This window comes from Acidobacteriota bacterium (assembly GCA_018001935.1).
GTDB lineage: Bacteria > Acidobacteriota > JAAYUB01 > JAAYUB01 > JAAYUB01 > JAGNHB01.
Map to the genome: position 1 here is coordinate 1 of JAGNHB010000006.1, position 57,671 is coordinate 57,671.

General features: G+C 67.5%; 36 protein-coding genes and 1 tRNA gene (1 of these 37 running past the window's edge). 21 read left to right on the top strand and 16 right to left on the bottom strand.

The features are described 5' to 3' along the window. Positions 1-134: 134 nt before the first annotated feature. The 3 genes from KA419_03770 to KA419_03780 all read left to right on the top strand — a co-directional run bounded on the left by KA419_03770 (position 135) and on the right by KA419_03780 (position 3,292). Positions 135-860 carry an epoxyqueuosine reductase gene (locus tag KA419_03770; GenBank protein ID MBP7865044.1) on the top strand — a complete coding sequence of 242 codons (726 nt, stop codon included), beginning with the start codon at positions 135-137 and terminating at the stop codon, positions 858-860. Between the two features lie 88 nt (positions 861-948). Continuing rightward, a complete protein-coding gene (locus tag KA419_03775) occupies positions 949-2,652 on the top strand; it encodes an aspartate aminotransferase family protein (GenBank protein ID MBP7865045.1) in 1,704 nt (567 codons plus the stop codon). A gap of 100 nt (positions 2,653-2,752) precedes the next feature. Next, positions 2,753-3,292: a hypothetical protein gene (locus KA419_03780; GenBank protein MBP7865046.1), complete on the top strand. Its 540-nt coding sequence runs from the start codon at positions 2,753-2,755 to the stop codon at positions 3,290-3,292. 1,364 nt (positions 3,293-4,656) lie between these two features. Here the strand turns inward: KA419_03780 and KA419_03785 are convergent. Continuing rightward, positions 4,657-9,819, bottom strand: coding sequence for a hypothetical protein (locus KA419_03785; protein ID MBP7865047.1), 5,163 nt, complete (start codon positions 9,817-9,819; stop codon positions 4,657-4,659). Positions 9,820-10,430: 611 nt separating this feature from the next. Here KA419_03785 and KA419_03790 point away from each other — a divergent pair. The 4 genes from KA419_03790 (at position 10,431) to KA419_03805 (ending at position 19,628) form a co-directional block, all read left to right on the top strand. Beyond that, positions 10,431-13,397, top strand: a complete 2,967-nt coding sequence (locus tag KA419_03790) for a hypothetical protein (protein MBP7865048.1) — start codon at positions 10,431-10,433, stop codon at positions 13,395-13,397. A gap of 320 nt (positions 13,398-13,717) precedes the next feature. Then, a complete protein-coding gene (locus tag KA419_03795; protein MBP7865049.1) occupies positions 13,718-14,008 on the top strand; it encodes a DUF485 domain-containing protein in 291 nt (96 codons plus the stop codon). 1 nt (position 14,009) lies between these two features. Then, a complete protein-coding gene (locus KA419_03800; GenBank protein ID MBP7865050.1) occupies positions 14,010-15,908 on the top strand; it encodes a cation acetate symporter in 1,899 nt (632 codons plus the stop codon). Positions 15,909-15,989: 81 nt separating this feature from the next. After that, positions 15,990-19,628: a cache domain-containing protein gene (locus tag KA419_03805; protein ID MBP7865051.1), complete on the top strand. Its 3,639-nt coding sequence runs from the start codon at positions 15,990-15,992 to the stop codon at positions 19,626-19,628. Positions 19,629-19,774: 146 nt separating this feature from the next. Here KA419_03805 and pncB read toward each other — a convergent pair whose 3' ends face one another. The 8 genes from pncB to KA419_03845 all read right to left on the bottom strand — a co-directional run bounded on the left by pncB (position 19,775) and on the right by KA419_03845 (position 27,981). Beyond that, positions 19,775-21,364: a nicotinate phosphoribosyltransferase gene (pncB, locus tag KA419_03810; GenBank protein ID MBP7865052.1), complete on the bottom strand. Its 1,590-nt coding sequence runs from the start codon at positions 21,362-21,364 to the stop codon at positions 19,775-19,777. Between the two features lie 18 nt (positions 21,365-21,382). Further along, positions 21,383-22,411: an isochorismatase gene (locus KA419_03815; GenBank protein MBP7865053.1), complete on the bottom strand. Its 1,029-nt coding sequence runs from the start codon at positions 22,409-22,411 to the stop codon at positions 21,383-21,385. Between the two features lie 403 nt (positions 22,412-22,814). Further along, the gene (locus KA419_03820) at positions 22,815-23,687 is read right to left on the bottom strand and encodes a DUF4436 family protein (protein MBP7865054.1); all 873 of its coding nucleotides are present in this window, start codon (positions 23,685-23,687) and stop codon (positions 22,815-22,817) included. 84 nt (positions 23,688-23,771) lie between these two features. After that, positions 23,772-24,929 carry an AI-2E family transporter gene (locus KA419_03825; GenBank protein MBP7865055.1) on the bottom strand — a complete coding sequence of 386 codons (1,158 nt, stop codon included), beginning with the start codon at positions 24,927-24,929 and terminating at the stop codon, positions 23,772-23,774. Continuing rightward, the gene (nth, locus tag KA419_03830; protein MBP7865056.1) at positions 24,926-25,564 is read right to left on the bottom strand and encodes an endonuclease III; all 639 of its coding nucleotides are present in this window, start codon (positions 25,562-25,564) and stop codon (positions 24,926-24,928) included. The genes KA419_03825 and nth overlap by 4 nt, the downstream gene beginning before the upstream one ends. Continuing rightward, complete coding sequence (gene rsmA, locus KA419_03835; GenBank protein MBP7865057.1) at positions 25,561-26,424, bottom strand: ribosomal RNA small subunit methyltransferase A; 864 nt, start codon at positions 26,422-26,424, stop codon at positions 25,561-25,563. The genes nth and rsmA overlap by 4 nt, the downstream gene beginning before the upstream one ends. Next, positions 26,421-27,524, bottom strand: a complete 1,104-nt coding sequence (locus KA419_03840; GenBank protein MBP7865058.1) for a beta-propeller fold lactonase family protein — start codon at positions 27,522-27,524, stop codon at positions 26,421-26,423. The genes rsmA and KA419_03840 overlap by 4 nt, the downstream gene beginning before the upstream one ends. A 223-nt stretch (positions 27,525-27,747) precedes the next feature. Continuing rightward, positions 27,748-27,981, bottom strand: a complete 234-nt coding sequence (locus tag KA419_03845) for a MoaD/ThiS family protein (GenBank protein MBP7865059.1) — start codon at positions 27,979-27,981, stop codon at positions 27,748-27,750. Positions 27,982-28,213: 232 nt separating this feature from the next. Between KA419_03845 and KA419_03850 the strand changes: the two genes are divergently transcribed. Beyond that, entirely contained in the window at positions 28,214-29,155 is a 942-nt protein-coding gene (locus KA419_03850; protein MBP7865060.1) for a methyltransferase, read from the top strand. A 182-nt stretch (positions 29,156-29,337) separates the two neighbouring features. After that, positions 29,338-32,286: a protein kinase gene (locus tag KA419_03855; GenBank protein ID MBP7865061.1), complete on the top strand. Its 2,949-nt coding sequence runs from the start codon at positions 29,338-29,340 to the stop codon at positions 32,284-32,286. A gap of 148 nt (positions 32,287-32,434) precedes the next feature. Here KA419_03855 and KA419_03860 read toward each other — a convergent pair whose 3' ends face one another. Continuing rightward, on the bottom strand, positions 32,435-32,929 hold the full coding sequence (locus tag KA419_03860) for a bifunctional nuclease family protein (GenBank protein ID MBP7865062.1): 495 nt from the start codon (positions 32,927-32,929) through the stop codon (positions 32,435-32,437). A gap of 133 nt (positions 32,930-33,062) precedes the next feature. On the opposite strand from KA419_03860, the gene KA419_03865 reads away from it, so the two are divergent. Next, complete coding sequence (locus KA419_03865) at positions 33,063-35,921, top strand: protein kinase (protein ID MBP7865063.1); 2,859 nt, start codon at positions 33,063-33,065, stop codon at positions 35,919-35,921. A gap of 25 nt (positions 35,922-35,946) precedes the next feature. Further along, positions 35,947-36,675 (top strand): arginyltransferase, encoded by a 729-nt coding sequence (locus tag KA419_03870; GenBank protein MBP7865064.1) that lies wholly within the window; start codon positions 35,947-35,949, stop codon positions 36,673-36,675. A gap of 352 nt (positions 36,676-37,027) precedes the next feature. Here the strand turns inward: KA419_03870 and KA419_03875 are convergent, their stop codons facing one another. The 4 genes from KA419_03875 to KA419_03890 all read right to left on the bottom strand — a co-directional run bounded on the left by KA419_03875 (position 37,028) and on the right by KA419_03890 (position 41,160). Beyond that, complete coding sequence (locus KA419_03875) at positions 37,028-37,933, bottom strand: DMT family transporter (GenBank protein ID MBP7865065.1); 906 nt, start codon at positions 37,931-37,933, stop codon at positions 37,028-37,030. Positions 37,934-38,032: 99 nt separating this feature from the next. After that, a complete protein-coding gene (locus tag KA419_03880; GenBank protein ID MBP7865066.1) occupies positions 38,033-38,281 on the bottom strand; it encodes a hypothetical protein in 249 nt (82 codons plus the stop codon). A gap of 553 nt (positions 38,282-38,834) precedes the next feature. Beyond that, on the bottom strand, positions 38,835-39,839 hold the full coding sequence (locus KA419_03885; GenBank protein ID MBP7865067.1) for a hypothetical protein: 1,005 nt from the start codon (positions 39,837-39,839) through the stop codon (positions 38,835-38,837). Beyond that, positions 39,784-41,160 (bottom strand): CapA family protein, encoded by a 1,377-nt coding sequence (locus tag KA419_03890; GenBank protein ID MBP7865068.1) that lies wholly within the window; start codon positions 41,158-41,160, stop codon positions 39,784-39,786. The genes KA419_03885 and KA419_03890 overlap by 56 nt, the downstream gene beginning before the upstream one ends. Before the next feature lie 136 nt (positions 41,161-41,296). Between KA419_03890 and lpxB the strand changes: the two genes are divergently transcribed. The 10 genes from lpxB to KA419_03940 all read left to right on the top strand — a co-directional run bounded on the left by lpxB (position 41,297) and on the right by KA419_03940 (position 56,260). After that, complete coding sequence (gene lpxB / locus KA419_03895; protein MBP7865069.1) at positions 41,297-42,574, top strand: lipid-A-disaccharide synthase; 1,278 nt, start codon at positions 41,297-41,299, stop codon at positions 42,572-42,574. Then, on the top strand, positions 42,567-44,618 hold the full coding sequence (locus tag KA419_03900) for a tetratricopeptide repeat protein (GenBank protein ID MBP7865070.1): 2,052 nt from the start codon (positions 42,567-42,569) through the stop codon (positions 44,616-44,618). The genes lpxB and KA419_03900 overlap by 8 nt, the downstream gene beginning before the upstream one ends. A gap of 95 nt (positions 44,619-44,713) precedes the next feature. Continuing rightward, a complete protein-coding gene (locus KA419_03905; GenBank protein ID MBP7865071.1) occupies positions 44,714-45,622 on the top strand; it encodes an energy transducer TonB in 909 nt (302 codons plus the stop codon). Next, the gene (rfaE2, locus tag KA419_03910) at positions 45,612-46,082 is read left to right on the top strand and encodes a D-glycero-beta-D-manno-heptose 1-phosphate adenylyltransferase (GenBank protein ID MBP7865072.1); all 471 of its coding nucleotides are present in this window, start codon (positions 45,612-45,614) and stop codon (positions 46,080-46,082) included. Before KA419_03905 ends, rfaE2 begins: the two co-directional genes overlap by 11 nt. Positions 46,083-46,431: 349 nt before the next feature. Next, positions 46,432-48,087 carry a hypothetical protein gene (locus KA419_03915; GenBank protein ID MBP7865073.1) on the top strand — a complete coding sequence of 552 codons (1,656 nt, stop codon included), beginning with the start codon at positions 46,432-46,434 and terminating at the stop codon, positions 48,085-48,087. Between the two features lie 149 nt (positions 48,088-48,236). Then, the gene (locus tag KA419_03920) at positions 48,237-52,568 is read left to right on the top strand and encodes a VCBS repeat-containing protein (GenBank protein MBP7865074.1); all 4,332 of its coding nucleotides are present in this window, start codon (positions 48,237-48,239) and stop codon (positions 52,566-52,568) included. A 73-nt stretch (positions 52,569-52,641) separates the two neighbouring features. After that, positions 52,642-52,716, top strand: a tRNA-Val gene (locus tag KA419_03925). A 111-nt stretch (positions 52,717-52,827) separates the two neighbouring features. Further along, positions 52,828-54,663 carry a threonine--tRNA ligase gene (thrS, locus tag KA419_03930; GenBank protein ID MBP7865075.1) on the top strand — a complete coding sequence of 612 codons (1,836 nt, stop codon included), beginning with the start codon at positions 52,828-52,830 and terminating at the stop codon, positions 54,661-54,663. Positions 54,664-54,695: 32 nt separating this feature from the next. Beyond that, positions 54,696-55,229: a translation initiation factor IF-3 gene (gene infC / locus KA419_03935; GenBank protein MBP7865076.1), complete on the top strand. Its 534-nt coding sequence runs from the start codon at positions 54,696-54,698 to the stop codon at positions 55,227-55,229. A gap of 251 nt (positions 55,230-55,480) precedes the next feature. After that, the gene (locus tag KA419_03940) at positions 55,481-56,260 is read left to right on the top strand and encodes a hypothetical protein (protein MBP7865077.1); all 780 of its coding nucleotides are present in this window, start codon (positions 55,481-55,483) and stop codon (positions 56,258-56,260) included. Between the two features lie 288 nt (positions 56,261-56,548). Here KA419_03940 and KA419_03945 read toward each other — a convergent pair whose 3' ends face one another. Together KA419_03945 and rsfS are read right to left on the bottom strand one after the other, a co-directional pair. Further along, positions 56,549-57,496, bottom strand: coding sequence for a sigma-54-dependent Fis family transcriptional regulator (locus tag KA419_03945; GenBank protein MBP7865078.1), 948 nt, complete (start codon positions 57,494-57,496; stop codon positions 56,549-56,551). Next, positions 57,489-57,671, bottom strand: partial view of a ribosome silencing factor gene (gene rsfS / locus KA419_03950; protein MBP7865079.1) — the 3' portion only. It continues 177 nt past the right edge of the window; 183 of the gene's 360 nt are visible here — the last part of the coding sequence; its start codon lies off the right edge, out of view — the gene reads right to left on this strand; it ends in the stop codon at positions 57,489-57,491. Before rsfS ends, KA419_03945 begins: the two co-directional genes overlap by 8 nt.

Sequence of the window (57,671 nt, forward strand, 5' to 3'; positions counted from 1 at the left end):
CAAAGTCAATTATTTTGTTGGCATTTACTGCGGATTATTTAGGGGATAGCTCAATCCGCCGTCCTTCTCGCTGATACGCCTTGACTTATTAAAATCGAGGTGCGATAAAAAGGAAACTGAGGCTAGAGGTCCTGATGACCGAACCGCGTATCCGGTCCGATACAGTGAAAACCCTGGCGGCCGGGCTGGGGGCGGAGGCGTGCGGCATCGCGTCCGTCGAGCGGTTCGACGGCGCCCCGGCGGGGTTCCACCCAACGGAGGTCTGGCCCGACTGCCGGTCCGTGGTGGTGTTCCTCAAGAGCATGCCTGCGGAGGTCCTTCTGGCGGGTCTCCCCGTCCCCTACACCCATGCGGCTTCCCTGATGTACGCCGAACTGGACCGCCTGGGGCTGGATTTGTGCCGGGCCCTCGAGGCGCGGGGTGTCCGGGCCCTTCCCGTACCCTGCGACACCCCCTACGTGCACTGGGAACCGGAACGGTCCCACGGGATGGGCGTCCTGTCCATGCGCCATGCCGCCCGGCTGGCGGGCCTGGGAATTCTGGGGCGCAACACGCTCCTCATCCACCCGACATTCGGGAACCGGGTCTACATCGGCGCGGTCCTGATGGCCGAGAACCTGGAGGCGGATCCCCTGGTGGATGATTTCCGGTGCCCGGCCCGCTGCCGGAAGTGCCTGGAGGCCTGCGAACCGAAGGCCCTGGACGGCGTGACGGTGGACCAGTCCCGCTGCCGCGCCCATTCCTTCGCCCGGGTCGGACGGGGTTTCGACCTCTATCGATGCTGTGAGTGCAGGCGGGCATGCCCCCTGCGCGAGGGCCGCCCGCGAAAGCGTGATGCGCCGCATCGCCGGGAGGGATAAGATCCGCCCCGGCGACGGTATGAAGGTTCGGCGCCGAAATCCAAAGCGGCAGTTCGAGGGCTCACTGCCGCACTCCTGAGGAGGATGCATGACCGGTGATCCCGTCGAAAACCGCGAGCGCGGGCAGGCGCTCCTGGACAAGATCCGGGAGGGGTTCCCCTCGCCGTTCTCCAGCCCCCTTCACGACGCCTACGTGGGGTTCACCGTCATGAAGGTCCTCGACCGGCTCGATGCCATGAAGGGGCGGTCACACTTCCTGGGGGAGGCCCGGGAGAACGACTACGCCAAGGCCCGGGAGGCGGTGCTGGACGAGGGGATGCGCTCCGTGGAGGCCGTGGTGGACCTCCTGGCCGGCTACCTCCCGGGCGCCGACCTCTTCGCCCACCCGCTCCAGCAGTTCAACGTGGCCCCGCCCTCGACCCTCCCGTCCCTCCTGGCGACCCTGATCACGAGCCTGCTCAACCCCAACCTCCTCTGGGACGACTGGAGCCGCCGCTTCGCCGAGGCCGAGGTGGAGGTCTCGGCCCTCCTCTCGGAGTGGGTGGGTTACGACAAGTCCCGCTCGGTGGGGATCTCCACCTACGGCGGGTCCGGCGCCACGCTCTACGGCGTGCGGATGATGACGGCCAAGGCCGTCCCCGGCGCGGCGGAGCACGGGCTCCGCGAGGACGTGAAGGTCGTCGCCTCGGACGCGGCCCACTCCTGCAAGTACAACGCCCTGGAGTGGCTGGGGATCGGTCGGAAGAACCTGGTGACGGTGCCCACCGACGACGACAACTGCCTCCTCCCCGCCGAGACCCTGGAGATCGTCTACGACCTCCTGGACCGCGGGGAGAAGCTGGGCGGCTTCATCTGCACCCTGGGCACCACCGACGCCTTCGGCATGGACGACCTCACCTTCATCGCGGGGCTCCGGGACCAGATCGTCAGGAAATACAACCTGGACTACGTGCCCCACATCCACGCCGACGCCGTGATCGGCTGGCCGTACCGCGTCTTCCACGACTACGACTTCGACGCCAACCCCCTGGGCTTCACCCCGGACACCCTCAAGTCGGTTCGCGACACCGGCCTGGCCGTGGAAAACCTTCACCTTGCCGACTCTATCGGGATCGATTTTCACAAAACCGGGTACGCGCCCTGCATCTCCTCTTTCATCCTGTTGAAGGACAAGGACGACCTTTGCCACATCCATCGGACACAGGAGGTCATCCCCTACCTCTTCCAGGCGGGCAACTATCGACCGGGGCTCTACACCCTGGAACTCTCCCGGTCGGCCTCGGGGGTTTTCTCCGCCCTGGCCAACCTCCGCTTCTTCGGGAAGGACGGCTACCGGGTCCTCCTCAGCCACCCCATCGAGATGGCCAACCGGCTGCGGCGGAGCCTGGGCGAAGAGCCCACCGCCGTCGTGCTGAACCGGTACAACTTCGGCCCGGTGACCCTCTTCCGCCTCTACCCGCCGGGCGTGGACGCCGCCGCCCGGTACGAGGCCGAGATTGCCGGCGCGGACGGCGCGGCGGACCTGGAGCGCCACAACGAGTTCAACCGTCAGATCTACCTGCGGATCCGGGAGGAGTCCCGCCGGGGGCAGTGCGCGAACCTCTCCCTGACCACCTGCTACCGGAAAACCCCGGAAGGGCGGCCGATCTACGCCCTGAAATCGTTCATCATGACGCCGTTCGTCACCCCGGAGACCATGGACACCCTGGTGTCGACCCTGCTCCGGATCCGGGACGACCTGTGCGGGGGACAGCCCTTCGATGACCGCCCCGGCGGGGGGCCCCCGGGGTAGATCCCCCGGAACAACGCCGGGGGATCATTCCGCTGACGCCCCGGACGTCGGCCCGCAGAGCCGGGCCGCCCGGCGGGCCGGAAAAGGAGGTTCAATCGCCATGAAACGCATCTTCACCACGCTTGCGCTCCTGCTGCCCCTCGTGCTGCTGACGGGGTGCTACGACTCCCCCGTCCCCCTGTCGGCGCCGGCCCTTCCGGTCGATGCGCGGTTGCCGGGCAACTGGATCCAGACGGCCCCCGCCGACGCCCCCAATGCCTACCGGCTGGTCATCCGGAAGTACAGCGAACGGGAGTACCTGGTCCTCTTCTCGGAAGGCGACGCCTCCCCCTCGGTGGCCCGGGGGTACCTGACCGACGTGAGCGGCGTTCGGATGATGAACCTTCAGAACATCGACTCCGCCGAGCCCAAGGACCGGGACTTCATCTTCTTCCGGTACGATGTCGAACCGGGCGGGGGCCTTCGGGTGCGGATCCTCTCCGACGACCACCCGGCGCTTCACGACCGCAGGTTCGCCACGGCGGCGCAACTCCGGGCGGTGGTGGCCCGGCACCTGAAAGAAGACAACCTCTTCGGGCCCCCCCTCGTCTTCACGCCGGCCCCGGACGTCGGCCTGGCCCTGGCACGGAAAGAAAAATAGCGCCGAAGTTTGCACGCCGAGGTTCGCACGCGCCGTCCCGGCGCGGGTGCTGGGGTGGGGAGCTTCGCACGCGCCGTCCCGGCGCGGGGGTGGGGCGGGGAGCTTCGCACGCGCCGTCCCGGCGCGGGTGGGTGGGGTGGGGAAGAGTTCAGATCCGGCGGTTTCTCCAGAAGCAAATTCGCAACCGATTTGGAAATAATCGGTTGCGAAACACGGTTTCTGGTCGACTGGATGGCCGTCCCGCCGCCCCCGCGACAAACATGGAATCCCAACGGAATTCAGGAATCGCTCCGCGATTCGGGGAAATGCCGATGGGAACACGTTATCCCGAAGGGATTATAGAGATTCGCCGGTGGGTGCTCCGCCGGAGGCGGTGCTCCCACCGGGAAACCGGTCCGATTGACGGGCCGCGCCCCGGAGGCGGCGCATGGATCGTTCGTGGTTTTCCGGCACCCCTCCGGGGTGCGGCGGGTTTAAGGGGCTCCTACCGGTGGGAGTTCGCCCCTCCGGGGGAACTCCCACCGGCTAATTTCTTCGATCCCTTCGGGATAGGAGATCCGTAGGCGTTGTTTCAAGAGCCCCTTGAAATGACCAATCACGAAGACACTATAGAACAGGGAACCCCGACAGGGTTTGGGTCAACCGGGAGCGACGGGGCTCTCCAGGAGTAAATACACAACCCAATCAGGAAGAAGAGGTTGTGAAATGCGGTTTCGGGTCGGTTGAACGGCGACCCCGCCGCCCTCGCTGCAAACGATTTCGGAGTCCGCGTCGGGACGACGCGTACGAACGGCGAGGTTTGCACGCGCCGTCCCGGCGCGGGGGGTCGGGAAGAGTTCGGATCCGGCGGATTCTTGAGGAAGATTTCGGAGTCCGCGTCGGGACGACGCGTACGAACGGCGAGGTTTGCACGCGCCGTCCCGGCGCGGGCATGACGGGGGCGGAAAAAGGGCGGGAGGCAGGGCGCCCCCCCGGTCCGGACTTGGGGTGCCTCAAGGACAAAAGGACCCAAAGGACTAAAAGGACCCAAAGGACTGTCGGGATGACACGGCAGACTTGCAATGGCCTTTATCGCCATCAAATCATGACCGGACCCGACCTTTGTGGCTCATCGATTCGGCTTCCACAGATTCAGAAATTCAACGTTATTCGTGGGCAAAACCCCCCAGTTCTTTCTCCAGCCGGTTTAATTCCTTCTTGCTGACTTTGCAGGCCGTGTAGCAGAGAGTGCATTTCAAGCGGGCCGACAAGGCCAATGCTTTGGCGGATAGTTCTTCGTTACACTGATCGGAGTAGTAACGAACAATCTTGAATGAATCGTACCGCCGGAGCGCGAAACCTCGGCCCCGCGGGCGGTTGACCCTTCACATCCCCAGGTAGACCAGCAGTTTGTCCGTGACGGTGCCGGTCTTGTGCACGGCGCGGTACTCGGCGCTGAGGGTCCCGTTGGCGGAACTCAGCTCCATCCAGACGGCGCCGGCCCACCCGCCCAGGCTGGAGAGGTCGACCGTCACGGCTTTGTGGGCCCCGAGGGTCCCGGTGGCGCCGCCCACCACGGCGCCGGCGGCATCGTAGAGCTTGAGATCGTACGCCGCGCCGTCCCGGCTCCCCACGTTGATGAGGTTCAGGGTGCCGGCCCAGGCCGGGTCGGTCACCAGGAGAGGGAAACGGAGCGTGAAGGCCCCGTCGTCGTCGGGCGGGAGGGTCTGGGCGAACTGCGCGGCGGCGGCCCGCAGCAGGGCGCGCCGGACCGGCGGGCCGCCCCGGACGGCGGGGCTGCCCAGGGTCCGGGCCAGAGCGTAGCTGTCGGCCTTCGAGGAGAATCCCGCATAGAGGATCTCGACGGCCGTCGCGGGCTCGGAGACGGGACAGGCCAGGCGGAGGTACCCCGCGGGGAGGGTGTCGGCGGCCGGGAAGAGGGTCTTGAGGGGGCCGCCCCGCTGGCCGCAGGTCTCGACCAGCGGGTTGTCGTAGATCTTGGTGGCGGCCGCGTTGCCGGACACCGCCAGGACCCAGTTCACGATGAAGACCGCCGGGTCGCGGCCCAGGTTGAGGAAAGCCAGTTCGGTGTTGTAATCGGTGGTGTTCAGGTCGGGCAGCAGCTGGAACGGACCCGCCGAGGTAGTGGCGTTCTGGCCCACGGTGGGCAGGGCCATGGACCCCGGCAGGTTCAGGAAGCCGAGGACCTCCCACCCCAGCAGGGGCTGGTCCGCCTGCACCGTTACCGAGTCGGCGTCGTCGAGGTGGTAGTCCGGCCGGGGGAAGATCTCGGACAGCAGCCGGGCCAGGCTGCCCATGGCGGGGATGCCCAGCGTTTTCGTCCCGACGAGGCCGCCGTTGCCGGCGAAGGCCTTGACGGTCACCGTGGCCGGCACGGGGTTGGGGTTGGTGAGGGCGAGCCCCGTGTAGGGCTTCTGCGTGACGGTCTGGTCCTCCCAGGCGACGGGGAAAACCAGGGCGGTGTCAGGGGACTCCGCCAGCGGCAGCACCATGTCGCCCTTGACGCTCTCGCTGCCCGCTGGAGCGTCCTTGGCCTCGGAGAAGACGTACCGGACGGCCCCGGTCAGGGACGTCCCGCCCTCGATGGACAGCCAGGGGTTGGCCGCGGCCGTGCCCGGGCCGGTGAAGACGGCCGCCATCTCGCCGCTGAAGGCCCCCTTCCCGGGGATGGTCACCACGTTGGTCTCCTTCAGAACGCCCTGGGCGTCGTAGGCTTTCAGCGTGACGGCGTCGGGCGCGTCCGACCCGTTCACCAGGTGCAGCCAGGTTTTCCAGCCCGACCCGCTGGCGGTGTGCGGACAGTAGAGGACCCGGCGGGTCTCCACCGGTTGCGCGTAGGGGGGCTGGACCCAGGAGGCCCGCCCCGTGGCCGGGTCGGCCTCGCAGGAGATATAGATCGCGCCCGCCTGGTCGGTACCGCCCCAGATTTCCAGGGTGACGGTCGCGGGATGCGCCTGCGGGATCACGTCCGGGAAGCCCGCGGAGCGGTCCTGGTCGATGCTCACGCCCTTGTGCTTGAGTGGCCAGACGACGTCGAACTGGTTCTCCGTCACCCGGTTCTTGTAGGTGAAGGTGTTGGAGTTGTCCATGGCGGCGTTGACGTAGGTCTCGACCCGGTCCGGCGTCCCGTCGCTGTCGAAATCGTAGGACACGCGGAAGGACAGGTTGTTCCGGGTCATGGAGGGGTCGTGGAACCAGAAGGGGGTCAGGGCCGAGTCCGTGCAGAGCGAGAACCTCGTGTAAGGGTTCCGGGTCACCTTTCCCCAGAAGGTCCCCGTCCAGGCCCGGACCAGCGCGGCGCCGGGGTAGACGGCGTTGCCGGCCTGGGGCAGGCAGGCCAGGGAGTTCTCGACCTTCGCCAGGCGGGTGGCGTGATCGGCGGGGAAGGGGAAGCTCTGGTCGCCGATCGTCCAGGCGCCGGGGGTGGTGCTCAGGTTTTCGACGGGCTTGGCCGCCGCGTCGCAGGGGAGCCCCAGGCCCGCCGTCTTGCGGAGGAAGAGGCGGTTGTCCGGTGCCGGCGGCGGGCCGACGTGCTCCACCAGCAGGGGGGCCGTCCCGATCTTCGTGGCCATGGAGCCCGGCGGCACCGGGAAGGAGGTGACGTCGGCGCCGGTGTCCGCCGTCCGGAACCGGACGGTGACGGGGGTGGGCCCGGGGTTGTAGGCCACGAAACTCCGGGTGCCGTCCTTGACGAAGACGCCGAAGGCGGGGGTGTCCGCCACGACGGTGGCGTCCACCCGGCCGAGCCGCAGCAGGTTGTAGGCCCAATAGATGCCCTGGTGCTTCCAGGCCCCCATGAACGGCATGTGAGGCTCGACGGCCCGCGTGAGGGCGCCCGGGGGCCCCGGGTCGGTCCGGGAGGCGCCGGTCCCGGCGAGCTGCGCCTGCAGGCCGGCGTACAGGACGTTGTAGACGTACTCAGGCTTGTTGGTGTTGGGGTCGTCGGCCGCTTCCACCATCATCTCCGACCAGACCCGGCCGAGCCATTGGGGGTTGCGGCTGATGTAGAGGCTGGAGGCGCTCAAGGGGATGGCCTGGATCAGGATGGAGTTGGCGTAGTCCTCGTAGCCGGAACTCCAGAAGGTCCGGCGGGAGACGCTGGTCTGGGAGACGGTGCCGGCGAAGCAGTTCAGCCGGGGTTGGCCGTTTTTCTGGTAGCGGACGTAGGCGTCCGGCCAGTTGCCGTTGAAGAAGGTCCCCGAACCGGCGTCGAGGTTGGCGTCCTGGTTGAACCAGTACTGCTCGCCCGCCAGGACCTCCTCTTCGTAGAGGTAGAGCCCCAGCTCCGTCCACTCCGGCTTCCCGGCCGCCTGCCCCAGGCTCGCGAGGCCGGCGGCGAAGCTCAGGGCCTCGCCCAGGGACTCCTGGTTGTTCCCCACGCCGCCGTTAGCGGTCCCGTCGGCCCAGTTGTGCCCGTGGAACACGCTGAAGTTGCGCAGGAAGGGGTAGCGGGTGTTGGCCCGGTCGTAGTTGGCGGAGTCCTGCTGCAGCTCCTCGATCAGGGGGAGGTTCAGCTCCAGCCAGTGGGGGTCGTACCGTCCGATGCAAGCGGCCGCGCGGAGGAAGTAGTTCCAGTGGAAGTGGTGGTCGGTGAAGCTCTGGACCGACTGGAAGCCGTCCGGCCAGCCGTAGAAGGCGTTGAACTCGGGGTTGTACTGGAAGGTCCCGGCCTGGTAGGCGTCGAACCACCGGCTGACGAGCCCCTCGAGGGAATCCAGCAGGAAATCCCGCATCTGGGCGGCCACGGCGGTTTTCGGGAGGTTGAAGTCCGTGTCCCAACCCGCCAGGTCCGCGGCGTTGGCCAGTTGGTCGGCGATGGGGAGGGTCTCGATCAGGGCGGCCCAGCCGGGGATGTACGTGTTGCCGCCGACGGTGCCGAGCTGCTCGAGGTCCGAGATGATAGGGCTGCGGGTCCCGTCGGGCTTGAGTTCCCCCTGGTAGAGCCAGGTCTTCACCCCGTCGTAGACGTCCGCGGCCGGCATTTTCCCGTTGACGGGGGCGGCGCCGCTGAAGCAGGCGCCGGGCAGGAAGGGGAGGAGGCCGCGGGTCCGGAGCTCGCGGACGTACTGGTTCCCGACGAAGGCCTGAAGCTCCCCGCTGGTGCTGCGCCAGGCGTACTGGGCCTGGATACGGGCCCGGTCCTCGGCCACCATCGCTTTCCGGTGGTGGGGGAAGACCAGCTGGAGGGCGTCGCCCCCCGCCCCGCCCGTGTCGAACGCCTCCGTGGTCACGCGGTGGAGGGTCCGGAGGACGGCGTTGGGCTGGTCGTACCCCAGGATCTTGGTGACGCCCCCGACCTCGACCGTCATGTCGGAACCGGATATCGGGGGGTAGTGGAGACGGGTGCCGGCGATCCGCTGCCAGGCGTGGGGCGCCAGAACGGTGAGGGCGGCGTCCAGGTCCGTCGCCGACTCGGTATTGTGGGGCATGGCCACCAGGACCACTTTCGTCGCCTGCGGGTTGGAGAAGGCGAACAGCGGCCGGGCGGGGGTGTCGGAGTGGTCGGCCGGCGTCCAGGCGCCCTGGTCGGCGAGGAGGGCGTAGGAGGAGGTGTTTGGGAACGTGCCGCCGGCGGACTGGACGTTGAACGTCACGGTGAGCCCGAGGGCGCTCCCCTGGTTTTTCCAGACCGTGACGGCGCCGGGGGAGGCGATCACCCCCGCCCAGGCCGTGAAGGGGGCGGTCCCGGCGGTCCGCTGGAACCAGACGCAGGGGCTGCCGTTGGCCAGGGTGATGTCGAGGGAACTGCCGCCGTCGGCGTAGGTGAGCACCAGGCCCCAGTCCGAGTAGCTCTTCACCCGGACGTTGTCGTACGGCGGGGTGGCGGGGACCGCCGGCGTCTGGGCGCTGACGGGGTGGACGCCGTCCAGGCCCACCGTCACCACCGGGTTGAGGGCCGGGGATACGTTGCCGTAGGCCACCTCCTGGCTGGTGTAGGGGACGGCGGGGTCGGAGGAGGTGCGGACGGGGAGTTCCCTCAGGTTCGCGCAGTGGAGCCCGTGGATCGCCACGGGGGCCCCTCCCGTCTTCACGGGGAGGTCGAGGAAGGCGAACTCCAGCGGTTCGCTGAAGAAGGACTTCGTCCGCACGAGCTTGTCGTCGGGCGAACGCTCCACCCACCCGCTCCACTGCAGGCCCGCCCCCGTCCACCAGTCGGTGGACTGGACCGGCCCGGCCCCCGTGGCGAAGGCGCTGAAGTACTTGCTCCCCTGGATGCCGGTGCAGTTCGCGCCGTCGTCCCGGAGTTGGCCCGGGACGAACATGGTCAGGTAGTGGCCGGCGTTGGGCTTGGCGGCACAGGTCCCCGTCCCGGCGGAGGGGGGGACGGCGCCCGCGCTCTCCACCCAGGAGACGGCTTCCCGGCAGACGACGGTGTCTCCGGCGGCAGCGTCTCCTGCTTCCCCGGTCGGACCGGCGATCCCCGTCATGAAACACAGGGCGAGGGTCGCCACCCACCACGGCCAGGCGAGGCGGCGGGCGGGCGGGCGGCAGGTTCCGGACCACGCGGGAACGGGGACGCTGGACATGTTGACCTCCCGGAAGGATCGAATTCCTTGAAAACCCCTCTTGGAAAACCCGTGGGTTCAGGCTAGCACCTGGGGACGGGGCTGTCAAGCCCGGGCCTCCCCGGAGAAAACCGATTTGCGGGTCGTTGATCTTGATGATCTCGTTAAAAGTCCTTTTCTCTCACAGAGGCACGGAGGCACGGAGAACTGTAAATCGTATTTAACAGAATCGACAATCCTTGTGATTCTTCTCCGTGCCTCTGTGAGATCACGATCAGGACTTCTTGCGGGGGCGTCATGTTTTGTTATTCGAATACAAATCGCGTTGTTCCGTGCCTTCGTGGGAGAGGAGGACTTTTTGGGAACGCCTCAGCCTTCTTTCGCAGCGGGCGTGCCCGGCCGGTCGACACGCGTGCCGGGAGAGCCCGGGCGCGACAGCAAGGCGGCGTTCCCACCCCGGCGACCGCCACGCGACGCACAAAACCCCCTCGGAATCGGGTCCGTGTATGGTACAATTCTTTTCCGCCAAGTTTTCGAGAGGTTTTGATCGCTACAACGCCATGAACCACGTGATTATACGATGCCTGGCCCTTTCGGGGGTTCTTGCCTGGGGTTTTGCCGCGGCGGGGCCCGTGGGCCTTTTCCACGAGTACCGGCCGGCCGACCCCCTCGGACGGCTGGTGGTTTCGTCGGTCCTGCAGGATCGGGAGGGCTTCCTGTGGTTCGGCACGGACCAGGGCGCGGCTCGTTTCGACGGCCAGGAACTCCGGTGGTTCACCCGGCGTGAGGGTCTGGCGGACGACGCTGTCCGCGTGATGCACCTGGGCCGGGAGGGGAGGCTCTGGGTCGGCACCGAATCGGGATTGGCCGTCCGGGAGGGCGACCGGTTCCGGACCGTGGGTGATGCGTCCGGACGGGCCCTCCGGCGCGTCACGGCGCTGTGGACCGACCCCGCGGGGACCCTCTGGGTGGGCTGCGCCGCCGGGGTTTACCTTCTTCGCGGCGAGGTCCTCGAGCGGTGGCCGCTCTCCGGCCGTCTCCCCCACCCCTTCACCTACGCCATCCTGGGCGACCACGCGGGCCGGGTCTGGATCGGCACCCTCAAGGGCCTGGCCTGCCTCCGGGACGGGACGCTCCGGATCCTGACCACCGCCGACGGGTTGGCCGGCAACGACGTGATGTCCCTCTTCGAGGACTCCCGCCGTCACCTGTGGATCGGGACCCGCAGGGGCGTGTCCCGCTTCGACGGCGAACGGTTCAGCAACTTCGGCGTCTCCGACGGCCTGGCCAGCCCGCTGGTCTTCGCGATCCGCGAGGACCGGCGCGGGCACGTCTGGTTCGGGACGGTGGAGGGCGTTTCCTGCTTCGACGGACGGCGCTTCTCCGTCTTCCGAACCGAGGTGGGGATCTTCGCCAACCGCGTCCGGTCCATCTTCGAGGACCGGGAAGGCAATCTCTGGTTCGGGACCCACGAGGGGGCGCGCAAGTTCAACGGCCGCCTCTTCACCAACTACACCCGGCTGGACGGCCTGGCCCACAACTGGGTCTTTTCCATCTGCCAGGACCCGGGGGGGCGGATGTGGTTCGGCACCTGGAGGAACGGGGTCAGCCGCTTCGATGGGGTCAACTGGCGGACGTTCACCACCGGGGACGGCCTGTCCTCGGACTGGGTGCTTTCGCTCCTGGCGGACCGGCAGGGGCGGCTCTGGGCGGGGACGGCCATGGGCCCCTGCCGGCTGGAGGGGGAACGGTTCCGGGCCTTCACGGGGGACGGTTCCCTGGCGGGGAAGACGATCTTCACGCTGTTCGAGGACTCCCGGAAACGGGTCTGGTTCGGGACCCCCGACGGCGCGGCCTGCCTGGACGGGGAATCGGTTGCCTGGTACACCACCCGCAACGGGTTGCCCGACAACATCGTCAACGCCATCGCGGAGGACCCCCAGGGGCGAATCTGGGTGGGGACCGACGACGGCGCCGTCCGGATCGGTCCGTCCGGCCTGGAGGTCTTCACCGAACGGCAGGGCCTCTCCTGCGACATGGTCATGTCCGTGGCGGTGGACCGGAAGGGCCAGGCCTGGTTCGGGACCCAACGCGGGCTGTTCGGCTTCGACGGCAGGGCCTTCACCGGCTACGACCGGTCCAGCGGGCTGAGCGACCCCTTCGTCTACGCCGTCCTCCCCGGCAAGAACGGCGAATTCTGGCTGAGCACCACCCGCGGCGTGGTTCACTTCAGCGGCGGGGCCTTCCGGAAATACACCGAGACGGACGGCATGATCTCGTCGGTGCTCAACCAGGGCGCCGCGCTGCGCGACCGGGAAGGCCGCCTCTGGTTCGGCACCACCAGCGGCGTCACGTGCCTGGACCCGGCGTGGGTCAACGAGCCCCATGTCCCGCCCCCGGTTTACCTGACCGGGCTGCGCCTCTTCGGCGAGGACCTGGAGCCGCGCCCGGGCATGCGCTTCAACCATGACCGGAACTACCTGGAGTTCCGCTTCGTGGGCCTCGACTACACCTCGCCCGGCGAGGTCCGCTACCAGTACACCCTGGAGGGGCTCGCCGGCGACAAGTGGCAGTGGACGGACCGGCGAACCGTCTCCTACCAGCACCTGCCGCCGGGCGAATACCGCTTCGTCGTGCAGGCCCGGAATGCCGCCGGCCTGGTGAGCCCGGTCCCCGCGACCTTCGCCTTCGTGGTGCTGCCGCCCTTCTGGGAGACCTGGTGGTTCCGGGGGCTGGTAGCGGTCCTGGCGCTGCTGCTGGTGCTGGGCGGGTACGAGTGGCGGCTCCGCCGGGTCAAGGCCCGGATGCGGGCCCGGGCGGAGCGGGACCTGGTGCGCCAGCGGGCCGAGTCGGACAAGCAACTCCTGCAGCAGGAGATCAGTCTTCAGGAAGATTTCACCGCCATGCTGGCCCACGACCTGCGCAACCCCCTGTGCGTCATCCAGGCCACCCTGGAGATCTTGCAACAGAAGTCGCCCGACGAACCGGCCCGGCATCACGCCCAGATGGGCCTTCAGTCCGTGCAGTTGATGCTGGAACTGATCGGCGACATGCTGGACCTGGGCCGCTCGGGGAACGGTAACCTCCACCTGGAGCGCGGGGAGGTGTCGCTGGGGGAGATCCTGTCCACCCTGCTGGAACTGGCCGGGCCGGTTTGCGAACAGAAGGGGCTTTCCGTGGTGGTCGAACCATCCGGGCTGCCGCCCGTCCCGGGGGATGCGCTCAAGCTCAAACGGGCCATGCAAAACCTGCTGACCAACGCCGTCAAGTTCTCCCCACCCGGCGGCCGGCTCCGGGTGAGCCTGGCGGCGGTCGACGACGAGGGGGGAAGCTGGCAGGAGTTCCAGGTCCGGGACGAGGGCCCCGGCATTGCCCCGGAGGAGGAACCGCTCCTGTTCCGAAAGTACTCCCAGTTGAAGCCCGGGATCTCCCAGGGGTCCGGCCTGGGCCTCGCCATCGCCAAGATGGTGGTGGAAGCCCACGGCGGGCGGGTCGGTTTCCGCCGGCCCGCCGACGGGCCCGGCAGTGTTTTCTTCTTCAGGGTCCCGCAAGGTTCGCCCGCGCCGTCCCGGCGCGGGGGCGGGGGAGAGGAGGATTAGAGTAAGCCGCAGCTTCAGCGTCCGCGTCGGGACGACGCGTACGAACCGCGAAGTTTGCACGCGCCGTCCCGGCGCGGGTGGAGGGGTCGGGGAGAGGTGGAGGGATAGCCGGGCCTCCCCCGTTGGGAACCTGGGCGCTTCAGAGGGTGATCACCCAAAAAAATCTCTGTACATCCTTGCCAACCGTGATATAAAGGCCCGACCTCGGGATTGTGTCCTTCAAGAAGCCGGAAAGGAACGAAACGGAATACCCGGCGGCCTTGCGACCGCCGGGGCTTTTGTATATGCAGGAAGACAAAATACACCCCCAAGGAGTGGTCATGTTCCACGAACCAGCCAAGCAGAGCGGACGGGACCCGGCGTCGGGCTACAAGACGCGGATCGGGATCTGGATGTTCTTCGTTTACGCCCTCATCTACGCAGGCTTCGTCGCCGTCAACGTCATCAGCCCGAACCTGATGGAGGCGGAAGCCTTCCTGGGCCTCAACGTCTCGGTGGCCTACGGATTCTTCCTCATCGTCTTCGCGCTGATCCTCGCCCTGGTTTACAACGGCATGTGCACCGCCCGGGAGAAGGCCCTCGAGGCCGGCCCCGAGGGAAAGGAGCGCTGACATGACCATCGCCATCTTCTTCGCCTTCGTCGCGTTCGTCCTGGGCCTGTCGTTCTACTTCGGCCGGAAGACCAAGTCCGCCAGCGGCTACTACGCCGCCGGGGGGCAGATCCACTGGTCGGTCAACGGGATCGCCTTCGCCGGCGACTACCTCTCCGCGGCCAGCTTCCTGGGCATCTGCGGCATGATCGCCACCGTGGGCTACGACGGTTTCCTCTACTCCATCGGCTTCCTGGCCGGGTGGATCGTGGCCCTCTTCGTGGTGGCCGAGCCCATGAAGCGCCTGGGAAAGTACACCTTCACCGACGCCATCGACGCCCGGTTCAACAGCCGCGGGATCAAGCTGCTGGCGGCCATCAGCACGCTCGTGGTGTCCATCTGCTACCTGATCCCCCAGATGGTGGGGGCCGGGGTCCTGGTGGAACCGCTCCTGGGCCTGCCCCACGCCGCGGGGGTGGTCATCGTGGGGGCCGTGGTCATCGTCATCGTCGCCACGGCGGGGATGACCTCCACCACCTACGTGCAGTTCATCAAGGGGGCCCTGCTCATCGTCTTCAGCCTGGTCATGGTGGTGGCGGTCCTCGTGCGCGGCTTGTCCACCGCCCCCGACCAGGGCGGGAAGGTCCCCTTCCATCCGCCCCAGGTGATCCCCATCGAATCGGCGGACGGCGCCCCGGTCCCCGCCGACCCGTCGTGGGCCGTCGAGGAGACCAAGGCCGTCAAGACCGTGACCTTCGTCCGCCTCGCCCGCGAAGGGAAGTCCTCCTGGTGGATCCAATCCGAGCGGGACGGCAAGCCCTGCCTGGTGGAGACCCAGTGGGAGATCCAGGCCCCCGGCCGGCCCAAGGTGGTCAACGGGGTCGAAAACGGCAAACTCCGCCTGGTGAGCAATATGGCGGTAATAGGCGGGAAGTCGGGTCCCGAGGCGACCACGGGGGGCCTCAACCCCTTCGAATTCCTGGCGAAGATCGGCGACAAGGACAGCCGGATCCAGCTCTGGAAGACGCAGAAGTTCGACGACGCCTCCGGCGCCGCGGTGACGGTGCACTACCCCTACCTGGTCCCGGGGCCCAAGATCATGCGGCCGGGAGTCAAGTTCAAGGTGGAAGGGTCCCTGGCGGAGCGGCTCGACTTCATCTCGCTGATGCTGGCCCTGTTCTTCGGGACCGCCGCCCTGCCGCACATCCTCATCCGCTACTACACCGTCCCCAGCCCGGCGTGCGCCCGCAAGTCCACCATCGTGGCCATCGCGGCCATCGGGTTCTTCTACATCCTGACGCTGTACATGGGCCTGGGGGCCATGACCAGCACGGTGGTCAACCTGCAGGACAACAACATGTCCGCGCCGCTGCTGGCCCTGTCGTTCGGGACCTTCCTCTTCGCCGTCATCTCGGCCATCGCCTTCGCCACGGTCCTGGGGACGGTGGCGGGCCTCATCGTCGCCGCCTCCGGCGCCGTGGCCCACGACCTCATGGACCGCTTCGCCCGCATCCAGATGGACGAGCGGCAGAAAGTCAAGGCGGGGCGGATGGCGGCCCTCGTGGTGGGCGTCCTGGCCATCCTCCTGGGCATCCTCTTCAAGGGGCAGAACGTGAGCTTCCTGGTGGGGTTGGCCTTCGCGGTGGCCGCTTCGGCCAACCTGCCCGCCGTCATCATGATCCTCTTCTGGAAGCGGACGACGGCCAAGGGGATCGTGGCCTCCATCGCCACGGGCGTCCTCAGCTCCCTGGGCCTGATCCTGTTCTCGCCCAGCCTGTACAAGCAGTACGGCCTGGACCCGGCCACCGCCCCCATCCCCATCGACAACCCGGGGATCGTCTCGATCCCCCTCAGCCTCCTGGCGCTGGTGGTGGTTTCCCTGTTCACCACCCGCAAGGTGGTCTCCCCGGAAGACCGGTAGGCACGCTTCCGCCGGCCGGCGGCGGGCGAGTGCCCGCGTCCGGCCGGACGGAAAGGGAGAAGCGGTTCGAAGGAAAACGGAATGACGCTGGTCAAGGTCAACCTGCACTGCCACTCCAACCTGAGCGACGGGCAGCTCTCGCCGGAAGCCCTCGCGGCCTGGCTGGCCCGGGGGGGCGTCCGGTACGCCGCCCTGACCGACCACAACACGGTCGAGGGGCTGGCCCGGTTCCGGGAGACCCTGAGCCGCCACGGGGCCAGCAGCGTGACCGGCGTGGAGATCGGCGTCCCCTTCGCCAAGCGGGACGCCCACCTGCTGGCCTACGGTTTCGACCCCGCGTCCCCGGCCCTTGCCGAGGCGCTGGAGCGGGCCCGGGTGGCCCAGGCGTCGCCGGAGCGCCCCCGGAACGGGGCCCCGTCGGGCGAGACCGAGATGGAGGCGGCCATCCGGCTTCTGCACCAGGCCGGGGGCCGGGTCTTCCTGGCGCACCCCTTCGAACTCGAACGCGACGTCGAAAAACTGCGGGAAATCCTGTCCGGCCTGAAGGCGCTCGGCCTCGACGGGATCGAGGCCATCTACGGCCCCTGCGCACCCGCCGAGATCCAGACGCTCCTGGACCTGTCCCGGGACCTCGGCCTGACGGTCTGCGGCGGCAGCGACTTCCACACTCAGGATCACCCCACGCTCTCGGGCCAGTACGTCAACATGCCGCTGGAGACTTGGCGAACATTCCGGGATTCCCTCCTGGTCTCCCCCGACGTCCCGCCCCGGCGGCCGGCGCCCCCCGTGGCCACCCGGGCGCGCAACCCCGTCAAGCTGGACTGGCGGCGTTTTCTCGTGCGCATCCTCCTCCCGACGGTCCTGGCCATCGGGCTGTTCGTGGTCCCCTTCTTCGCCTGGGTCATCCCCGCGTTCGAGGAGGGGCTCATGGCCCGGAAGCGGGAGATGATCCGGGAGCTGACCCACTCGGCCTGCAGCATCCTCCAGGAGTACCACGAGGACGAGGCCGCGGGGCGGCTCACCCGTTCGGCGGCCCAGGCCGCGGCCGCCGAACGGGTCCGTTTCCTTCGCTACGGGAAGGAGGGCAAGGACTACTTCTGGATCACCGACCTGCACCCCCGGATGGTGATGCACCCCTACCGGGCCGAACTCGAGGGGCAGGACCTGACCGGCTACCAGGACCCCCACGGCAACCGGCTCTTCGTGGAGGCGGTCCGGCTGGTGAAAGCGCGGCGGGAAGGGGTCATCCAGTACTGGTGGCAGTGGAAGGACGACGCCGGGCGGCTGGCGCCCAAGCAGTCCTACGTCCAGCTGTTCGAACCCTGGGGCTGGATCGTGGGGACGGGCCTTTACATCGAGGACGTCCAGGCCGAGATGGAGGCCCTGACCGGGAAGGTCATCCGGGTCTCCGTGGTGGTGGCCGTCGTCATCGCCCTGCTCCTGCTCTTCGTGGCCCAGCAGAGTTTCCGCAGCGAGCGGAGACGGCTCCAGGCGGAGGACTCCCTCCGGGAGTCGCACGAGAAGTACCGCGCCCTGGTTCACGCCGCCCAGGAGGGGACCCTGCTGGTCCTGGACGGCCGCTGCATCTTCGCCAACCCCACCTTCCTGGAGTGGATGGGTTACACCGAGGCCCAGTGGGCCCTGATGGAACTCGACGAGGCCCTGGTCCTGGAGGGAAACGCCCCGGGGACCGCCGCGGAGTGGGTGGCGTCCTTCCAGGGCGGCGCCGACGCCTTGAAACCCCGCGAGGCCCGGCTGATCCGGAAGGACGGCACCGCCCTCGACGCCCTGCTCTCCCCGGAACCGATCCGCATCGGCGAGCGGGAGGGCTTCATCATCAACATCCGCGACCTCAGCCCGCACAAGGAGGTTCAGGCGGCGCTGGACGAGAGCCGGGCCCGGTTCCGGGCCGTGGCCGAGAACCTCCGCGTGGGGATCTTCCGCGCCGCCATGGACGACCGCGGGTTGCCCGTCCTCGAAGCCAACGCGGCGGCGGTGCGGATGCTGGGCCTCTCCGGCGCCGGGGGCGGCTTTCACGGGAGCCTGTCCGAGGCCCTTTCCCCGCCCGAGGCGCTCGAGGACTTCCGGCGGGACCTCGTGGAGAACGGCGAGGTGAGGGACCGGGTGCTGCACCTCGCCCTCGAGCGGGGCGGGACCCCCGTCTCCATCTCGGCCACCCTGGTGCGGAGCGAAAGCGGCGAACCCAGGTACTGCGACGCCGTGGCCGAGGATGTCACCGCCCGGCAGAAGGAAACCACGGAGCGGGAGGCCCTGATCGCCGACCTGCAGTCCCCCTTCCAGTTCCTCGAGGAGCCGGTGACCCAGTTCATGCGCGAGCCGGTCTCCGCGGGCCTGCAGACCACCGTGGCCCAGGCGGCCCTCCTCATGACCGGCCACGGGCTGGGCGTCATCCTGGTGAAGGGCCCGGCCGGCGAGCCCATCGGGATCTTCACCGACCAGGACCTGCGGGAACGTGTCGTGGCCCGGGGGACCGGCACCGACCGGCCGGTGTTCGAGGTGATGACGTCCCCCCTCCTGACGGTGTCCTCCGGCGCCCGGGGCTTCGAAGCCTTCACGCTGATGAGCGAGCGGGGGGTCCGCTACCTCGCGGTGCGGGACGACCAGGGTTCCGTGGTGGGGCTGCTCCGCCGCCGCGACCTCCTGCAGCTGGACCGCTACCCGCTCCTGTTCCTGGCCCGGTCCATCCGGGAGGCGGAGCGGGTGGAGCAGATCGCCCGTCACCGCGAGCGCCTGCCCGCCACCGTGAAGGCCATGGTGGAGGGGGGAATCCGGTCGCGGCACGTCAGTTGGGCGGTGACCGCGCTCAACGACGCCATCGCCGACCGCTTGGTCGAACTGGCCGTCCGGGACCTCGGTGAGCCCCCGGCCCGCTTCGCCTTCGTGGTGCTGGGAAGCGGGGGGCGGGAGGAGCAGACCCTGATCTCCGACCAGGACAACGCCATCCTCTACGAGACCCCCCCCGAGGGGAAGGCCGCCGAGGTGATGACCTGGTTCCTGGAGCTGGGGGCGCGGGTCTGCACGGGGCTGGAGCTGGCGGGCTACCCGGCCTGCCCCGGCGACATGATGGCCCGGAACCCGCGGTGGTGCCAGTCCCTGGACGGCTGGAAACGGCACTTCTCCCGCTGGATCTCCATGGGCGAACCGAAGAACGTCGTGGAGTTCTGCACCTTCGTCGACTTCCGGTGCATCCACGGCGAGCCGGCGCTGGCCGAGGCCCTCCGCGCCCACGTGGCCGCCGAGATCACGGAGAACCCGTCGTTTCTGGGCCACCTGGCCCGGACGGCCCTCCAGCAGAAACCGCCCCTCGGCTTCTTCGGCACCATCCTGGCGGGGAGCGGCCCGCACCGCGAAAAGCACTTCGACCTGAAGGAGGCGCTGGGCCCCATCGTCAGCTACGCCCGGCTCTACGCCCTCCGGAACGGCTTCCCGGAGACCGCCACCGGCGCCCGCTTGCGCCGGCTGCAGGAGGCGGGCCTCCTGAGCCGGTCGGGGTACGAGGAACTGGCCCAGGCCCTGGAACTGATCATGGGCCTGCGGTTGAGGGTCCAGTCGGAACGCCTGGCCTCGGGCCTGGCCGCGGGCAACCTGGTGGACCTGAAGACCCTGTCCCACAGCGAGATCACCACGCTCAAGCAGGCCCTGACCCAGATGACCACCCTGCAGAAGACCCTCGCCTTCGACTACCCCGTCGGCGGCTGAACCGCTCCCCCGCGACGGTGGCGCGCCCTCGGGGGCGGCGATGGGAGAACGCGGGGTGTTCAAGGACGAAAGGACCAAAACGACCGAAACGACCCAAAGGACGGCCGGACGGCAGGGTCTGCTGGAGATGGCCCCGGGCCATCCGCTCACTCCAGCTCCGGCACGGGGGACTCCTCGAGCCAGAAGCGGTGGATGAAGTCGTAGAGGCGCTCACTCACCGAGATCTTGTAGTGGGTCGGGTTCAGGAGCCGGAGGTGGTCGGGGCGGAAGGCGGCGAGCTGCTCGAGCACGCTACTCCGGATCTCCCCCAGGGGACGCTCCGGCTGCAGGCGTCGGCCTTCCGCCCACACGCGCTGGTGGAGCGGGATCACCCGGGCGGGGGTGACGAAGGCCCGCTTCTTCTCCTCGAAAGGGTGCCGGCAGAGGATCTGGGCGCCGGGCCGCGGCGGCGCCTCCCCCGCCTGGATCAGCAGGTCGAGGAGGGGGTAGCCCTTGTGCCCCACCAGCCGGTAGGCCTCCTTCCGCCCGGGGATGGTGACCTTCTGGACGTCCTGGGAGAGCTTGATCCGGGGCTGTCCGCCGATCTCCACCAGCTTGTAGACGCAGCCCAGCGCCGGCTGGCTCTCGCACGTCACCAGGTGGGTCCCCACCCCGAAGGTGTCGATCTCGTGCCCCTCGTTCTGGAGGGAAAGGAGGACGGTCTCGTCCAGGTCGTTGGACGCCACGATCTTCAGCCCGGAGACGTCCTTCCCCATCCGCTCGCCGCAGGTGGCGAAGATGTTCCGGGTGGCCTTGGAGAGAAAGGCCAGGTCGCCCGAGTCCAGCCGAACGCCCAGGGGGGCGTAGCCGAAGTCCATGAGGGCGAAGGCGACGCAGACGAAGTTGGGGACGCCGGAGTTGAGGGTGTCGTAGGTGTCCACCAGGGCCAGGAAGGACGCGGGGAAGGCCAGGGCGTAGGCGACGAAGGCGGCCAGCTCGCCCTCGTTGGTGTGCTCGAAGCGCAGCCGTTCCCGGACCGCCAGGGCCGCCGCCGCCAGGTCGGCCTCCTCGCCCGCCCGGGTTTTCAGCCGCGTGGAGGGGAGTTCCCCGAGGGACTTGAAGGACTGGACGAAGGCGTGGGCGTGGGTGCCGCGCACCGGGATGCCGAAGAGGCGGCCCGCCTGGAGGTTGGACGTGGCGTCGAAGCCCCCCAGGTAGGCGTAGCGGGAGGCGGAGACCCCGCCGTCGGGCCCCTGGGCGCGGCGCAGGCCGAACTCCAGCAGGGTCTTCGACTCCCCCACGATCTGGCGGAACCGGGCGGCGTTGGTGGCCATCAGGCTGGCGTAGTTCACCAGCGTCAGCAGGGTGGTCTCCAGCAGCTGCGTCACGCCCAGGGGGCCCTCCACCCGGAGCAGCGGGAGCCGGGGGAAGACCAGGGTCCCCTCGGGGACGGCGTGGATCGTCACCCCGTCCAGGCGCGCCCGGCCCAGCCAGTCGAAGAAGCCCGGGTCGGCGGCGGGGAGGATGCCCCGGAGGTAGTCCACCTGTTCCGCCGAGAAGGCGTAGCGCTTCACGAAGCGGAGGATCTCCTCGAGCCCCGCGAAGATGGTGAACTCGCCCCCGAAGGGGTTCCGCCGGAAGAAGAGGTCGAAGACCGCCGGTTCCTCGTGCCGGCCGTGCTTCCAGTAGCCGTAGGCCATGGTGACCTCGTAGAGGTCGGTCAGGAGCGGGTCCACCAGGGGGTTGGTCGGTTTCATGGCTCTCCTCCGCGGGCGTCAGGCACCCCAGGGGTCCTCGGACGTCACGACCCGGACCCCGGCTTTCCGGAAACCCCGGAAGGCGGCGGCGGCCAGGTCGGTGAAGTCCGCCACGCCCGGCACCACCACCGGGGAGCAGCAGTCCTTCAGGAGGCGGACCTGCCGCTCGAAACCGGGCTTGCGGGCGCCGATCTCGTCCAGGAGGTCCTGGACCGTCCAGGCCACGCAGTGGCTCTTCGCCTGCCCGGCGATCACCACGGTGTCGAAGCCGAGCAGGTGCTCCACGAGCGCCGCGTTCTTCGCGCCGAGGGGGCTCCCGTCCGAGCGGCGGTCCACCTCGGCCCCCAGGACGGAATAGTGCTCGGTGAGGGGGTGCTGCCCCTTGATCTCGAAGCGGGTCTGGCTCTTGCGGGCAAGGGCGTGGAAGAAGAGGGCCTCTTCCACGACCGGCGCCAGGGCGTGGCCGACGCCCCCCAGCATGGCGTGGTAGGGCCAGACCATGTGGGTGTACTTCCCGCCCCGGGACAGCTGGCGGCCGTAGTGAAGCAGGTGGGCGTCCAGTTCTTCCGGGGTGCCGAGGCCCAGCGAGCGGGCCACGTCCGGGTCCACCTTCCACTCGCCCGCCTCGAGGGCGTCCCGGGGGATGGGCGTCACCGGGCCCGGGTGCTTTCCCTCCCGGTCAACCAGGAAGGCCGGGTGGAAGATCTGGAGGGCCGTGTGGGTGTCCAGGGTCGCGACGATCTCGGTGATCCGGTGGAGGTGGCGGTAGATGAACCGGCAGAGCCGGACGTTGTCCTCCACGGCCCCCCGGCCGGACCGGCCGGCCACGAAGAGTTCCCACCCCGGGATGCAGAAGGTGACCTGGAGGTCGATGACGAAGAGGCAGACGCGCTCCGTGTCCGCCGACGCCGGGGGGATGCCGTGGGCCGCCGCCCAGGCCTCGGCCTCCCCGGCCCGTTGCTGGTAGGGGACCCCCCAGATCCGGTCCGCCTTCGCCTCGTCGAAGTGCGGGGGGATGGGAAGAAGCTGATCGGGATTCAAATCCATGGGTTTTCGACCCCTCCGTAGAATTGCCCTCACTATATCACTCCTTGACGGATTCATCCACACGGTTCTCAGGGGCGGGCGGGACCACGGGTGAACACGGATGACCACGGATGGACACGGCTCGGGCAACCGCGAAATCCACGGAAATTGAACCACGAACCACACGAACGAAGAAGACAGAATTCAGAAGTCAGTGGCCAAAGCTCAGGAGTCGGGCGACAGGAGATCGGAGGTGGGAGGAAGGGGACCGGGGCGGGAGAAGGACCGGATGGCAAACACGCGGAGGTGATGGATCCCGAGTGATGCAAATCCTCTGCCCGTCGGTCGCCAGGGAGGGCGGCGCGACTTTGGGCGACCGCATCAGAAAATGCTTGAAAGGGATGGGGGGGCGGCCGGGGTCACCTCACTTCAGCGGGCGGCTGAGATAGCAGTACATGAGGATGACAATGGAGAACATGACGATCCCCTCGGCCCAGAAGAACGCCAGGTAGTCGGTCAGGGACCCGATGGGCGGCGCCCCGGGCACGGCGTTGCGGAGGGCCGGGAAGGCGAAGAGCATGGCGCCCACCCACCCGAACAGGGTCGCCTCGATCCGGCGTCCCCGGATCAGCACGCTCAGGGCCCAGGCCAGTACGCACAGCGCCAGCAACCACTGGGCCACCATGACGAAGACGGCGAAGAAAACCGTCGTGGTGGAGCGCTCAACGTCGAAGGAAAGGAAGGCTCCCTCGGTCGGGTTATCGGAATCCACCGACGCGTCGATCCTGAACCCGTGCACGATCGTCGTCATCCGGACGACCACGGGCACACTGTCCTCCTCGCCGGGTTCCGTCTTCGACGGGGTCGAAACGCTCAGTTCAAGGTCGGCCGTGTACGAGTCAAAGGGGTAGTCGGTGGGGAAGCCGTCGTAGAGGCTGATCGTGACGTCCAGCGGGCTCATCGGTTTCCCTTTCCGGAAGAGCCGCTCGGGGTTTCCGGACGCGTTGTTGACGAAGAGGGTCAGGTCCTTTGCCAGGCTGAACTTGTCCTCGGCCAGCAGGCTGCCCTGGGGCTCGAACTTCAGGCGGAGGGCCATTTCGTTCCTGGAGGGGTCGACGGACAAGACGGACGCCGAGATATCGAGGCAGGCGGCGGGGTTGGGTTTCCCCGCCTCCAGGGGTGTCTTGCTCTTCTCCGCCTCGGCGTGGTAAAGCCTCAGAATGGGGAAATAGGCCACGGCGGCCGCGAGCATCACCAGGGCGGGAATGGCGATCTCCAGGATTTTCCGGATTCTCATGTTCTTCAGACCTCCTTGCAGGCTGCGGTGCCGGATATTCCGGAAAAAGACAACTTGTTGGAAAAAGCGCAAACGTTAACGTACCTATTCCTTACGCTCCGGACTCGAGGGCATTTTCTTCCCTGGTTCCGCCCCGGTCCCTCCGCCGGACCCGTCCGACGGCGACCACTCCTCGTGGATCTTTCGGGCGGTCTCTTCGCCGATCTCCGGGAGGGGATCCTTGGGCGAGTAGCTCTCCCGGTACTGTTCCAGCAGGGCGAAGGTCAGCGAGACGATGAGGGGCCCCAGGACGAAGCCCGCGATGCCGAAGGCGGAGATGCCGCCCATGAGGCTGAAGAGGATCACCGCCGAGTGCAGCTTGATCTTCCCCTGGATGATCATGGGCTTGATGACGTTGTCCATCATGCCGAGGACGATGAGGCCCCACAGGCCCAGGAAGATCCCCTGCCAGGTCTGCCCGGCGAAGAGCAGGTAGAGGGCCGTGGGGAGCCAGATCAGCGCCGCGCCGATGGCGGGCACCAGGGCGGCGAAGGCCGTCAGGACGGCCCAGACCAGGGGGGACGAGAACCCGAGGATGAGGAAGCCGACCCCCGCCAGGAAACCCTGGAGGAGCACGGTGATGAAGTTGCCCGTCATGGTGGCGCGGACCACGTCGGAGATCCGGCTCATGAAGCGGTCTTCCTGCTTCTCGCGGAAGGGGAGGAGTTCCCGGACCCAATCCACGATCTCGTCGCCGAACTTGAAGAAGTAGTAGACCACGATGAGCATGAGGGCGAACTGCAGCAGGGACTGGAGCAGGGTGGACACCAGGATCGTCCCCTGCTGGTAGAGGAAATTGAAGACGGCCTTCCCGGCCTCGTGGAGGCTGTCCTCGGTAATGTTGAGGGTCTTCCGGACCTGGATCACCTGGGGGTGGGTCCAGAAATTCATGATTTCCTTGGGGATCCCGTTCTTCGAGATGTTGTCCACCAGGATGTAGGCCTGGCGGGCCAGGATGGAGCACAGGACCATCAGCGGGATGATGAGCCCGATGACGAAGCCCACCAGGGTGATGAACGCCGAGAGGCTCTTCCGGCCCTTCGTCCATTTCAGGACCTTCTCGTAGACCGGGTAGAGGGTCACCACCACGATGGCCGCCCAGATGAAGATGGGGAGGAACGGCTTCGCCACCGCGTAAAAGTAGTACAGGAAGAAGGCCAGGAGGCCGAAGAAGAAATAGTGGGCGTTGATGCGGCGTTTCACGTCGGGACCTCCGTTTTCGGGCAGATGTCGGCGAGAAGGCAGTCTGTGCAGGCCGGCCGGCGGGCCCTGCAGGTCCGGCGGCCGTGACGGATCAGCCAGTGGGAGAGGGCGATCCGGTGTTCGCGGGGCGTCACGGCCTCGAGGTCCCTCTCCACCCGCTTCGGGTCGCGGGAACTGGTGAACCCGAGCCGGCGGGAGAGGCGGAGCACGTGGGTGTCCACCACGATGCCGTCCTCGACGCCGAAGGCGTTCCCCAGGACCACGTTGGCGGTTTTCCGGGCGACGCCGGGGAGGGAGAGCAGGTCCTCCATCCGGTCGGGGACCCTTCCGCCGAACGCGTCCCGGATACGGCGGGCACTCTCGCGGATGTGCCGGGCCTTGTGCCGGTAGAACCCGGTGGAGTGGACCAGCCTTTCGAGTTCCGCGATCGGGGCCTCCGCCAGGGCGTTCGCGTCGGGATAGGCGGCGAAGAGTCCGGGGGTGGCGGCGTTCACCTGCTCGTCGGTGCACTGGGCCGAGAGGATGGTGGCCACGAGGAGCTGGAAGGGGTCCTCGTGCCGCAGTTCGCACGCGGGGTCCGGGTCGATCGCCCGGAAGCGCTCGATGAGGAGGCGCATCCGCTCACGGCCCGTCATGCCCGCCCCCCGTCCGGCCCGTGCCGCCCGTTCCTGAAAACCATCGCCGGAAGGCTTCGGGCCGCGGTTTGCGACAACCGCAGCCACGCGTCGAACCCCACCGTCTCCGGGCGGGCGGCCCCGTCAATCCCCGCCTCGGCCAGGATCGCCTTCCAGGTGGCCGCCCCCGCGGCGCCGGAGGCGAGGGAGCCGGCCAGCATCTTCCGCCGGTGGAGGAAGCCCCGGCTGACCAGGTGAAAGAAGGCGCGCTCCGCGTCGGGGTCCAGCAGGGGCGCCGGGCGGAGGTCCAGGCGGACCGTGCGCGAATCCACCTTCGGCGGCGGGTAGAAGGAGCCCGGGTGGACCTTGAACCCCTGGGCCACCTCGGCGTGGTAGCGGCAGTCCAGGGTCAGGTAGCCGTAGTCGTCCGAGCCGGGGCCGGCGCTCATCCGGCGGACCACCTCCTCCTGCAGCAGGGCGCAGACGGAGGACACGGTGCCGCGGAGGGGGATCAGCTTCCGGACGATCCCCGTCCCGACGTTGTAGGGGAAGTTCCCCGCCACCCGGACGGGCGTGGTGATCCCGTGCCGTGCCAGCAGGGCGCCCAGGTCGACTTTCACCGCGTCGAGGTTCTCCACCGTCAACCGGGGCTCTCCGGCGAACCGGCCCCGGAGGCCCTCCGCCAGCGCCGTGTCCAGTTCGAGGGCGAGGACGCGGCATCCCCGCTCCAGCAGGACCTCCGTCAGCGTCCCGGTGCCGGGGCCGACCTCGACGACGGGCTCTCCCGCGGCCACGCCGGCGAAGTCGGCGATCTTCCGGAGGATGTTGCGGTCGGTGAGGAAGTGTTGCCCCAGGTTCTTCCGGGGTTTCGGGTGGCTCACGGCAGGGCCCCGAAGCGGTAGACGATGAGGCTGCCGGCGGCGTAGTTGCCCACCCACGCCTCCAGGACGCCCCCCTCCTGCCAGGTGTCCACGGCCACGGTGCCCTTCTGGGCCGGCCACTCCCCCAGGAAGGACAGATCGGAACCCGCGAAGGCCTGGAGAACGCACGTGGTGTAGCAGACCGCGAAAACCACCCGGCCGTCGTTGCTCACGGCCACGGTTCTGGGGGATGCGGCCGTGCGGACCGAGGCGAGGACCTGCTCGGTGGCGAGGTCCAGCTTGAGAAGCCGGGCACCGAGGTTGAGGGAGACGTACATGACTTTCCCCCAGACGGTCAGGTGCCGGGGGTTGACCCCGGTCCGGATCGTCCGGAGGAGTTTGCCGGAAGGAAGATCGAGCACCTTGATGCGGTCGCTGCCCATCTCGGCCACGTAGAGAAGGCGGTTGTCGGGGGAGACTTCCATGCCCCGGGGAGTGGCGAAACCCGTGAGGGTGCGGGTCACCGCCCACCCGGAGGGGTCGGCGGACGCGATGTCGACGACGGTGAGGGAGTGGGAGTGCCAGTTCGAGACGAAGAGCCAACGGCCGTCCCGGCTCGCGACGAGGACCTTGGGTGTTTTCCCCGTCGGGATGAAGAGGAGGCGGGCCTTGCGCTTGTTGCCCGTGACGGCGTCGGTCAGGGTAACCTCCTTGAAGGGGCGCCCGGGGACGGCCGTCTCGGTGTTGACGAGGTCCCACGCCACCACGCCGGCGCCGTTGTGGAGCGAGAGCCACAGGATGCGCCCGCGGTGGGAGAAGCAGCACTCCACCGGCTTTTCCTCGAAGGAGTCGATGGCGACCTTTTTCTGGTAGTCGTAGCCCCGGCCCGGGTGTGGCGTGAAGTCGATGCGGCGCAGCAGTCGCCGGGTCCGCCGGTCGAACTCGAAGACGTTCATCTCCTCGAGGTTGACGGAGTAGACCCGGCTGCCGTCGGGGCTGATGCGCACGGCTTTCACGCCGTAGCCGGTCCGGAGGTTCTCCTTCTCGATCAGTTCCAGCCGGGGGGATGTCGGGGTCGCCACGGCCGCCGGGAGAACGGTGCCGACCAGCAGCGCGAGCACGGCCGGCCACGGCCGGCGGAGGCACGCCGGAACACCGGCGGCAGGGGGCCGGGAAGCACCGCCCGCCGCGCCGGACGTGGAAACGGGACCTCGCCGTTCAATGGGTTTGCGGGAGCCGGGAAAAACACTTGTCATGGGTTGAAAGGCCTCTTAGGGGAAGGTTCCGGCACCGAAAGCGGATTATACCACAGGGAAGTGGAGGGGAAAGAAGCTTCGGAAGGGTTCACCCGCCCCCGAGCAGGATGGAGAGTTCCACCGCGTCGCCCACGGCAAGGACGTGCTCCCGATGGCGAAGTCGGCCGTTGACGGTGGTCAGGATGTGGGGGATGTGGCGAGGCTGGAACCCGATGGTCTCGAGCAGGTCGAGGACGGTTTTCCCCTCGGGGACCTCCACCTCGAAGTCCTTCTTCCCGTTCGGGGTCTGCAACATGCCGACGACGTTCACCCGGATGACCATTTTTGTGCCTCCACAAGACTATTTTAACCACGAAGCCCGCGAACTCCACGGAAATTTTACGGGAATGGGGAAGGAAAGGACAAAAGGACCAAAGGGACCAGAAGGACCAAAGGGACGGGGGCGGGGAAGGGGGCATCGACCGGGGAGGGGGCCGGAGGTGATCGCCCGAGTCCGTTCTGATCGGATCGGATTCGCGCTTGATCCGGGCGCGTGCGTCCCTTACAATCACGTCATGAAGACTGCGGCTGATCACCATCGGGCAGCGGATTGCGCAGGCGGGGAGCCGGACCGGTCCGGGAACGGGTGGCTTCACGGGTGGGTTCGGCCGGGGCCGCGGCCTCCCGGCGGGATCGAGCCCGGGCCGGGGGAGACCCTCGACCGGATCTGCGGGCACTGGCGGATCTTCCAGTACCGCGGCGGCCACCGCTACTCCCTGGACGACCTCCTGACGGCGTGGTACGGCACCTCCGCCTGCCCGCGGGCGGAGCGGATCGCCGACCTCGGGTCCGGCATCGGCAGCGTGGCCCTGGCGGCGGCCTGGCGGTGCCCCGGGGCGCGGGTCTGCACCGTGGAGGCACAGGCCGAATCCGTCCGGCTCGCGCGGAAGTCGGCGGCGTACAACGGCCTCGACGGGCGGTTCCGGCTGGAGGAGGGCGACCTGCGGGACCCGGGCCTCTTCGCGGACGAGGGCCCCTTCGACCTGGTCCTCGGTTCCCCGCCGTACTGGGCGCCCGGCACCCACACCGAGGCGGCGCACCCCCAGACGCACCCGGCCCGCTTCGAACTCCGGGGGGGCGTGGAGGACTACGCGGGCGCGGCGGGCCGGCTCCTGGCGCCCGGCGGGGTTTTCGCCTGCGTTTTCGCCCGGGAGGGCATCCCCCGAGTGGAGGCCGCTTTCCGGGGGGCGGGCCTCCTGCCGCTGCGGCGCCGGGAAGTCCGTTTCCGGGAGGGCGAACCGATGGGGATCTGCGTGTTCGCCGCCGGGCGGCAGGCGGACTATCCATCGGAGCTTTCGCGGGGCGGCCGGTTCCCCGTCGTCGAACCGCGGCTCACGGTCCGGGACCGCCGGGGCGCCTTCACCCCGGGGATGGCCCTGGTCCGGCTGTCGCTGGGCTTTCCCCCGGGGCCGGTCGGAAGCGGGGAACCCGGGGGAAAACCCTGCGACGGCGGATGAAGGCCGTCGGCGATCCCCCGACACAGTGGAAGGAGTAAACCGGGATGACGAAGCCGGATGACCCCGAGACTGTTGAAAACGGTGCAGGCCGGCCCCCGGGCGCCGCGGGCGGCAAACCGGTATGCGGACGGGCCGCCAAGCGGGAAAAGCCGAAGCGTTGAAGGAGAGCGAGGGAGCACGCTATGTCGATGACAGGTCCCCAGGGGCACGGGAGAACGGACGGTGAAGGCCCGGCCGGGGCGCCGGAGACCGGAAGAAGGCCGGACGCCGAAATCCCCTACGTCAGCACGCCGCGGCATTCCCCGGCGGACGGGGAGGGGACGGAGGACCGCTGGCCCGTCCCGGGGTGGGACCGGTACCGCTGCGAGAAGCTGATCGGCGAGGGCGGGGCGGGGACGGTCTTCCGGGCCTGGGACCCCCGGCTGAACCGCCGCGTGGCGCTCAAGTTCCTCAAGTCCGACGACGCGGAGCTGGTCGCGCGGTTCCTCCGGGAAGCCCGGGCCCAGGCCCACATCGAGCACCCGAACGTGTGCAAGGTCTACGAGGTGGGCGACGTGGAGGGGCGCGCCTACATCGCCATGCAGTACATCGACGGCGCGTCGCTGAAGGAACGCTACCCCGCCATGACGCTGGAACAGCGCGCGCTGGTGATCCGCCAGGTGGCGGAAGCCGTGCAGGAAGCCCACCGCCGGGGGATCGTCCACCGGGACCTCAAGCCTTCCAACATCATGCTGGAGCAGTCGGAGGACGGTTCCTGGCGTCCCTTCGTGGTGGACTTCGGGCTGGTTCACGAGGAGGGGGGGGAGAGCCTGACGGTCTCGGGGATGACCCTTGGGACCCCGGCCTACATGTCGCCCGAGCAGGCGAGAGGGGAGACCCTTCTCGTCGACCGGCGGTCCGACGTTTACAGCCTCGGGGCCACCCTGTACGAAATCATCGCCCGGCAACCGCCCTTCAGTGGCGTGAGCCCCGTGGAGACCATGCTGCGCCTTCTGCAGGACGATCCGCCGCCCCTCTCCCGGCTGGTTCCGAAAGTGTCGCCCGACCTGGAGAACATCGTGATGAAGTGCCTCGAGAAAAACCCCCAGCGGCGGTACGATTCCGCCCGGGCCCTGGCCGATGACCTGGGGCGCTTTCTCGACGGCGAGCCCGTGCTGGCTCGCCGGGCGGGTTTCCTCTACCGGGCCGGGCGGCGTCTCCGGAAAAACCGGGCCTTTTCCGTGCTGACAGTGGTTTCCCTGGTGGCGGTGGCGGTGCTGGCGGGCCTTTGGTGGCATGCACGGAGCAACGCCGCCCTCCAGGCCGAGCTGGCCCAGCGCTTCGGCCAACGGGTGGAGCAGGCGGAGGGCATCCTCTGGCGGGCCCAGTCCCTCCCCCCGCACGACATTCGCCCGACGCGGAAGCTGGTCCGGCAGTTGTTGGTCTCCATCGAGGCGGACATGAAACGGTACGGGGGACTGGCCGAAGGGTCGGGCCATGCCGCCCTGGGGAGGGGGTACCTGGCCCTCCACGATTACCTCCGGGCCCGGGAGCACCTGGAGAGCGCCTGGGCCGCCGGTTACCGGACCCCGGAGACCGCCTACGCCCTGGGCCTGACCTTCGCCCGGCTCTTCCACGACGAACTGGGGCGGCTCTCGGCGATAGCGGACAAGAAACGGAAGGAGGCCTTCCAGGCCTCGGCGGAGCGTCGGTTGCGGGACCCCGCCGCGGCGTTCATCCGCCTCAGCCTCGGGATGCCGACGGCCTCGCCGGCGTACCTGGAGGCCCTGCTGGCTTTCTTCGCCAAGGACTACGACGGGGCCCTGCGCAAGGCCCGGGAGGCGGTTCGGAAAACACCCTGGCTGTACGAGGCGAATGCCCTGCAAGGCGCCGTCTTCCAGGCCCGGGCCCGGCAGGACGAGACGGACGGGAAACTCGACGCCGCGGAGCGGGGCTACCGCGACGCGGAGAAGGCTTACCTCGAAGCGGCGTCCATCGCCCGGAGCGACGGGCTGGTCCTCTGCGACCTCGCGGAGGTCTACCACGACCTTCTCTTCCTGGATGTCTGGAAGCGGGACCGGCTCCGCCCCGAAATCTACCATGCCACCCTCTCCGCCTGCCGCCGGTCCCTCGACGTGGACCCTGATTCGGCGGTCGCCCATCTCCTGCTCATGGAATCCTTCGCCGACCACGCGGAGTGGGCCTTCCGGAAGGGGGAGGACCCGAGCCGCGAGTTGGCGGAATCGATCCGCATCGGCGAGTCCCTGCTCCGGGTCGACCCCCGCAACGTGAGGGCCCTCGAGTTGATGGGGATTTCCTTGTGGCAGACGGGCCAGGGATGCATGGAAAGCGACCCGGTTCGGGCGGAAGCCTGCTTCCTCCGAGGGATCCGGTCGGTGGAACAGGCCCTGGCCCTGGCGCCCGAGGACGCCCGGGCCTGGGACTACCTCGGGCTGGTCTGCATGGAAATGGCCAACCTCAGGGTTGTCCGGAAGCAGGACCCCTCGGAGTACGTCCGCAAGGGGGCCGGCGCGTTCCGGAAGTCCCTGGCCCTCAACCCCGACCTGGTGTCATCCCTGGTGAACCGGGCGCTGATCCTCGAGGTCTGGCTCGAATACCTCGTACTCCGGGGGCTCGGCGACCCCGTATCGGTCGGCCGGGAAGCGCTGGAGTGCCTGGCGCGGGCGGCGGTCAAGCACGCCGACCTGTACTGGATCCCCCGGACGGCGGGCATGATCCATTTTCAGCTGGCGCAATGGCAGGCGCGGCAGGGGAAGGACCCGTCCGGCGAACTGGAGGCCGCCCGGACGAACCTGGATCGTTCACTCACCCTGAACCCGGGAGACAAGGACGCCGTCATCTACCTCGTGGACCTCGACCTGTGGGTCGCCGAACGGGACCGCCAGGCCGGCCGGTCCTCCACGGCCGCCCTTCGGAGGGCGAAGGTTGACCTGGAGCGGGTCGACCCCGCCCTTCGCGACCACCCGGACATCGCCTCGCGCCGAAAGAGGATCGCGGAGGCCATGACAGAAAAGCCAGCCCGGACAACCGCAATCGAAGCACCTTCCCTCCCGACCCAGTCCTCCAGAGGGCTTTCTCTTCCTCCTGAATTCTGGATTCTCCGTTCGTATGGTTCGTGTGGTTCGTGGTGAAAACAGGCTTTTAGCGGTTTAAGCAGAAGGGATTGAGCATCCGGCTCGGCGAATCGGGGCTGACTTGAACCTCCTGCCCGGCCCCGGAAGCCTGTCCGCGTATTCCGTGTATTTCGTGGTTCCTTTTCCAGTTTGTCCGGGTCGGAAATTACATCTGGTACTTGCCCATGGACTCGGGAGACATCTCCTCCAGCCACTTCTGGAGTTCGTCGTCGGAGAGGTTCTCCTTGTCCGCGGTGGAGAAGGTCCGCGATTTGCGGATCACCTCCTCCGAGACGAAAATCCGGGCCGACATCCGCACGGCCAGGGCCATGCCGTCGCTGGGGCGGGAGTCGATGACCAGGGGCCGGCCCTGGTAGGTGAGGTGGATCTCGGCGAAGTAGGTGCTGTCCACGAGGTCCGTGACCACCACTTTCTCCATCGTGATGGACAGTTGTTGCAGGAGGTTCTTCATGAGGTCGTGGGTCAGCGGCCGCGGGACCTGGATCTTCTCCAGTTCGACGGCGATGGCGTTGGCCTCGAAGATGCCGATCCAGATGGGGATGATGGTGGTTTCCGCAACGTCCTGGAGGATCACGATGGGCGTGTTGCTGGACGGGTCCAGGATCAGGCCCTTGAGGATGAATTCTCTTGCGTTATCCATGTCGACCTCGCTTTGCCCGGCTTGATCTTAGCACAAAATATGGTGCAGGCGTGTTTTTTAATTTCTTTCGGGTTGTCATCGGGAGGCCGTTTGCCTATAATGGGCGAGAGGTTGACCTTCTGCGATGGTTGGTATGGAACCGCAAGTCTTGGGCAAGTACAGGCTGGAGAAAATCGTTGGCCGCGGCGCCATGGGCGTGATCTACGAGGCCTTCGACACGACCCTTCACCGCAAGGTGGCCATCAAGACCATGACGGGGGAACTCACCAACGACCCCAACCTGCGGAAACGCTTCTACCTGGAGGCGCGTGCCGCGGCCAACCTCCACCACTCCAACATCATCACCATCCATGACATGGGCGAGGAAGGGCACGCGCCTTACATTGTCATGGAACTCCTGGAGGGGACCGACCTCAAGAGCCTGCTCCAGCAGGAGAAAAACTGGCCCTTCGCCCGGATCGCCCAGATCGGCATCCAGACCGCCAACGGGTTGAGCTACGCCCACCAGGCCAACATCGTTCACCGGGACATCAAGCCGGCCAACATATTCGTCAGCAAGAACGAGACCGTCAAGATCCTCGACTTCGGGGTGGCCCACGTCATCTCCTCCACCCTCACCCAGGCCGGGATGCTGCTGGGGTCCATCGGGTACATGGCGCCGGAGCAGATCACCGGGCAGAAGGTGGACGGCCGGGCGGACCAGTATTCCCTGGGCGTCATCCTCTACGAGCTGGTGACCGGCGTGAAACCGTTCATCGAGAAGGACATCACCGCCACGATCCAGGCCATCATGAAGATGCCGCCCGTCCCGCCGCGGAACATCCGGGAAGATTGCCCCGCGGACCTGGAGCGGATCATCCTGAAGTGCCTCAACAAGGACCGGGACAACCGTTTCCCCGACATGTCCTTCGTCGCCAAGGGGCTCGAGCTGGTCCTCTCCAACACGCCCACGGCGGAAAGCCGCACCCCGGCCGCCAAGCCGGGGCCCTCCCTGGGAGAGATCTCCACCCCCGGCGGCGCCCGCCCGTCGACGGAGCAGCGGATTTCCGACACGCGCCAGTGGCTCTCCATCCAGGAGCTGCTCGCCCAAAGCAAGGCCAAGGCGCAGGCCGGGGAGGTCCAGGAAGCCTTCACCCTGCTGAAGGAGCACTATCGCCTCTACCAGAAGGACCCCGAGTTCCAGACGTTCTTCAGGCAGTTGAAGGTGGAGAAGGAGAGTTTCGACAAGAAATCCATGCTCCAGAAGCACTACCACGACGCCGTGAAGCTCCTCGAGGAGGACAATTTCAAGCTGGCCCGCCTCGAGATGGAAACCCTCCTCAAGATCGACCCGTCCTCGATCCTCATCAGCCAGCTCGAACAGGAGATCTCCCGCCGGGAGACCTACGCCCAGATCCAGGATTGGGTGGAGGAGGCGGAAAAGAGCCTGACGTCGGGTCAGTGGGCCCCCTTCATCGACCACGTCCAGGAAGGCCGGAAGCGCTTCGAGCGGGTGGAGGAATTCCGGCTCAAACTGGAGCAGTTGGTCGCCCGGGTCTCGGAGGCCTTCCAGGCCGCCATCAAGCAGGCGGTCCGGACGAACGACTGGCAAGGTGTCCTCACGGCCATGGGCCCGGTGGTTCAGGCCTTCCCCCAGGAGGCGTCGCTGCGGGAGAAGTACGAGTTCTGCGAGCAGAAAGCCCAGCGCCAGCAGCAGATCTCCCGCCTCCAGGAGTGGATGGACCGGGGCGAGAAGCTGCTCCAGAAAAATGCCCGGGAGGAGATCGACAAGCACATCGGTGCGGGCGACGCGGAGTTCCGCGACCTCAAGGAGTACCAGACCTGCCGGAAGAACCTGCAGACGAAGCAGGAGAAACTGGAAACCGACCGTCTTCTCCAGCAAATCCAGCCCCTGGAGAAGCAGGCGCTGTGGGAAGAAGCGGTGGACATCCTCCGGCCCTACCTTCGCCAGTACGCGGAGAACCGGCCCCTGGTCGAGAAATACAACCTCCTGATGAAGAACAAGCTGGAAAAGGAGCGGCTGATGGCCCTCCAGCAGTTCGTGGACGACCAGGTCAAGATCGTGGAAACCCTGATCAAGTCCCAGCAGTACGAGCAGGCGAAGAAATACATCATCGTGCTCCTGGACAAGTACCCCGGGACGCCGGAGTTCGAGGACAGCCTGATCCGCATCGAGAACCACCTGACCTTCCAGCGGTCCATCGCCGAGATTCGGCAGCACATCGTCAACGAGGACTACGACCAGGCGTACGACATCTACGCCATGCTCAGGGACGCCTACGGCGACGAGGTCCAGTTGGAGATCCTCCAACACGAACTCGAGAACCTCCGCATGTCCCTCGACACGCGAAACCTCAAGGCCAATTCCGAGGCCCGGCTGGACAACGCCATCAGCCTGGCGGAGAAGGGGGCTTACGACAAGGCCCTGGAGATCATCCGCGAGATGATGGCCTCCAACCCCGAGCACACCTTCCTCTACACCAACTACGTGACCATCAAGACCGAGAAGGAGACCCGCGAGCGGGAGGACCTCCTGCAGGGCCTCAAGGAGATCAACGAGATCGAGAAGAAGGGCGAGCTCTACTTCGCCATCGAGAAGGCCCGGAGCCTGTCGGAGCGGTTTCCCGGCGAGGACACCCTGACCACCCTACAGAAGGCCCTCCGGAAAAAGTACGTCTCGAGCCAGGTGGAGCGGATCCAGAAGGCCACGCAACAGGGGAGCCTCCAGGAGGCCGCGGCCCTCCTCGAGACCAACCTCAAGCTCCTGCCCAACGAGAAGGCCTTCCAGGACCTTCGCGACAACCTCGACATGGAGAAGAAGAAGTCGGAATTCCTGGAGGTCGAGATCCAGAAGGTCCGCACCGCCGTGGCCGAGCGCCGCATCGACGACGCCCTCGAGATCGCCAACTCCCTCATCCCCCTGAACCCGAACAACGCGGAGCTGAAAGAGTTCCTCAAGGACATCGTCTACCAGAAAACCCGGATGCTCTGACCCGCCCGGGCTGTCCCTGCCGATCATGCGCGAAATCCTGGCTCACGTCACCGAAAGTCAGCCGTCGTGTCCGTACGGGACCGGCCGGGAGTGCGTCATCGAAACCTGCCTGATGACCGGGGTTCCCCCCGGGGAGTACGAAATCCTGCTCGAGCGGGGATGGCGGCGCTTCGGCGCGTCCTATTTCCGCCCCGTCTGCCCGGAATGCACCGCCTGCGTGTCGCTGCGGGTCTCCGCGGACCGCTTCCGGTTCCGACGCCGGCACCGTCGGGCGTTGCGGCGGCTCGAGGCGTACCGGGTGGTGCTGGGCCCCCCCCGCTTCGACGCGGAGCGCCTCCGGCTCCACCGCCGGTGGTTCGACGCGCGCCGGGCGTCACGGGGGTGGGATCCGGCCGACCTGTCCGGGAAGGCTTACGCCAGCGTGTTCTGCCGTCCCGAGCCCGTGGCCTGGGAGATCGCCTGCTACCTCGGGGACCGTCTCGCCGCGGTCTCCCTCACGGACATCACCCCCGGCGCCCTGAGCGCGGTCTACTTCTACTACGACCCCGACGACGCCCGTTTCTCCCCCGGGACCTTCAACATCCTCTTCCACCTCCAGCTCGCCCTGCGGACCGGCCGGCCCTGGGTCTACCTCGGCTACCACGTGGCGACGTGCCCCTCGATGGCCTACAAGGCGGATTTCCGGCCCCACGAACGACTGGAAGGCCGTCCCGGGGAGGACGACACGCCCCGGTGGATTGCCGTGGAAGGCTGATGCGTCAGCCGGAAGGAAGAGCCTGCCGGGAAAGGACAAAAGGACCAAAAGGACCAAAGGGACCAAAAGGACGGCTGAATGCCGAAAGAGAACCGGCCCGGAGACACGCGGGGCCGGTGGTCGAAAGCCGCGGAACAGGTTCCCGAGCGTGGGAAGGCTGGGGGGCGAAAGCCGGAACGCATTCCGCATTGCCTGTCTTGCCGCCTTGCCACCCTTGCCGCCTTGCCACCCTTGCCGCCTTGCCACCTTGCCACCCTTGCCGCTTTGCCACCCTTGCCGTCCTTTATGTCCTTTATGTCCTTTTGGTCCTTTCGTCCCTTTCAGGTCAAGGGCCGCCGAAAGGGCGCGAGGCTCACGATTTAGGCCGGGTGGCCAGGAAGATCCCGCCCAGCATCACCACGCCGCCGACGGCGAACCAGGGCGTGATGGCGTGGCGGTTCACCAGGAAGTCGAACACCGCCGTCAGGGGCGGGTTGAGGTAGACGAAGAGGGTGACGTTGGAGGCCTTCCAGTGCTTCAGGGCGACGAACCAGAGCGCGAAGGCCACCACGGTGCAGGCGATGGAGAGGAACAGGAGGGCCAGGTGCTGCGCAGGGGAGAAGGCGCCCCATTTCGCCAGGATCGGTTCGCTGAGAAAGCCGAAGAGCGGCAGGCACCCCACCGAGAGCATCACAAAGTTGACGGTGACGGGGGAGTAGCGCTCCATCAGGGGCTTGGTGAGGACGGTCGCCACCGACCAGCACACCGAGGCCAGCATCACGCAGACGGCGTAGGGGACCTTCTCCGCCGGGATCAGGGCGCCGCCGGGCATGTTCCCCACCTTCCCGAAGACGACCACCACCGCCAGGCCGCCGAAGGCGAGGAGCGTCCCCAGGAGCCGGCGGAGAGAGAAGGCCTCGTGGAGGAACTTCATGGCCATGAGCAGGGTCAGGAGCGGCGTCAGGGAGACCAGGAGGGAGGACGCCGCCGGGGTCACCCAGGCCATCCCATGGTTGAGAAAGAAGTTGTAGCCGATCACGGTCAGCAGCCCGATGACGCCTACCCGGACCGGGTGCGCCCTCAGGAGCTGGAGGGCCTCGCGCCGGTGGAACCCGAACGCGATCACGAGGCTGATGACGCCGACGGGCACGAAGCGCATCACCACCAACTCGAACGCCGTGGTGCTCTCCCGGAGCGCCGCGATGGCTAAAAACGAGTTCGACCAGATGAGGAAGGTCAGGATCAGCAGGAGGAAAATGGACGCGTCTTTTCGGGTCACGGGGGGGTTGTCCTTTGCGCCATCGCTGGGTGTAGGCTGTTAGGCTGAAGGCTGTTAGGCTGAAGGCTGTTAGGCTGAAGGTTGTTAGGCTGAAGGTTGTTAGGCTGAAGGTTCGGAAATCTTCCCTTCGGTATCGCCATCGGTATCGCCATCGGTATCGCTATCGGTATCGCCATCGGTATCGCCATCGCCATCGGTATCGCCATCGGTATCGCTATCGGTATCGCCATCGGTATCGCCATCGCCATCGGTATCGCCATCGGTATCGTCGTTGCCATCACCATCACCATCACCATCGCCGTCGGTATCGCGACGGGAGCCGGGATCGGGGTCGCCGTCGATCGCCACCCGCAGCGAAAGAACCTGGCCGATGTCGGTCGCGACCGCGAGACGGACTCTGACGGCGAGACCGATTGCGGCACCGATCCCGATAGCGACCCCGATACCGATACCGATACCGACGAGAATGCTCCGGACCTACAGCCTACAGCCCAACCCGGATAAACCGGAGAGAAACCACGGATGAACACGGATGGACACGGATCATCCGGACGCTCCAGAAAAAAACAGGCGGTCTTTACCTCTCGCAAAGGCGCAAAGACGCAAAGCCTCGCAAAGCCGGAAGCGGAAAAGGGGGATTCCTTTGCGAGGCTTTGCGTCCTGGCGTCTTTGCGAGAGACCGGATACGTCGATTCCGGAACCGGATCAGCACCAGTGGGGCATTTTAGCCCCGGGGCATGCCGGACGACACTGCCGGGATTCCCTCCTCCGTCCCCGCATCGGGTTTCCCCGCTCTGAAAGCGGTGGGAGCCCACCGATGATCTCAAATCTTGCTCATTTTGCCAAAGATCTTACTTCGTAGGGACTACAGCCTTCAGCCTACAGCCTACAGCCTTCCGCCTCAGTTGAACGGCCGGGTCGAGGCCATCAACTCGCCGACGTTGCCGGGGTCGAAGAAGCCCCGGAAGCCGTGGAAGCGCTGGATGTACTCCACGATCTCGCCGTGACCCGGCAGCGGGTGGGTGAAGACCTGCAGGATCCCCCTCGCCTCGGACCCGATCAGGCCCGGCGTGGTGAACGGGACGCCGTGCTCCCGCCCAAACGTCACGAGCGCAGCGATGTCGTTGGTGTAGAACGCCGTGTGGTGGACGCGGGGGCCGTGCCGGGCCACGAAGCCCCAGACCACCGAATCCTCCGCCCAGCCGTAGGAGGCGACGAGGGCGGGGCGGGCGTCGCCCCGGCGGAAGGTCATGGTTTCCGCGTTCTCGCTGCCGATGGTGAAGCACTCGGAGAAGCGGTAGGGGGTGAGCCGCATCAGCCGGGTGGCCGCGTCCTCGAACCCCTCCAGGCGGATCCGGAAGGCGACGTGGTCCACCACGTTCGCCCGCACCGCCGCGGGGGGGAGGTCACCCGGCGCTTCGGGCACGTGCCCGACGGGGGCCCAGGCCGAGGCTTTGCCCTGGATGCCGGCCCCGGGCGCCAGGTATTCGAACCGGGCCTCCAACCCCGGGATCTCCGCGGTGACCAGGCGGTCGGGCCCCTCCTCGAACGCCGTGCCCTCGTCGCGCACCCGGCGGGCCACGGCGGCGGGTTCGGCGCACTCGAACCCGATGGCCGTGAGCCGGGGGATCGAGTCCCCGCCGACCCCGGGGGATTCTTCCACCACCAGGGAGAGAGTGTCGGCCGGGGACCGCAGTTCGACGCACCGGAGGCCGGCAGCGGGAATCTCCCACGCCGCGGCGGGGGTGAAACCGGTGAGGCGGGCGTACTGCTCCGCCACGGGCCGGGCGGCGCCCGGAGCCACCCGGTAGCGGAGGAGGCGGACCCCTCCGACGAGGTCCCGGACAGGGCTATCGCCGAGTCGGTCCCGGAGTTCCGTTAGACGGGGTTCGAGGCTTCGGGGCACAGGGGGATCCTCCTTGTGGTTCGTTCTTCCGGGCCATGCCGGAGTCTGATTCAGATGCGTTTCCCGCCGATGGGGATGCGACCCGGCGGTGCGGGGCGCCGGCGGCAGGGCAGGGGTCCCGGTAGGTCGACCCGGAGAGGAACACCGTGGCGTCCATCCGGTCGAAGCGTCCGCCGGGGATGGTGAGCACCCGTTCCACTTCCCGGGCGAGCGCCTCCGGCATGCGGGGAAAAGCCGGGGGGGAGGGGGATTCCGTGCCCGCGGCCGCACCGGCGGCGGGGATGACCTCGAAGACCGGCCGTCCCCGATCATGCCGGACCCTCACGAAGGTGGGGATGAAGCCGGCCCGCTTCACGGGGGTCAAACCCCCTCCGGCCCTGCCCACCTCGAGCCAGACGATGGCGCTGCGGTCCCGGGGAGGGGTCCGCTGCCCCGACACGAAGTTCCCCAGGGAGTACAGGACCAGGCACTCGGCGGGCTTCCCGCCGCGGTCCACCGTGACCCACTCGGCCTTCTGGAGGACGTGGGGGTGGGAGCCCACCACCACGTCGACCCCGTTCTCGGCCAACCAGCGGGCCGTTTTGCGCTGCAGGGGCGTCGGGGCCGCCTGGTACTCGTTTCCCCAGTGGACCGCCGCCAGGACGACGTCGGGCCGACGGTCCGGGGGGAGTGCCCGGAAGGCCGCCAGTTGGGCCTCGATGTCGGACGGATCGTCGGTCCGGGTGCGGGCGGTGGTTTGGGGCGGGAGGGGGAAGTTGAGCAGCTGCGTGAAGGCGATGACGCCCACCCGGACACCCCGCACCTCCACCAGGCACGGGTAATCCCCGCCGTCCACCCGGAAGAAGGGGGGAAGAAGGCCCCCGGCCAGGGAAGGGACCAGCGGCGTGGAGCCCGTGCGGAGAAAGCCCGATCGGTCGAGGAGCGTCACCGTCCGCTGGACCCCGCGCGACATCCGGTCCATGGAGTGGTTGTTGGCCAGGGTCAGCAGGGTGAACCCAGCCCTCCTCAGCGAAAGGGCCAGCGCGTCCGGGGAGTTGAACATGGGGTAGCCGGTGTACCGGGCCTCCCGGCCGCCCAGGACGGTCTCCAGGTTGCCGGAGGCGATGTCGGCGCGGGAGAGGATCGGGCGGACGCAGGCGAAGACCTCGTCGAACGCCCACTCGCCGCCCGGACGGGCCCCGCCGCGGAGCTGGGCGTCGTGGCACATCAGGTCGCCGGTCAGGGCGATCCGGGCCCTGGCGTTCCCCGGGGCGTCCGGACCGGTCACCCCGGAGGCCAGGGCCGCCAGCATCGCGCCCACGAACGTGAAAAACGGGACCATCCGGGTACCTCCGCCGGGGCCCGACGACGGGCCGACGGCGGGGGCATTCTAGCCCAACGGGTGAATCAGTGCAAACGCTTCGGTTCCCTTCATGCTATAATCAGGCCGGTTCAGAAGGCGGAAAGGGAAGCTCTTCATGGACATGTCCGGCAGAGACCCCGAGAAGGACGAGACGCGCAGCGGGCTGAACGCCCCCGCTCCCGGGACTTCCTCCGATGACGTGCTCGTGGTGACCGGCGAGGCGTCAGGGGACTGCTACGCCTCCCAGGTGGTGAAGGCGGCCCTCGCCGCGGCCGGTCCGGGGCGGACCGTCCGTTTCTTCGGCTCCGGCGGGGACGCCTTGAGGGCCTGCGGGGTCGATCTGCTCACCGACATCCACGAGCTGTCCGCCATCGGGCCCATCGAGGCCTTCAAGCTGGCGGGGAACTACTTCCGGCTCTTCTCGGGGATCCTCCGGGAAGTGAAGCGGCGGCGGACACGGGTCGCCCTCCTGGTGGACTTCCCCGATTTCAACCTGCCCCTCTCCGGCTTCCTCCGCCGGCGCGGGGTGCAGGTGCTCTACTACATCTCGCCCACCGTCTGGGCCTGGCGGCCGGGCCGGATCCGGGTCATCCGGCGAAACGTCTCGCGGCTCATGTGCATCTTTCCCTTCGAGGAGAAGCTCTACCGGGACCGGGGTGTCGAGGTGGAGTACGTGGGGCACCCGCTCCTCTCCACCGTTTCGGACATCGAGCCCCGCGACGATTTCCGGAGGCGGTACGCCCTGCCCGAGGGGGCCTGCCTCGTCAGCGTTCTCCCCGGGAGCCGCCGGAAGGAGGTCCAGCACATCCTCCCGATCCTGCTCGAGGCCCTGGAGCGGATCCGGGCGGAAATGCCGGACACCCTCTTCGTCATCCCGGCGGCTTCCGCCACGGTGCGGGCCGAAATCCAGGGGGTGATCTCGCGATGGTTCGACAGCGGTCCCCGGCACTTGCGCGAAGAAGACCTCCGGGTCATCGACGGGGACGCCACGAACTGCCTGGCGAACTCACACGCCGGGATCGTCAAGTCGGGGACGTCCACCCTGCAGGCTGCCGTGGCGGGGACCCCCTTCATCATGGTCTACCGCACGACCCTCCCGACCTGGGTCCTCGGTCAGATCATCCTGCGCAACAAGTACTTCTGCATCGTCAACCTGATCGCGGACCGCGAGATCGTGCCGGAGATCCTCCAGAAACGCCTGACGGGGGAGACCACCGCCCGGGCTTTCCTGGACGTGGTGCGCTCCGAGAGCCGTTACCGGAAAATGAAAGGCGAGCTGGAGGAGATCCGGGACACGCTCGGGAGCCGCAGGGCCCCGGAGAGCGTTGCCGCGCGGCTGCTGGAGGCCCTGGGCCGGGAACCGGCGGCCTCGGAAGGAGAAAGGAATGCGTAAACTGCTGCTGATCCTCGTGACGGGTTTCCTGTTCCCGGTGGTGCGGGCCGGCCTGCCTGATAAACTGCCCCGGTTGGATATGCTGTCCGTCAGCGTGGACGCGAAGCTGGCCCCGGCGGAGAGCCGGCTGGACGCCACTGCCGAGGTCCGCGTCCGCCTGGCCGACCGGACCAACTTCATCGGCCTGCGGCTCAACGGCAACCTGGAGGCCACGGAAGTGACCGACGAACAGGGTGAGGCCCTGCGCTTCGTCCAGGAGTCGGGGGAGCCGGCCGGCCTGGTCGTCCACCTCGGGTCGCAGCGCGAGGCGTCCACGGAACTGGTCGTCCGGGTGGCCTACCACGGGGTGTTCGCCGTGTCCGAGTTCGATTTCAACCGGGCCGTGGGGAGTGACGCCTACTCCCTCGTCAGCCCCGACCTGGTGGAGCTTTACGCGTCCGCTTTCTGGTACCCCCGCTCTTCCGATATCCTCGACCGTTGCCGCTACGCGTTCCGGGTCACCCTGCCGCCGGGGCTGACGGTGTACACGGCGGGTGAACTCGCCGAGAAGACCGAAGAGGGCGGTGCCGCGGTCTTCTTGTACCGGACCGACGGCGAGACCCTGTCCCCCTCCCTGGTGGCGGGGCGGTTCCGGGTGGTGGAGAAGGAGACGGGAGGGGGGGAGCGCATCCGCTTCGCCCTGCGGAAGGACATTCCCGACGAAGGGGCCGCCCTGGACAAGTTCGTCGCGTGCGCCTCCTTCGTCGAGGAACGCTTCCCCCGCATTCCCTGGCCGGCGGGCCTCACCGTCGTCGAAGTGTCCAACGAGTGCCGCGAGACCTTCGGCATGCCCGGCATTGTCTTCCTCCGGTCGCGGGAGTTCGCGGCCGCGGCAACGCACCTCCGGGAGGGGTACCGGCGTTTTGCCCAGCAGAAATGGCTTTTCCAGCTGCGTTATGTCTCGCTCGCGGACGCCTGGGTCCCCGAGGGCTTCTCCCGCCTGGCGGCGGCCTTCGGCATGGCCGGGAAGGACGGGGAGGAGGCCCTGGCCCGGGAGATGCGGGCCTGTGCCGTGGACGCCCTCAAGTTCGCCGATGCCGAAACGGTCCGGCGGGGGGTGCGCCTGGGCCCCGGGTCCGAGAAATACCACTCCGTCGTGGTCTCCAAGGGCGCCTGGGTGCTCTACATGCTCCGGGGCATCCTGGGGGCGGCGGAGTTCGAGCGCCTGATGAAGACCGTCGCGGAACACGGCCTGAAGGAGCCCCTGGATTCGGGGGTCCTGCAACGCCTGGCGTCGGAGATCCATGGGAAGGACCTCGCCTGGTTCTTTCCCCAGTGGCTCGACAACGTGAACCTGCCCCGGTTTTCCGTGGACTACCTGGTCTTCCGGAAGTCCGCCGGTGGCTACACGGCCGAGGGCAAGGTCGACCAGGAGGGGACCCTGTTCAGGATGCCCCTGGACCTGAGGGTCAACCTCAAGGACGGCTTCGAGCACCGGACCCTGGAGATGGCGGGGGACATGACCCGTTTCCGCTTCGACATCCAGGCCCGCCCCGTCAAGCTGGATCTGGACCCCGAGTACCGGATGCTCCACCGCAGCCGCGACCTCGAGGTGGAGGTCTTCATCGTCCGCGGGGAGGAAGCCTTCGAGAATGGCGATTACCTGGGCGCCGTCGACCACTTCCGCCGGGCCGTGGAACTGGAGAACCGGAACTCCCTCGCCTACTTCCGGATGGCCCTGGTCTTCTTCGCCCAGGGCAACTACAACACGGCGGTGGACACCTTCCGGGACGCCCTCAACGGGTCCGGGAAGCCCGAGTGGGTGTTGGCCCTGTGCTACTTGAACATCGGCAAGTGCTACGACCTTCTGGGTCAGCGGGAGCGCGCCATCGCCGAGTACAACAAGGCCATCAACACCGCCGACGACTCCCGGGGCGCCGTCACCGAGGCCGGGAAGTTCATCAAGGAACCCTTCGCCACGGGCAAACCCGGCGAGTCCGCCCCCCCTCCCGAACCGCCGGCCGGCAGCGAAGCGAAAGGGAAAACGGACACAAGGGCTCAATGAAGATCGTCCGGCCCCGCTGAAATGAGTTCAAGGGGATATCTCTCGCTGTGCCCCTGTGTTGACAAGATCAACGACGCCTGGTGGAGACATGGAAGATGGTCGCACCTGAAAAACCGAGGACGAAGGCAAGCACGCGGGACGCGGAAAAACGCGCGGCCATGGCGCGGCTGCTGGTGTTGTCGGCGGCGGTCCTCTGTGCCTCCGGGTTGGCCCGGGCGGCGACGTTTTTCGCTTATACCGACCCCCAGCGGGTCTTCACGCTGGAGTTCGGCAAAGAGAACCGGGCGGTCCTCAACGTGCTCAACCTCACCGACTACGTCCAGATCCTCGAGGCGCAGGGAATCCTGGTGGTGGGGAAATCGGGCTCTGCCACCGTGGGACAGGTCTTCGCGGAGAAGGGGGAGGATGGGCAGGTCCGCTACTTCGCCTCCCGGATCCTCAAGGAGCGTTCCGTCACGGGCGTGGACCTCTGGGGGGCTTTCCGGGGCGGGGACGACGTCCTGAAGGTCTTCATCCAGATGGGCGGGCGGGTCTTCGAAATGGAGTCCCTCGCGGAGCCGGCCTTCGAAACCTTCCTCAACCGCCTCTCCGAGCTGGACCTCAAGGCCTCCGACGTGGCGACCGCCATGAAGAAGGGCGAAATCGGCGACCTGGGGACCTTCTATCCCTGGGAAGAGTCCGAGGAGTATCGGAAGGTGTTCGACGCGGCGGTCACCGACGACGGGGTCAACCCCACCAAGGTCATCCGCCGGACCCCCATCCTTCCCACTCCCGAGGCCGAAGCCGCCGGGTACGCGGGCAAGGTGTCCGTCAAGGTCGTCATCGACCGCGCCGGGAACGTCGTCTCGGTGAAGTTCGACACGACCCCGCCCCACGGGATGGGGCGCCGGATCGAGGAGACGATCCGGAACGGGTGGCGCTTCCTGCCCGCCACCTCCGGGGGGGAGGTGGTCCCCTCCGAGGCGAAGATCACCCTCGAATTCGGGCCGCGGCATGGGGCTTGAGAAACTGAAACACGGCGGGGACCTGGACCGGGCGGTGGCGGCGCTGCGTGCGGCCGGTCGGACGGTGGTCTTCACCAACGGCTGCTTCGACCTCCTCCACCCGGGGCACATTCGCTACCTTCGGGCCGCCCGCCGACTGGGGGGAGCCCTGCTGGTGGCCGTCAACACCGACGCCTCCATCCGCCGGCTCAAGGGGCCCAGCCGGCCGGTCCAGCCGGAGGGGGACCGCGCCGAGATCCTCTGCGCCCTGGAGATGGTGGACCTGGTGACCCTCTTCGACGAGGACACCCCCCTGGACCTGATCCGCCGCCTGCTCCCCGACGTCCTGGCCAAGGGCGGCGACTGGCCGGTGGAGCGGATCGTGGGCCACGCGGAGGTCCTCGCGAACGGCGGGAGGGTCTTCTCACTCCCCTTCGAGGAGGGCTTCTCATCCAGTTCGCTCATCGATGGGGCCCGGTAGCCTTTCCCCAGGGTGTCGGGTCCCCGTCGAGACCCTTTAAGAGGCTTTTGGCCAAGGCGGTCTTCCTTTGCGGGCTTTGCGCCTTGGCGAGGGCCGGTCCGGATCTTGACCTCGCAAAGGCACAAAGCTCGCAAAGAAAATCGGATAGCCAGGGATGCGTCCAAAAGGAAATACCGATTTGACGAAAGAACCGAAAGGCAGGAAAGCGGATACGGCGACCCCCGCCGACGGCGAGGGGACTCAAGTGCCGGCCCGGTGCACCGTGGTCGGGTTGCCTGGCGAGCCACCGGCCGCCGCTCCTGAATATAGCCCGTCGCGCCGAGCTGCCCGGGCGCCGGTTCATCCCCCGATGGCCGTTCTTCTCGCGCTCGTGATGGTCGCCGTCGGGCTGGTGTCCATGCTGGCGGTCTCCCGCCGGAATGCACCGGTCTGGGACGAGGTGCACTTCTACGGCATCGGGTACTACTACCTGAAGACCCACCAGTTCAACATCCCGGGTGCGGGGATTCACCCCCCGGCGAGCTACTACCTCAACTCCGTGGGCCTCCTGGGCCGGGACATCCCCCTGCGGGTCTTCGACCCTCTCCCGCCCGGGGAGCAGGTGGTCCGGAACCTGGGGGCGCCGGACCCCGACCGGGGCAACCGGCTGCTTGCCGGTCTCGGCTTCGAGCCCTTCTTCGTGGGGCGGGTCCCCTTCATCCTGGCCTGGGCCGGTCTCGGCGTCCTGGTCTTCCTGTGGTCGCGGCAGGCGTTCGGCCCCGCAGACGGGCTCCTCTCCCTGGCCCTCTATCTCCTCTGCCCGAACCTGGCGGCCCACGGCCACCTCATGACCACGGACTTCCTCGTGAGCGCCCTGATCTTCGCGTCTCTCTTCCTCCTGGCACAGTGCCTGCTCCGGCCCGGGACAGGGGTCCTCGTCGGCCTCCTGGCCTGCCTGTCCCTGGCGCCGGCCGTCAAGCTGACGGGGTTGATGGCGCTGCCGCTCCTGGCCCTGTCCATCGGGATCTTTAGCGTCTTCGGGAAGGAACTGAAGGTCCACGTGCCCTTCCGTGGGACGCGCGCGGTGGGGAGGCCGGCCTTTCTCCTGTACTGGGCGTGCTTCGGGGTCGTGGCGGCCGCGGCCCTCTACCTGGTCTTCGTGGCCCTGTACCTGGGGGACTTCTCGCTCCGTGCCCTGCGCGTGAACGTCGAACTCGTCGCCCTCTGCCGGGAGCGGGGCCACGCGGTCCTGCTGGACGGGGAGATTTCCCGGCACGGCTTCGCCCGGTTCTACCTCCTGGCGATTCTGTACAAGACCCCGACGGCCGCGTTGGTCGCCTGGATGCTGTCGATGGTGCTCCCCCGCCGCGGCCGCCGGTGCGCGTGGGCCGTGCCGGTGGGCTTGGCGCTGGGGTTCGGGCTGCTGGTCTCCTTCTCCGGGTACACCCTCGGCTTGCGCTACGCCCTCGTCGTGTTCCCGCTCCTGTACGTCGCGGCGGGGCGGTTCCTCCTGGAGGTGGGCCGGGCGTCCCGGGAAGCCCGGCTCCGGGCCGGCCTGGCCTTTCTCCTGGTCCTGGCCTGCCTGGCGGAGCACGTGCAGGTCTGGCCTTTCCCCCGGTCCTACATGAACCCGCTCCTGGTGCGGGGGCCCAAGTGCGAAACCCTCGCCGACACCGACCTCGACTGGGGCGAGGGCCTCTTTGCACTCCGGGACTTCATGCGGGAGAAAGGGATCGCGGCCGTCCCCCTCAGCTACAACGGATCGGTCTGGCCGGAGATCGCCGGGGTGAAGACCAGTTGGTACGAAAACCCCCTGATCCCCTACCGGGACCTGCGGCCGTTCCCGCGCCACGGGCTCTTCGTCATCAGCGCCACCAACCTCGGCGGCCTCTACTTCGACCAGGACAAGTACGCCTGGCTGCGGCGGGAAACGCCGCTGCGCGTCCTGGGCGGCGCCCTTCACGTCTACGACCTCGACCGGCTCCCCCGGTTCCTGGACGGGACACCCCGGCCGCGGCTGCCTTGAAACCCGCGGCGCCCCCGCGGGTTCAATTTACGGGAGAGTTCCGTTTTTTTTCGCAACCCTCCCGTGGTTGGGACCGTCTGATATTCAGAGGCCATCGTGTATGGTCCGGGCATAGGAATAACCCCAATCGGGATGAATACGGAGGGATCATGAGGAAACACGTCACGCGCGCCCTCGGGTTGCTGCTGTTCCTGTTCGGCCTGGCCGGTTCGGCCCCGGCGCTCCGGGCCGAAACCGTCATCTGGGTGGACCGCAACGACGACCTGAGCACCGGCTCGGGGCTCACGCTCCGGAAGGCCATCGAAGAGGCGAACCGGGCGCCTTCCGGCGACCTCGTGCGAATTCGCTTCAAGGCCGAGAACGCTTATTCGAGTTACCGGTTCACCCTGGGGAGCCCGCTTCCCGCCCTGGTCCACCGGAACGTCATCCTCGACGGCCAGTTCGACGACGGGAGCGGTCGCAAGGCCTGCATCCGCATCCCGGACGGCGCCGTGAACACCGGGCAGGCGATACTCCCCGTCCTCTCGGGGGGGAACGTCCTCCAGAACCTGATCATCGGGGGCGGGCGCGGCACGGCCATCCTCTTCTCGGGGTCCGCGGCGACCCTCAACCGTGTCTACCGGTGCGCCCTGGGTTACGACCCCCAGGACGAGGACAGCCCGTACGACGGGATGCGCCTGTACTACGGCATCGTGCTCAAGGACGGCGCCCACGACAACGTCGTCGGCGGGCCCGCTGCGGACGATGTTGTCCTCGGCAACCGGATCACTAACTGCAGCAAGGCCGGGATCTTCATCCTCGGGGAGACGACCAGCCAGAACGTCGTCCAGGGGAACGAGATCGGCAGTTTCACCGAGTCGAGCCTCTACGGCAACCGGGTGGGCGTCCACATCCAGGACGGCTGCCGGAACGTGGTGGGCGGGGACCACGTCTCCAAGGGCAATGCCATCACCCTGAACCAGTTCAACGGCATCCTGCTGGAGGGCCCCAACGCCGTCCAGAACTACTTCGGCCGGAACTCCATGTGGGACAACGGCCTCCTCGGCATCGACATCAGCCGCTCCCACGTGGGCGACGGGCCGAACCGGGCCTTCATCCCGGAGATGCGCCAGGGACCCAACTACTGGATCACCGCGCCGATCATCGACTCCTACTACTGCGTGACCACCATCGACCCTGAGAATCCCTTCTACTTCTATATTTCCGGTCGTGCCGTCCCGAACTCCAAGATCGAGATCTACGAGGCCGATCTGCATGTGAGCGGTTTCGGCGAGGGGAAGACCTTCCTGTCGGAGGCCGTGGTCGATGCCGAGGGGGCCTTCTTCACCGGCTTCTACGCAACCCCGAACCGATTCATCACCCTGCTGGGCAACTACCTCGGCAACAGCTCGGAGTTCTCCCAGTCCCTCCAGTTGATTCAGTCCTCGCCGACCATCCCGGTCCGGATGATCCAGTCGTGGCAATCCTTCTTCCTGATTCCGAAAGGCTTCACCCGGCAGTGCGGCTTCACGCTGTCCTCCCCGGTCGCCCTGGGCAACTCCCAGACGGTGAACCTCACCATGCTCGATTCGAAAATCGCCGAGGCGCCGTCCGCGGTGCCGGTCATGGCGGGGCGCAACTTCGGGACCTTCAGCGTCACCGGCCTGGACGGGGGCTGGACCGAGTTGATCATGCGCCAACCCCTGAACGAAGGGGGGACCTTCTGCGGGGTCACCGTCCTCTGCGACGAGGCGGAGCCCATCAACCTGGATGCCGGCCCCTTCGACCAGGTGCGGTCCCTCAACGGGAGGATCTTCTACCGGTTCTTCCGCTTCACCGCGAACGCCGGTGACGTGATCAGCGCCCTGGCCGAGCCCAACGGGGCCTCCCCCATCGACCCGGTCGTGGTGATCTTCGGCGGGCACACCCAGAACCTGGCTTTCAACAACGACTTCTCCGGGGAAATCAACTCCTTCGCCCAGACCACGATCCCCGAGGACGGGACGTACTTCGTCGGGGTGGGGGACCTCTACCGCTACCAGGGGGATGTGCTGTCCTTCCGGGTGAAGATCTCGAAGAACCCGGGCGAACTCGACATGAACACCTCGTTCGAGACCCAGCAGGCGTTTTCCACGGACGCGGCCCCCGGGCGGCTGGCCCTGGGCGACCTGAACAACGACGGGTACGACGACGCCGTGGTGGCCCTCCCCGGCCCGAAGAAGCTGCAGGTCTGCCTCAAGGACCCCCGGCCGGACGCCCGCTTCAAGGACCCCGTCTACATCGGCCTGGCGTTCACGCCCGGGGCGGTGAACATCAGCGACCTCGACGGCAACGGGTGGAAGGACATCGTGGTGGCCGGCCTGGGGAGCGGCGGGGTGACCGTCATCTACAACAACGGCCAGTTTGCCGCCAAGGGCCCCTTGAAAGAGGCGTCTCTCGACGCGATGCGGCGGTCCTTCGTTTCGGCGGCCGGAGGGGACGTCGGGGCCAACTTCGACGCCAACGCGGACGGCTACCCCGACTACGCCCTCCTCGACTCGGGGACGGGCCAGCTCCAGGTCTTCCTCAACGACACGCACGGAAACCTGGCGGCGGGCCAGTCCTTCCTGGCCGGGCTCAAACCGCTTTCCATCGCGGTCGATGACCTGGACCTGGACGGGAAGACCGACCTGGCCATCGCCGACAACACGTCCAACGCCATCAACCTCTTCGGCGGGAAGGGCGACGGCACCTTCCAGGGCAGGGGCTCCCTGGGCGGCTTCTCGGCCCCCGTGGACGTCAAGAGCACCGACCTGGACAACGACGGCATCCCGGACCTGGCAGCGGTCAGCGAGACCAGCGGCGGGTTGCGGACCTTCCGAGGGACGGGGTCGTTCAACTACCAGGCCTACCAGGACCTCGCGTCCGGCACCAAGCCCAATTCCCTGGCCATCAGCGACATCAACGGGGACGGCATGGAGGACGCCGCCGTCTCCTGCTCGGTCTCGAACGACATCTACATCTACCAGGGCGGCTCGCTCGGGCTGCTCATCCCCATCGCCCGGCTGACCCAGTCCGGGGAGATCGTCCAGCTCTACTGGTACTCCTTCGGCATCGCCGGTTCCTACATCGGCGTGGCGCCGGACGAGCAGTTCGTCCAGGTGCTCCAGGGGTCGTACTCGATGCTGGACTTCCCCTTCGCCGAGTCCGGGAGCCAGGTCCGTTCCGCCTTCGCGTTCGCCAACCCGTCGGACACCGACGCCATGGTGTACTTCTCGATCTACAACCCCGACGGGACCCTCGTGTCGGACGCCCAGGTCCAGAACCCCGTGGCCATGACGATCCAGGCCCACCGCCAGGCCTCCTTCTTCACCGACGAACTCTTCGGGGCCGGGGTGTCCTTCTACAAGCCCTCCATGCGGGCCTACTCCCTCAACCCGGCCGTCCAGGGGTTCTCCCTCCTGGTGGGCGCTGCCGGAAACCTCCGCATGGACGGCACGACGGCCATGAGCGGCGTTTCCGCGCACCAGGTGCTCCCCTCGCCCTCCAACGTCCCGGGAAGCCTCGACGGGTGGTACTCCGTCGAAAACCCCGGGAGCGAGGCGGCCACGGTGACGGTGACCTGCCGCAACGCCGCCGGGCAGGCGCAGGGGACCCCCCGGACCTTCGACATCGCCCCCGACGGGCGCGCCACCTTCAGCTTCTCGCAGTACTTTGCGGGGAGCAGTGAACCCTGCTACCTGGACTTCTCCTCCGACCGCATCTTCGAGGGTTTCCTCTACGCCGACAACGTCGAGTTCGTGAGCGCCGGCAACGGCCTCCCGGTCCCCGACCCCTCGACCGACGCGCTCGTGAAGTACGTGCCTCACTTCGCCGAGGGCCGGCTGTACCGCTCCACCCTCGACCTGGTGAACACCGGCGAGGCGGCGGCCCTGGTCACGCTGCGGGCCCTGGACGACGACGGGGCGCAGATCGCCCAGTCCCAGGCGCTCGAGATCCCCGCGCACGGTATGCTCCGCGGGGACCTGGACGATCTCCTCGGGATCGATTCCCAGTCGGCGGACGTCATCAGCGGGTTCCTGCGGGTCGAGAGCAGCCTCGGCGGCGTGACGGGCGTCCTCACCTTCTCCGACCGCGTCGGCGGCCGCTTCGCGTCCACGCTGCCGATCCAGGCCTCCGGGGGTGCGCGCTGGGTGTTCTCCCACGTGGCCGTGGGGGCCATCGGCGGCATCAACTACTTCACGGGGATCACGGTCCTCAACGCCGGGACGGCCGACGCCCCCGTCCACTTCTCCGTGTACGACCAACTCGGCGCCCTGAAGGGGGAAGGTGATTTCACGGTCCCGGCCGGGCGGAAAGCCAGCCGGATGCTGACGGACTTCGTGCCGGGGTTGCAGGCCCAGGCCGGGGGGTACGTCACGCTGACCTGCTCCGACCCGTCCGCGAACCTCTTCACCTACGAGTTGTTCGGGAACGACGGGCTGGCGTTCCTCTCGGCGGTCCCGGCCCAGCGTCTTCAGTGAGGGGCGGAAAATGGAGGGCCGCGAATTTTGGAATTGACAAAAGGTCGCGACTCTGGTATCTTCCGCCCTTCGTAGGCGCGTAGCTCAGTGGGAGAGCACTTCCTTGACGCGGAAGGGGTCTACGGTTCAAATCCGTACGCGCCTACCATTTTTTTTATCCGCGCATCCCGAGGGTGCGGAATGCGCGCAGCCGTACCCGGCGGTGCCTGAGAGCGCCGCCCACGCCCAGGGGTCCCGCCAGCAAAGGACAAACAGCACAATCCGACGGGAGCGAGGGGCGACCTCATTCGAGGAGGCAGGTGTAACCATGCTGGAAGTCATCGATCGGGAAGGGAACAAGCGCATCATCACGGACGGGCGGGAGGCCCTGGACGTCCTGCGTCACAGCACCTCCCACCTGATGGCCCTGGCCGTCCTGGAGCTCTTCCCCGGCACCCGCCTGGGGATCGGGCCCGCGGTGGAAGACGGTTTCTACTACGACTTCCACCTCGACCACACCTTCAGCGAGGAGGACCTGGCCCGGATCGAGGAGAAGATGCGGGAGCTGGCGGCGCGGGACATCCCCTTCGAGCCCACCGTCATCACCGCCGAGGAGGCGGAGCGCGTCTTCTCGGAGATGGGTGAAGGCCTCAAGTGCGAGCTGATCCGGGAACGGGCCGGCCAGACCCTCTCCTGTTTCCGCACCGGGGGGCTCTACGACTTCTGCCTCGGCCCCCACGTGGTGTCCACGGGCCGGCTGGGCGTGTTCAAGCTGCTGTCCCTCGCCGGGTCCTACTGGCGCGGCGACGAGAAACGGCCCCAGCTCCAGCGCATCTATGGGACCGCCTTCTTCTCCGCCGAGGACCTGGACAAGCACCTCGCCTTCCTGGAGGAGGCGAAGCGTCGGGACCACCGACGGCTCGGGAAGGACCTCGACCTCTTCTCCTTTCACGAGATCGCCGGGGCGGGGTTCGTCTACTGGCACCCGAAGGGCGCGTTCATCCGGAACGTGATCGAGGATTTCTGGAAGGCCGAGCACTACCGCCGGGGCTACCAGTTGGTCAACATTCCCCACGTGGCCCGGCACAACCTCTGGCAGACCTCCGGGCACTACGACTACTACAAGGAGAACATGTACACCCTCTCCATCGACGAGGAGGAGTACGTGGTCAAGCCCATGAACTGCCCGGGGCACATCCTGGTCTACCAGACCCACCTGCACAGCTACCGGGAACTCCCGGTCCGCTACGCCGAGCTGGGGACGGTCTACCGCTACGAGAAGAGCGGGGTCCTGCACGGGATGCTGCGGGTCCGGGGCTTCACCCAGGACGACGGGCACATCTTCTGCACGCCGGAGCAGATGGTGGACGAGCTGGGCGGCGTGGTGGACCTGTGCGTCTTCTTCATGAAGACCTTCGGTTTCGACGACTACAAGGTGGAGCTCTCGGTCCGGGACCCCTTGAACAAGGCCAAGTACGCCGGCACCGACGAGGAGTGGGACATGGCCGAAGCCGGCCTGGTCCAGGTCCTCGAGCAGCGCGGGATTCCGTACCAACGGATGGAGGGCGAGGCGGTCTTCTACGGTCCCAAGATCGACTTCAAGCTGGTGGACGCCATCGGCCGGAAGTGGCAGTGCTGCACCGTCCAGTTCGACTTCAACCTGCCGCGACGCTTCAATGTCACCTACGTGGGGGCCGACAGCCGGGAGCACCACGTCTTCATGGTCCACCGGGCCATCATGGGCTCTTTGGAACGTTTCTTCGGGACCCTCGTCGAGCACTACGCGGGGGCCTTCCCCCTGTGGCTCTGCCCCGAGCAGGTCTGGGTGATCCCGGTGAGCGAGAAGTTCCAGGCATACGGCGCCGACGTGGCCCGCCGGCTGGTCGAGTCCGGGGTCCGCGCCCGCCTCGACGACCGGAACGAGAAGGTGGGGTACAAGATCCGTGACGCCCAGAACCACAAGATTCCCTACATGCTCGTGGTGGGCGGGCGGGAAATGCAGGAAGGCACGGTGTCGGTTCGGAACCGTTACGAGGGCGACCTCGGGGCCATGTCCTTCGACAAATTCGTGGAGATTATAAAATCCCATATTGACAGCAAGGCCGTTCGGCCTTAAATTACGGCAAACTTGAGGCTAGGAGGCACGTGATCAAGACCGGCAAACCCAGCAGCGATGAACCCCGGGTGAACATCAACGAGGAAATCACCGCACCCCAGGTTCGACTCATCGACAACGAGGGGAAACAGGTGGGTATCGTCCCCCTGTCCCAGGCCCAGGAACTGGCCCGGGAAAAGAGTCTGGATCTGGTAGAGATCGCCGCCCAGGCGACCCCGCCCGTGGTCAAGGTCATGGACTACGGGAAATACCTCTACCAGATGAAGAAGAAGCAGCACGAGGCCAAGAAGAAGCAGAAGGTCATCCTGGTCAAGGAAGTGAAGTTCCGCCCGCGGACCGACTCCCACGACTACGAGTTCAAGCGGAACCACATCATCCGCTTCCTCGAGCAGGGCAACCGCGTGAAGTGCGGCGTCTTCTTCCGGGGCCGCGAAATGACCCACCCCGAGCTGGGTTACGAACTTCTGGCGAAGTTGTGCGAAGACCTGCAGGACCGGGCGGAAATCCAGCAGAGCCCCGAGATGGAAGGGCGGCTGCTGGTCATGCACCTGTCGCCGAAGAAGTGACGCCCGCCCCGGCACTTCTCACGCCCGCCACACCCAACCTGAACTTGCCGGCCGCCTGCTCCCGTCGGGGGAAGGCGGCCGTGCCGCCGACGGCGGGGACCGCGGGCGTGCCCCCGACGACCCGCCGGTCGGTGTCCCCCCCTCTTCCCTTCTTCCCTGCCGCCCCCCTGCATTTTTTAGTGTGAATTGAGACCGTTTCGGGCTATCTTTGGGCCGTGCTCCCGAGACTTGCGGAGACCCGGAGGTGCCCCATGACGTTCCTGCTCGTCCTGATCTTCGTGGCCGCCTTTTTCTGGGGCCTTTCCTGGATCATGCGGGCCAGGGTCCAGGCGGCGGCGGTGAAACTGGACGAGCGGCTTCGCAAGGTTTACGCACCCCGGCACGAGTACCGTGAGGTCCGCCCGGAGGAGTTCCCCCACCTGGACCTGGCCTGGTATGACAGGATGGCCGAGGGTTTGAGGGCAAGGGGGTTCCGCGGCAAGGGGGACCTGGAGGACCTCACGGTTTCCGCCGCCTTCCCGGAGACCCGGACGTTCATCCGCGTGATGACCGCCGAGGACGACACCCTTTCCGCGGGGTTTTACCAGGCAAGAGTGACGGGCCCGACGTTGAAAATGATCCAGGCGAGGGGGATGGACTCCCTTCGGGTCCTGGACCTCCAGACGGAGTTCGAGGACGGGCGGTTCGTGTCCACCACCAACGCCGAGATGTCCGCCTCCATCCAGGTCCCGGCCGAGATCATCCGGGAGGTCCACCCGGCGGAGACGTCGGCTGACGAACTGCTCCAGCGGCACCGGGTCCGCCTGGACAGGTTCCGCCAGGGCAACCCCGGCGTGGAGGCCGTGCCGATGAGCGGCATGGCGGCCCTGATCGCGTCCGCCAACCGGCAGAATGCGCTCCGGGCGGCCCACCGCGAGGGGCAGGGCGGGTTCGTCACCCGGGAGGAGATCCGCCGGATCGCCCGCGCCTCCGACCAGCAGACGGCCGGGGAGATCCTCGCCGACGAGATGGAAAAACTCCACAAAAAATGAGGGGGCGCTTCGGTGTGCGCCGTTTTTAAGGAGTGCACCGCTCTTTTGAGGACGCCGCCACCGTTTCACCGAGCCCAAACCGGAGGCGGTGCAGTGCGGCGGCGCTTTCACCCGCAAAAGGGCCCGGAAACCGAAGCCGCCGGAGTTCGCCCCCGCTTGTCTGGGAAGAAAAGAACCCAACGACCTGAAGGAGGAAAGGGGGCCGGAGTACAACAGCTCCGGGCCGTCCTTTAAGTCCCTTTGGTCCCTTTGTCCCTCTTAACGCGCAGTTCCGGAAAGCGCCCCGGCTCAGTCGAGCTTGTAGCGTTTTCGCTTTTCCAGGAGGGTTTTTCGGTGGATGCCGAGGAGACGGGCGGCCTCGCTCATCCGGCCCCCGACGGCGGCGAGGACGCGGCGGATGTGCCCCGACTCCACTTCCGCGAGGCTCTGGATGGCCGTCTCCGCCGGCCCCGCCCCGGCGGAGGGGAGGTCGCGGGGCGTGACGACCTCGCCGGGCTGCAGGAGGGTCCACCGGCGGACGAGGTTGCGCAGTTCCCGGAGGTTGCCCGGGAAGGGGAGTTCCGCCAGCCCCTCCAGTGCCTCGGGGGACACGCGGACGGGCTCGACCCGGTACGCGGCGGCTTCACGGCGCGCGAAGGTCTCCACGAGTGTGGGGATCTCGTCCCGCCGCCGGCGGAGGGGCGGCACCTCGAGGGTGAAGAGGGACATCCGGTAGAAGAGGTCGCGGCGGAGGCGGCTGTCGGTGACCAGGGCTTCCGGCGGCGCCTGGAGCAGGCCGATAAAACGCGCGTCCACACGCGCCTTGCGGTCGGAGCCCAGCGGTGTGAACTCGCCGGTCTCCACCACGCGGAGCAGTTTGGCCTGGGAGGCGGGGGCCAGGCTGTCCAGCTCGTCGAGGACCAGGGTCCCGCCGTCGGCCAGCACCAGGCGTCCCGGGTGGTCTTTTTCCGCCCCCGTGTAGGCCCCCCGAGCGTATCCGAACAGTTCCGTCTCCAGGAGCGTCTCCGGCAGGGCCGCGCAGGAGATTTCCTCGTAGGGCCCGTCGCGCCGGGGGCCGAGACGGTGGTAGAGCCAGGCGTAGAAGTTCTTGCCGACCCCGTTCTCCCCCCAGATCAGGCAGGGCGCGCCGGCCGCGGCCGCCTTGGCCAGGGTGGCGGACAGCGCCTCGAAGGTCCGCCCCTGGAAACAGGCGGCGTCGAGTCCAGGGGGTGCCCCGATGGCGGAGAGGTCAATCACGGCGCGGGGCGGCGGGGACGGGGGTGACGTCCACGGCGTCGGCCCAGAGGCGCTCCAGTTCGTAGAATTCCCGGGCCTCCACCGAGAAGATGTGGACGACGAAGTCGAAGTAGTCCAGGAGGACCCACTGGGCGTTGCTGTGGCCCTCCACGTGGGAGGGCTTGAGGCCGAAAGC

What these genes read in the sequence shown, in the direction of transcription:
- KA419_03845 (MBP7865059.1), bottom strand. Translation starts at nt 27,981, where the DNA reads ATGGTCATCCGGGTGAACGTCGTCGGCATGTTGCAGACCCCGAACGGG.
- KA419_03905 (MBP7865071.1), top strand. Translation starts at nt 44,714, where the DNA reads ATGGTCGCACCTGAAAAACCGAGGACGAAGGCAAGCACGCGGGACGCG.
- rfaE2 (MBP7865072.1), top strand. Translation starts at nt 45,612, where the DNA reads ATGGGGCTTGAGAAACTGAAACACGGCGGGGACCTGGACCGGGCGGTG.
- KA419_03940 (MBP7865077.1), top strand. Translation starts at nt 55,481, where the DNA reads ATGACGTTCCTGCTCGTCCTGATCTTCGTGGCCGCCTTTTTCTGGGGC.
- KA419_03870 (MBP7865064.1), top strand. Translation starts at nt 35,947, where the DNA reads ATGCGCGAAATCCTGGCTCACGTCACCGAAAGTCAGCCGTCGTGTCCG.
- KA419_03815 (MBP7865053.1), bottom strand. Translation starts at nt 22,411, where the DNA reads ATGGATTTGAATCCCGATCAGCTTCTTCCCATCCCCCCGCACTTCGAC.
- lpxB (MBP7865069.1), top strand. Translation starts at nt 41,297, where the DNA reads ATGGACATGTCCGGCAGAGACCCCGAGAAGGACGAGACGCGCAGCGGG.
- nth (MBP7865056.1), bottom strand. Translation starts at nt 25,564, where the DNA reads ATGACGGGCCGTGAGCGGATGCGCCTCCTCATCGAGCGCTTCCGGGCG.
- KA419_03800 (MBP7865050.1), top strand. Translation starts at nt 14,010, where the DNA reads ATGACCATCGCCATCTTCTTCGCCTTCGTCGCGTTCGTCCTGGGCCTG.
- KA419_03860 (MBP7865062.1), bottom strand. Translation starts at nt 32,929, where the DNA reads ATGGATAACGCAAGAGAATTCATCCTCAAGGGCCTGATCCTGGACCCG.
- KA419_03900 (MBP7865070.1), top strand. Translation starts at nt 42,567, where the DNA reads ATGCGTAAACTGCTGCTGATCCTCGTGACGGGTTTCCTGTTCCCGGTG.
- KA419_03850 (MBP7865060.1), top strand. Translation starts at nt 28,214, where the DNA reads ATGAAGACTGCGGCTGATCACCATCGGGCAGCGGATTGCGCAGGCGGG.
- KA419_03920 (MBP7865074.1), top strand. Translation starts at nt 48,237, where the DNA reads ATGAGGAAACACGTCACGCGCGCCCTCGGGTTGCTGCTGTTCCTGTTC.
- pncB (MBP7865052.1), bottom strand. Translation starts at nt 21,364, where the DNA reads ATGAAACCGACCAACCCCCTGGTGGACCCGCTCCTGACCGACCTCTAC.
- KA419_03820 (MBP7865054.1), bottom strand. Translation starts at nt 23,687, where the DNA reads ATGAGAATCCGGAAAATCCTGGAGATCGCCATTCCCGCCCTGGTGATG.
- KA419_03915 (MBP7865073.1), top strand. Translation starts at nt 46,432, where the DNA reads ATGGCCGTTCTTCTCGCGCTCGTGATGGTCGCCGTCGGGCTGGTGTCC.
- KA419_03795 (MBP7865049.1), top strand. Translation starts at nt 13,718, where the DNA reads ATGTTCCACGAACCAGCCAAGCAGAGCGGACGGGACCCGGCGTCGGGC.
- KA419_03780 (MBP7865046.1), top strand. Translation starts at nt 2,753, where the DNA reads ATGAAACGCATCTTCACCACGCTTGCGCTCCTGCTGCCCCTCGTGCTG.
- KA419_03785 (MBP7865047.1), bottom strand. Translation starts at nt 9,819, where the DNA reads ATGTCCAGCGTCCCCGTTCCCGCGTGGTCCGGAACCTGCCGCCCGCCC.
- KA419_03865 (MBP7865063.1), top strand. Translation starts at nt 33,063, where the DNA reads ATGGAACCGCAAGTCTTGGGCAAGTACAGGCTGGAGAAAATCGTTGGC.
- KA419_03775 (MBP7865045.1), top strand. Translation starts at nt 949, where the DNA reads ATGACCGGTGATCCCGTCGAAAACCGCGAGCGCGGGCAGGCGCTCCTG.
- KA419_03890 (MBP7865068.1), bottom strand. Translation starts at nt 41,160, where the DNA reads ATGGTCCCGTTTTTCACGTTCGTGGGCGCGATGCTGGCGGCCCTGGCC.
- KA419_03855 (MBP7865061.1), top strand. Translation starts at nt 29,338, where the DNA reads ATGTCGATGACAGGTCCCCAGGGGCACGGGAGAACGGACGGTGAAGGC.
- KA419_03770 (MBP7865044.1), top strand. Translation starts at nt 135, where the DNA reads ATGACCGAACCGCGTATCCGGTCCGATACAGTGAAAACCCTGGCGGCC.
- KA419_03805 (MBP7865051.1), top strand. Translation starts at nt 15,990, where the DNA reads ATGACGCTGGTCAAGGTCAACCTGCACTGCCACTCCAACCTGAGCGAC.